Origin of the sequence: Bacillus sp. 103mf (genome assembly GCF_900116295.1) — a bacterium.
GTDB lineage: Bacteria > Bacillota > Bacilli > Bacillales > Bacillaceae_G > Bacillus_A > Bacillus_A bruguierae.
The window spans coordinates 57,672-115,342 of record NZ_FPAF01000004.1; the positions used below are offsets into that span (position 1 = coordinate 57,672).

52 protein-coding genes and 7 pseudogenes (2 of these 59 cut by a window edge) are annotated in these 57,671 nt (G+C 35.1%); 47 read left to right on the forward strand and 12 right to left on the reverse strand.

Features of this window, described 5'->3' with window-relative positions:
- From BM350_RS12240 to BM350_RS12265, 5 genes are all read left to right on the forward strand, one after another.
- A protein-coding gene (locus tag BM350_RS12240) for a serine hydrolase (RefSeq protein WP_090914898.1) crosses the window boundary here: on the forward strand, nucleotides 1-663 show its 3' portion. Its footprint begins 3 nt before the window's first position; only the last 663 of its 666 coding nucleotides appear in the window; its start codon lies beyond the left edge, outside the window; the stop codon is at nucleotides 661-663.
- Nucleotides 664-667: 4 nt separating this feature from the next.
- Nucleotides 668-1,222: a GNAT family N-acetyltransferase gene (locus tag BM350_RS12245; protein WP_090915028.1), complete on the forward strand. Its 555-nt coding sequence runs from the start codon at nucleotides 668-670 to the stop codon at nucleotides 1,220-1,222.
- 286 nt (nucleotides 1,223-1,508) lie between these two features.
- On the forward strand, nucleotides 1,509-2,273 hold the full coding sequence (locus BM350_RS12255; RefSeq protein WP_090914895.1) for a VOC family protein: 765 nt from the start codon (nucleotides 1,509-1,511) through the stop codon (nucleotides 2,271-2,273).
- A gap of 409 nt (nucleotides 2,274-2,682) precedes the next feature.
- A complete protein-coding gene (locus BM350_RS12260) occupies nucleotides 2,683-3,651 on the forward strand; it encodes an NAD-dependent epimerase/dehydratase family protein (protein WP_090914894.1) in 969 nt (322 codons plus the stop codon).
- Between the two features lie 124 nt (nucleotides 3,652-3,775).
- Nucleotides 3,776-4,276 (forward strand): GNAT family N-acetyltransferase, encoded by a 501-nt coding sequence (locus BM350_RS12265; RefSeq protein WP_090914892.1) that lies wholly within the window; start codon nucleotides 3,776-3,778, stop codon nucleotides 4,274-4,276.
- A 435-nt stretch (nucleotides 4,277-4,711) separates the two neighbouring features.
- Here the strand turns inward: BM350_RS12265 and BM350_RS26930 are convergent, their stop codons facing one another.
- Nucleotides 4,712-5,326, reverse strand: coding sequence for a hypothetical protein (locus tag BM350_RS26930; RefSeq protein ID WP_170857696.1), 615 nt, complete (start codon nucleotides 5,324-5,326; stop codon nucleotides 4,712-4,714).
- A 459-nt stretch (nucleotides 5,327-5,785) separates the two neighbouring features.
- Between BM350_RS26930 and BM350_RS12275 the strand changes: the two genes are divergently transcribed.
- The 10 genes and pseudogenes from BM350_RS12275 to BM350_RS27515 all read left to right on the forward strand — a co-directional run bounded on the left by BM350_RS12275 (nucleotide 5,786) and on the right by BM350_RS27515 (nucleotide 12,529).
- A complete protein-coding gene (locus BM350_RS12275; protein WP_139207638.1) occupies nucleotides 5,786-6,310 on the forward strand; it encodes a hypothetical protein in 525 nt (174 codons plus the stop codon).
- Nucleotides 6,311-6,500: 190 nt separating this feature from the next.
- Nucleotides 6,501-6,749 (forward strand): annotated as a pseudogene (locus tag BM350_RS12280) (IS4 family transposase); the annotation flags it as partial.
- A gap of 1 nt (nucleotide 6,750) precedes the next feature.
- Entirely contained in the window at nucleotides 6,751-6,936 is a 186-nt protein-coding gene (locus BM350_RS26225; protein ID WP_139207637.1) for a hypothetical protein, read from the forward strand.
- 44 nt (nucleotides 6,937-6,980) lie between these two features.
- A pseudogene (locus BM350_RS12285) lies at nucleotides 6,981-7,306 on the forward strand (phage holin family protein).
- 460 nt (nucleotides 7,307-7,766) lie between these two features.
- Entirely contained in the window at nucleotides 7,767-8,444 is a 678-nt protein-coding gene (locus tag BM350_RS28015; RefSeq protein WP_348272200.1) for an alpha-helical endospore appendage domain-containing protein, read from the forward strand.
- 701 nt (nucleotides 8,445-9,145) lie between these two features.
- On the forward strand, nucleotides 9,146-9,970 hold the full coding sequence (locus BM350_RS12295) for an AAC(3) family N-acetyltransferase (RefSeq protein ID WP_090914886.1): 825 nt from the start codon (nucleotides 9,146-9,148) through the stop codon (nucleotides 9,968-9,970).
- Between the two features lie 3 nt (nucleotides 9,971-9,973).
- Nucleotides 9,974-10,678: a phosphopantothenoylcysteine decarboxylase domain-containing protein gene (locus BM350_RS12300; RefSeq protein ID WP_170857697.1), complete on the forward strand. Its 705-nt coding sequence runs from the start codon at nucleotides 9,974-9,976 to the stop codon at nucleotides 10,676-10,678.
- 41 nt (nucleotides 10,679-10,719) lie between these two features.
- Nucleotides 10,720-11,193: a tetratricopeptide repeat protein gene (locus tag BM350_RS12305; RefSeq protein WP_090914883.1), complete on the forward strand. Its 474-nt coding sequence runs from the start codon at nucleotides 10,720-10,722 to the stop codon at nucleotides 11,191-11,193.
- 14 nt (nucleotides 11,194-11,207) lie between these two features.
- Nucleotides 11,208-12,275: a hypothetical protein gene (locus tag BM350_RS12310; protein ID WP_090914881.1), complete on the forward strand. Its 1,068-nt coding sequence runs from the start codon at nucleotides 11,208-11,210 to the stop codon at nucleotides 12,273-12,275.
- Between the two features lie 161 nt (nucleotides 12,276-12,436).
- Nucleotides 12,437-12,529: a putative holin-like toxin gene (locus tag BM350_RS27515; RefSeq protein ID WP_090914879.1), complete on the forward strand. Its 93-nt coding sequence runs from the start codon at nucleotides 12,437-12,439 to the stop codon at nucleotides 12,527-12,529.
- 237 nt (nucleotides 12,530-12,766) lie between these two features.
- Here BM350_RS27515 and BM350_RS12320 read toward each other — a convergent pair whose 3' ends face one another.
- Entirely contained in the window at nucleotides 12,767-13,579 is an 813-nt protein-coding gene (locus BM350_RS12320) for a hypothetical protein (RefSeq protein ID WP_090914877.1), read from the reverse strand.
- Nucleotides 13,580-13,869: 290 nt separating this feature from the next.
- On the opposite strand from BM350_RS12320, the gene BM350_RS12325 reads away from it, so the two are divergent.
- The 4 genes from BM350_RS12325 to sulP all read left to right on the forward strand — a co-directional run bounded on the left by BM350_RS12325 (nucleotide 13,870) and on the right by sulP (nucleotide 17,821).
- On the forward strand, nucleotides 13,870-14,952 hold the full coding sequence (locus BM350_RS12325) for an AI-2E family transporter (RefSeq protein ID WP_090914875.1): 1,083 nt from the start codon (nucleotides 13,870-13,872) through the stop codon (nucleotides 14,950-14,952).
- 232 nt (nucleotides 14,953-15,184) lie between these two features.
- Nucleotides 15,185-15,553, forward strand: a complete 369-nt coding sequence (locus tag BM350_RS12330; protein ID WP_090914874.1) for an ArsR/SmtB family transcription factor — start codon at nucleotides 15,185-15,187, stop codon at nucleotides 15,551-15,553.
- Entirely contained in the window at nucleotides 15,537-15,977 is a 441-nt protein-coding gene (locus BM350_RS12335) for a DNA mismatch repair protein (RefSeq protein ID WP_090914872.1), read from the forward strand. Before BM350_RS12330 ends, BM350_RS12335 begins: the two co-directional genes overlap by 17 nt.
- Nucleotides 15,978-16,057: 80 nt before the next feature.
- Entirely contained in the window at nucleotides 16,058-17,821 is a 1,764-nt protein-coding gene (gene sulP / locus BM350_RS12340) for a SulP family inorganic anion transporter (RefSeq protein WP_090915026.1), read from the forward strand.
- Between the two features lie 545 nt (nucleotides 17,822-18,366).
- On the opposite strand, the gene BM350_RS12345 is transcribed toward sulP, so the two are convergent.
- Nucleotides 18,367-18,507 (reverse strand): YrzI family small protein, encoded by a 141-nt coding sequence (locus BM350_RS12345; RefSeq protein ID WP_090914870.1) that lies wholly within the window; start codon nucleotides 18,505-18,507, stop codon nucleotides 18,367-18,369.
- A gap of 584 nt (nucleotides 18,508-19,091) precedes the next feature.
- Between BM350_RS12345 and BM350_RS12350 the strand changes: the two genes are divergently transcribed.
- From BM350_RS12350 to BM350_RS12375, 6 genes are all read left to right on the forward strand, one after another.
- On the forward strand, nucleotides 19,092-21,176 hold the full coding sequence (locus BM350_RS12350; protein ID WP_139207636.1) for a hypothetical protein: 2,085 nt from the start codon (nucleotides 19,092-19,094) through the stop codon (nucleotides 21,174-21,176).
- Nucleotides 21,177-21,478: 302 nt separating this feature from the next.
- Nucleotides 21,479-23,827 carry an RNA polymerase recycling motor HelD gene (gene helD / locus BM350_RS12355; RefSeq protein WP_090914866.1) on the forward strand — a complete coding sequence of 783 codons (2,349 nt, stop codon included), beginning with the start codon at nucleotides 21,479-21,481 and terminating at the stop codon, nucleotides 23,825-23,827.
- Between the two features lie 152 nt (nucleotides 23,828-23,979).
- Nucleotides 23,980-24,105, forward strand: a complete 126-nt coding sequence (locus tag BM350_RS27855; protein ID WP_280141376.1) for a hypothetical protein — start codon at nucleotides 23,980-23,982, stop codon at nucleotides 24,103-24,105.
- A 162-nt stretch (nucleotides 24,106-24,267) separates the two neighbouring features.
- Nucleotides 24,268-25,842, forward strand: coding sequence for a spore germination protein (locus tag BM350_RS12365; protein ID WP_090914862.1), 1,575 nt, complete (start codon nucleotides 24,268-24,270; stop codon nucleotides 25,840-25,842).
- Between the two features lie 27 nt (nucleotides 25,843-25,869).
- Nucleotides 25,870-26,973, forward strand: a complete 1,104-nt coding sequence (locus BM350_RS12370) for a spore germination protein (RefSeq protein WP_090914860.1) — start codon at nucleotides 25,870-25,872, stop codon at nucleotides 26,971-26,973.
- On the forward strand, nucleotides 26,957-28,159 hold the full coding sequence (locus BM350_RS12375; protein WP_090914858.1) for a Ger(x)C family spore germination protein: 1,203 nt from the start codon (nucleotides 26,957-26,959) through the stop codon (nucleotides 28,157-28,159). The genes BM350_RS12370 and BM350_RS12375 overlap by 17 nt, the downstream gene beginning before the upstream one ends.
- Before the next feature lie 86 nt (nucleotides 28,160-28,245).
- Here BM350_RS12375 and BM350_RS12380 read toward each other — a convergent pair whose 3' ends face one another.
- A complete protein-coding gene (locus BM350_RS12380; protein WP_090914856.1) occupies nucleotides 28,246-28,656 on the reverse strand; it encodes a 3-hydroxyacyl-ACP dehydratase FabZ family protein in 411 nt (136 codons plus the stop codon).
- 51 nt (nucleotides 28,657-28,707) lie between these two features.
- Nucleotides 28,708-29,901, reverse strand: coding sequence for an LL-diaminopimelate aminotransferase (locus BM350_RS12385; protein ID WP_090914854.1), 1,194 nt, complete (start codon nucleotides 29,899-29,901; stop codon nucleotides 28,708-28,710).
- Between the two features lie 276 nt (nucleotides 29,902-30,177).
- Here BM350_RS12385 and BM350_RS12390 point away from each other — a divergent pair, with 276 nt between their 5' ends.
- Nucleotides 30,178-30,747 carry a phosphate propanoyltransferase gene (locus BM350_RS12390; RefSeq protein ID WP_090914852.1) on the forward strand — a complete coding sequence of 190 codons (570 nt, stop codon included), beginning with the start codon at nucleotides 30,178-30,180 and terminating at the stop codon, nucleotides 30,745-30,747.
- A gap of 32 nt (nucleotides 30,748-30,779) precedes the next feature.
- Here BM350_RS12390 and BM350_RS12395 read toward each other — a convergent pair whose 3' ends face one another.
- From BM350_RS12395 to BM350_RS12405, 3 genes are all read right to left on the reverse strand, one after another.
- Nucleotides 30,780-31,982 carry an MFS transporter gene (locus tag BM350_RS12395; protein WP_090914850.1) on the reverse strand — a complete coding sequence of 401 codons (1,203 nt, stop codon included), beginning with the start codon at nucleotides 31,980-31,982 and terminating at the stop codon, nucleotides 30,780-30,782.
- Nucleotides 31,983-32,392: 410 nt separating this feature from the next.
- The gene (locus tag BM350_RS12400; protein WP_139207644.1) at nucleotides 32,393-32,764 is read right to left on the reverse strand and encodes a DUF2085 domain-containing protein; all 372 of its coding nucleotides are present in this window, start codon (nucleotides 32,762-32,764) and stop codon (nucleotides 32,393-32,395) included.
- Entirely contained in the window at nucleotides 32,757-32,999 is a 243-nt protein-coding gene (locus tag BM350_RS12405) for a hypothetical protein (RefSeq protein WP_090914846.1), read from the reverse strand. Before BM350_RS12405 ends, BM350_RS12400 begins: the two co-directional genes overlap by 8 nt.
- A gap of 84 nt (nucleotides 33,000-33,083) precedes the next feature.
- Between BM350_RS12405 and BM350_RS12410 the strand changes: the two are divergent.
- From BM350_RS12410 to BM350_RS12455, 11 genes and pseudogenes are all read left to right on the forward strand, one after another.
- A pseudogene (locus tag BM350_RS12410) lies at nucleotides 33,084-33,602 on the forward strand (TetR/AcrR family transcriptional regulator); the annotation flags it as partial.
- Between the two features lie 14 nt (nucleotides 33,603-33,616).
- Complete coding sequence (locus BM350_RS27520; RefSeq protein ID WP_244547992.1) at nucleotides 33,617-34,177, forward strand: DUF418 domain-containing protein; 561 nt, start codon at nucleotides 33,617-33,619, stop codon at nucleotides 34,175-34,177.
- A 189-nt stretch (nucleotides 34,178-34,366) separates the two neighbouring features.
- A complete protein-coding gene (locus BM350_RS27525) occupies nucleotides 34,367-34,699 on the forward strand; it encodes a DUF418 domain-containing protein (RefSeq protein ID WP_244547993.1) in 333 nt (110 codons plus the stop codon).
- Between the two features lie 90 nt (nucleotides 34,700-34,789).
- Entirely contained in the window at nucleotides 34,790-34,969 is a 180-nt protein-coding gene (locus BM350_RS12420; RefSeq protein ID WP_090914844.1) for a DUF3970 family protein, read from the forward strand.
- 377 nt (nucleotides 34,970-35,346) lie between these two features.
- Nucleotides 35,347-36,123 carry a 2,3-dihydro-2,3-dihydroxybenzoate dehydrogenase gene (locus BM350_RS12425; RefSeq protein ID WP_090914842.1) on the forward strand — a complete coding sequence of 259 codons (777 nt, stop codon included), beginning with the start codon at nucleotides 35,347-35,349 and terminating at the stop codon, nucleotides 36,121-36,123.
- 24 nt (nucleotides 36,124-36,147) lie between these two features.
- A complete protein-coding gene (gene dhbC / locus BM350_RS12430) occupies nucleotides 36,148-37,368 on the forward strand; it encodes an isochorismate synthase DhbC (RefSeq protein ID WP_090915024.1) in 1,221 nt (406 codons plus the stop codon).
- 3 nt (nucleotides 37,369-37,371) lie between these two features.
- The gene (locus BM350_RS12435) at nucleotides 37,372-38,991 is read left to right on the forward strand and encodes a (2,3-dihydroxybenzoyl)adenylate synthase (RefSeq protein WP_090915022.1); all 1,620 of its coding nucleotides are present in this window, start codon (nucleotides 37,372-37,374) and stop codon (nucleotides 38,989-38,991) included.
- A 45-nt stretch (nucleotides 38,992-39,036) separates the two neighbouring features.
- Entirely contained in the window at nucleotides 39,037-39,969 is a 933-nt protein-coding gene (locus BM350_RS12440; RefSeq protein WP_090914840.1) for an isochorismatase family protein, read from the forward strand.
- Nucleotides 39,970-39,975: 6 nt separating this feature from the next.
- A complete protein-coding gene (locus BM350_RS12445; protein ID WP_090914838.1) occupies nucleotides 39,976-47,133 on the forward strand; it encodes an amino acid adenylation domain-containing protein in 7,158 nt (2,385 codons plus the stop codon).
- Nucleotides 47,130-47,351 carry an MbtH family protein gene (locus tag BM350_RS12450; protein WP_090914836.1) on the forward strand — a complete coding sequence of 74 codons (222 nt, stop codon included), beginning with the start codon at nucleotides 47,130-47,132 and terminating at the stop codon, nucleotides 47,349-47,351. Before BM350_RS12445 ends, BM350_RS12450 begins: the two co-directional genes overlap by 4 nt.
- A gap of 110 nt (nucleotides 47,352-47,461) precedes the next feature.
- Nucleotides 47,462-48,232 (forward strand): 4'-phosphopantetheinyl transferase family protein, encoded by a 771-nt coding sequence (locus tag BM350_RS12455; RefSeq protein ID WP_090914835.1) that lies wholly within the window; start codon nucleotides 47,462-47,464, stop codon nucleotides 48,230-48,232.
- Nucleotides 48,233-48,554: 322 nt separating this feature from the next.
- On the opposite strand, the pseudogene BM350_RS12460 reads toward BM350_RS12455, so the two are convergent.
- Nucleotides 48,555-48,860, reverse strand: a pseudogene (locus BM350_RS12460) (ClbS/DfsB family four-helix bundle protein); the annotation flags it as partial.
- A gap of 168 nt (nucleotides 48,861-49,028) precedes the next feature.
- On the opposite strand from BM350_RS12460, the gene BM350_RS12465 reads away from it, so the two are divergent.
- From BM350_RS12465 to BM350_RS28025, 5 genes and pseudogenes are all read left to right on the forward strand, one after another.
- Nucleotides 49,029-49,511 carry a DUF2975 domain-containing protein gene (locus BM350_RS12465; RefSeq protein ID WP_090914833.1) on the forward strand — a complete coding sequence of 161 codons (483 nt, stop codon included), beginning with the start codon at nucleotides 49,029-49,031 and terminating at the stop codon, nucleotides 49,509-49,511.
- 10 nt (nucleotides 49,512-49,521) lie between these two features.
- Nucleotides 49,522-49,740 carry a helix-turn-helix domain-containing protein gene (locus BM350_RS12470; protein ID WP_090914832.1) on the forward strand — a complete coding sequence of 73 codons (219 nt, stop codon included), beginning with the start codon at nucleotides 49,522-49,524 and terminating at the stop codon, nucleotides 49,738-49,740.
- Between the two features lie 61 nt (nucleotides 49,741-49,801).
- Nucleotides 49,802-50,062: pseudogene (locus BM350_RS28020) on the forward strand (DUF3967 domain-containing protein); the annotation flags it as partial.
- 179 nt (nucleotides 50,063-50,241) lie between these two features.
- The gene (locus tag BM350_RS12480; protein ID WP_090914831.1) at nucleotides 50,242-50,787 is read left to right on the forward strand and encodes a GNAT family N-acetyltransferase; all 546 of its coding nucleotides are present in this window, start codon (nucleotides 50,242-50,244) and stop codon (nucleotides 50,785-50,787) included.
- Nucleotides 50,788-50,951: 164 nt separating this feature from the next.
- Nucleotides 50,952-51,136, forward strand: a pseudogene (locus BM350_RS28025) (chorismate synthase); the annotation flags it as partial.
- A gap of 62 nt (nucleotides 51,137-51,198) precedes the next feature.
- Here BM350_RS28025 and BM350_RS12490 read toward each other — a convergent pair.
- Nucleotides 51,199-51,969: a sulfite exporter TauE/SafE family protein gene (locus tag BM350_RS12490; protein WP_090914830.1), complete on the reverse strand. Its 771-nt coding sequence runs from the start codon at nucleotides 51,967-51,969 to the stop codon at nucleotides 51,199-51,201.
- Nucleotides 51,970-52,380: 411 nt separating this feature from the next.
- Between BM350_RS12490 and BM350_RS12495 the strand changes: the two genes are divergently transcribed.
- The 5 genes from BM350_RS12495 (at nucleotide 52,381) to BM350_RS12515 (ending at nucleotide 56,017) form a co-directional block, all read left to right on the forward strand.
- Nucleotides 52,381-53,163 (forward strand): TrmB family transcriptional regulator, encoded by a 783-nt coding sequence (locus BM350_RS12495; RefSeq protein WP_090914822.1) that lies wholly within the window; start codon nucleotides 52,381-52,383, stop codon nucleotides 53,161-53,163.
- Nucleotides 53,164-53,501: 338 nt separating this feature from the next.
- On the forward strand, nucleotides 53,502-54,068 hold the full coding sequence (locus BM350_RS12500) for a sigma-70 family RNA polymerase sigma factor (protein ID WP_090914820.1): 567 nt from the start codon (nucleotides 53,502-53,504) through the stop codon (nucleotides 54,066-54,068).
- A complete protein-coding gene (locus BM350_RS12505) occupies nucleotides 54,065-55,165 on the forward strand; it encodes a DUF4179 domain-containing protein (RefSeq protein ID WP_090914818.1) in 1,101 nt (366 codons plus the stop codon). Before BM350_RS12500 ends, BM350_RS12505 begins: the two co-directional genes overlap by 4 nt.
- 107 nt (nucleotides 55,166-55,272) lie before the next feature.
- Nucleotides 55,273-55,521 (forward strand): GlsB/YeaQ/YmgE family stress response membrane protein, encoded by a 249-nt coding sequence (locus BM350_RS12510; protein ID WP_090914817.1) that lies wholly within the window; start codon nucleotides 55,273-55,275, stop codon nucleotides 55,519-55,521.
- A gap of 100 nt (nucleotides 55,522-55,621) precedes the next feature.
- Complete coding sequence (locus BM350_RS12515; protein WP_090914816.1) at nucleotides 55,622-56,017, forward strand: cytosolic protein; 396 nt, start codon at nucleotides 55,622-55,624, stop codon at nucleotides 56,015-56,017.
- Between the two features lie 808 nt (nucleotides 56,018-56,825).
- On the opposite strand, the pseudogene BM350_RS12520 reads toward BM350_RS12515, so the two are convergent.
- Nucleotides 56,826-57,137, reverse strand: a pseudogene (locus BM350_RS12520) (hypothetical protein); the annotation flags it as partial.
- Between the two features lie 494 nt (nucleotides 57,138-57,631).
- A protein-coding gene (locus BM350_RS12525) for an MDR family MFS transporter (protein WP_090914814.1) crosses the window boundary here: on the reverse strand, nucleotides 57,632-57,671 show its 3' portion. 1,172 nt of this gene lie beyond the right edge of the window; only the last 40 of its 1,212 coding nucleotides appear in the window; its start codon lies off the right edge, out of view — the gene reads right to left on this strand; it ends in the stop codon at nucleotides 57,632-57,634.

Below are 57,671 nucleotides of genomic sequence, written 5' to 3' on the forward strand. Positions count from 1 at the left end.
GGACTTAAAAATCTTTTGATAAAGGATGTACAACAACTCATTCCTTCTTCTGTAGAAATAGGTTTGTATTTGTATGACACTAAAACAAATGAAACTTTATGTATAAATGAAAATCAAAAGTTCCCTTTAGCGAGTTTGACAAAATGGATTGTAGGTAGTATTGCTTTTCAGAAAAGTGAGCATATAGCACCAATGACAATCAAAGAGGCTATTCGTAAACATTCGAGAGAAGCATATGATTGTATTTTAGAAAAAATTGATATAAGAGAGATGAATATTGAATTACAGCATATGAAACTCGATATACTCGTTAATAAGGATAATACGAATATAACTAAAAATTGTGGAACACCAGCTAGTGTATTTCAATTCATGAAATTCTTATATAAGCATGAAAAAGAGAATATGTTTATCTTCGAATCTTTAAAAGAACAAGAAGACCCAGATGGTTTCCAATTCTCAAATCAATATGAATGGTTACATATGACTGGTGGGCTTGAAACAGTTTGTAATGATGTTGGTTATTTATATTTAGAAGATCGAGTGTTATTTTGTATTGGATTTGTTCGAGCATACGATGAAAATACAGCGTGGTATCAACTAGAACAAGTACTGAAAAATATAGGAGAATTAATTGTACAAACATATAAAAATAAGGAATGATTACATGGTTAGTTTACCGAATATTCAATTAAGGGAATTGTCATTAGAGGATATAGAAGACCGTTATCAATGGTCATTAGATAAAGAAGTAACACGTCACCTAGTAGTTCCAGATCAATATCCGCCATTCACACGTGAAGACACAAGAAGATGGATTGAAATGTGCATCAATCGAACAAATGGTTATGAACAAAGAGCAATTTGTTCCAAAGAAGGTGTGCATATCGGCTGGATCGATTTGAAAAATTTCGATAGAACAAATAAAAATGCAGAGCTAGGAATTGCGATTGGAGATAAACGATATTGGGGAAAAGGTTACGGAATGGCCGCTTTATACGAAATGCTGCAAATTGGCTTTAAACAGTTCGGTTTAGAAAAAATTTGGCTGCGAGTAGATGCAGATAATACAAAAGCGATGAAAAGTTATGAAAGAGCTGGGTTTGTATGTGAAGGATTAATGAGAAAAGATCGACTAAGACACGGAGAATTTGTCGATCGTTATCGTTTTAGTATGTTAAAAGAAGAGTTAATGGAACTGTTGGCTATCATGAAGCAGTGACGAATCAACTTTTGTTAGTTGCACAAGGAGAAGGGTATGGGTGTGGAGAGAATAAAGAAAAGATTTATATTCAGGTGGGAGAGGCTGCTTTTGGAAAAATGCTGAAAATCACGGAATAAGTACAAGTGCGGGTCTAATGGCAATTGTAATAGAAGGAGAAGAGATGTTGGTGAATATGCCTATACTACAAAAGTAGTAAATTCCTTATCCCTCTTTCAGTGGATTCCTTTACGAAGTATCTTTTATACACTAGTAATAAAAGTATAAACATTGTGAGGGATGCTAGATGATTACACATTTTGCAGATATAGAATTACAAACATTATCTATTGAAGGCGCAAAGCAAGTATATGCTGATATACTGCAATTTCCTATTGCAAAGCAAACAGAAACGTTTATTCAGTTTCAAGTTACTCCTTTTACAACCATTAGTTTCAAAGAAATATTAGAACCAATTGTGCCAACTCATTTTGCTTTTCAAGTGCCGTACTCTCTGTTTGATGAAATTGCATTGTGGCTCACACAATCGGGTGTACAAATTTTAAAGGATAAACAAGGTGAAAAAGTTACTTATCATTCTTCAATCAGTAAAGCCGTATATTTCAAAGATAGTGATGGAAATATTCTCGAGATTATTTCACATGAATATGTAAAAGAAGAGGTTTTACAAAGGAAGGGTCCTTTACAAGTTATGTATGTAAGAGAAGTTGGATTTCCAGTTCCGTCTGTTCCTATGTTTCGAGAATGGTTGAAAAATACATTGCAAATGAAGACAATGCATGACCAAGATATATTCAATTTTGTAATTGGAGGAACTGCACATGCAGTTGTTGTGAAAGAAGGAAGGCCATGGATTCCAATTGATATGAGAGCATTAATGCCGAAAATGAGCATTACTTTTGGAACTCCGGATATAGAATTTATCCAAAACGTAAATAAAAAAGAAGACACATTACAATTTATACAACATTCTTATTCTATTACGCTGAAACATACATCAGAGTTTTTACACGCTATTCCGAAACAACTGCATTTACCTTTATCTTTGTAAATAAATATGAAGTTATTATGGGGAAATATGGGCTATAGTTGTAAACTTATAGTGTAAATATATATCTATTTTAATTTTTCGACATCTTTGTCTAGCTCTGCCTCCTAAGCCCTCATGTCTAAGAACCTTCCACACGAGAAGGTAAAAAACACCTTCTGTGTGAAAGAACCTTAGCCAACGGGCCTAAACAGTCGGCTCCGCTTTTCTTTATAAGTCGCTGTTATGCAGAATACAGCATGACCTACGCTCGCTTTCTCCTTTTGTTTGAAACCTTGCATGTGGCAGCAAAAGGACCTGACCGCTTCTATGCTTTTTAGATGCTCTCGACCATCTAAAAAGCAAGAGGGTTTTTATGTCAACTTTTTAATGTGGATTTATATAGATTCTTTAAAAAATGGGGGATACATAGATGGTTCAAATATTAGTAATGGGTGGTACACAGTTTGTTAGTGAAGCATTAGCAAAGTTTTTAATTTCTAAAGGATATGAGGTAGATATTTTCACTAGAGGAACACGAGAAATTACTTATGAAGGAGTACGTACACATCTTATTGGAGATCGTAATGTTTCATTAGATATACAGAAGAATATTTCAGATAAACAGTACGACTTTATTTTTGATATTACGGCTTATCATAAGAATCATGTAAAAACATTGCTTGATTATATAGATACAAGTAAATTAAAGCGATATGTATTATGTAGTTCAGGAGCAGTGTATGCTCCTTCTAATCAAACTTTATTTGAAAATTTTGAGCGAACAGAAAATTATAATTGGGGACAATATGGACTCGATAAAAAAGAAGCGGAAGATTATTTATTTTCCTTACATAAACAAGAAGGATTTCCAATTACGATTTTTAGACCTTCGTATATTTATGGTGAAGGCAATAATTTGTATAGAGAAGCGTACATATTCGATCGCTTGACAAAAACCCTTACTATTCCTATTCCCAAAAATGTGGGTCCAGTGCAATTTGTACATATTGATGATGTAGTTCAAGTGATGGAAAGTGTAATAGGTTCAGAGCAATCTAATGGACAAGCTTATAATTTGTCGTATCCAGAAGATATTACATGGAAGACACTCGTCGATACAGCAAGTCATATAGTAGGAATAGATGCACATACTGTGGAAATAGATGAAACAGCATTAGACCCTGCCATTTCAACACGAAATTATTTTCCGTTCCGTAATGTTACTTACACGATGAATATAGAAAAATTAAATGCATATCATTTATATGTGCCACAAGTAAATTTGCACACTGGTCTACAGAAGGCATATCATTTTTATCAAACTGAAAATATTCAGTTAAGTGATGCTAATATGAATAAAGTTGATGAGGTACTTCGTATTTTTTCATTTCAGAGGTAAAAATTTAAAATAATATTGTTATGTAAACTAAATGTTTGTTCATAATATAAAGGAAAAGATCTAATTTTGTAGAACCTGTCTAAAGGCAGATTTTTATTTTATATGTAAGAAAGGATGTAGCCGGATGATTAGAATGTTAGCTGAAGTAGATGCAGAAAATTATTGGAATTTACGCTTAGAAGCATTGCAAAAAAATCCAGAAGCATATGTTACTACATATGAGGAAGCAATCAAAAAAGAAGAGCCGATTCAAGAAGTAATAAAAAATTTACAAGGGGAACATAGCTATACATTTGGTGCTTTTGATGAGAATAATAAGTTAGTAGGAATTGTAACATTATTAACAGAATCAAGAGCAGTACTGCGTCATAAAGGGCACATTGTTGGGATGTATGTAAGTGCTCAAAGTAGAGGAAGAGGGTATGCACGTAATCTAATACATGAAGTCGTCAAAAAAGCAAAGAAGTTAAGTATAGAGCAAATTGGCTTATCAGTTGTTTCGGATAATATGGCAGCAAAAAAATTATATCATTCAATTGGATTTGAATCGTATGGTGTAGAAAAAAGGGCATTGAAAATGGATGAAGTCTATCGAGATGAAGAATATATGGTTTTATTTTTATAAGAAATTTAATGTCACTGGGAATTATACATGAAAGCGATTATATTTCCCACTAAAAATAGGAGAGGTTTAACAATTTGTTGAATAATTAAATTCGTTAATACAAAGGAAAATATAGTGTTTCAAGTACTCTTATCCAAATTCATGTCAGAAAGCAACATTCCAATCCTAATAATTGTGTTATCCAAGTTGGAGCCCTGCCGATTTTCATCCGTCGAATAAATCAAGTAGTTCACTTTGAAGTGAACTGTTCAAAAACGTTATTTTTTCTAATCTAGCTTGTTTAGAAAGAATAACGTGGGGGTATTAAAATACCTTAAGTTGATGGGCATGGGGTACCCGCCAGCATTTTGGAAAAAACCCACGCTAAGAGAGTACAAAGGTAAAATCTAATTGATGAAAAAGACGACTACGCACAAGTAGCCGCCTTTCGCACACCTAAGTCATTGTTGAAGGAAGCACTTGACCTTCTGGGTACAGAGTAGCGGTTAATGTACGACTTCTTATATCGGTAACAGTTCCCGTTGGTACAGCTAGCGCTATCCTTATCTCATAGGTATGAGTTCCTGATGGTGGTACATCAACCCACGTAATGTTAGGAGTTATTTCTATACTACGGTGTGCAATGTCAGATTGTGACGTAAAAGCTATGTAAGTTCCGTCACGATATAAAAGGTAAGACAGTAAAAATTCAAAATTAGTAGGATTAGGACCAGGTGAACCCAAGTAAACAGTTGCCATTGATTCTAGTTTTACAATTTGGCGAGATGTAGGAAAAGGCGGGAGAGTAAGAATGGCTACATTGGCTGGTGGTATAGGAATCCTTGTTAGGCTTTCTACAAAAGCAAATTGCATAATAGTACATACACCCCCTAATATTAAGCAATCAATATATCTTATTAGTGATTTTAATAAGATAGACCTTTCATCAATCTTTACTAACGGATAGCAAATGTTAAATAAACTAAATACATTAACTTCTGATAATGTTATGTTAACTATTGATGTATGGGGTATACAAAAAGAAACTTCATGTCCTCCTTTAACAGTCATATCGCGCACTTAAGTTTGAATATTTAGAAAGTAATGCATTTGAACCTTTTCTTCTTTCCAAGGTTCAAATGCATAAAAAGGCTATCAATAATAGACAAGCGTAGATTCATTTGCCAACACCTATCAATATATTGTTAATGTAACCACATTTAATGTTCAGAGCGATTTGCTTTGTCACAAGCCCCTTTACCCCAATTTTACGATTCGATTTCGTTGAGCATTGCGCAAGGAGGCGCTGGCGGTACTGCAGGTACTTTTAGTGAGTGACTATAGTGGCGGTGGTAGGGCGAAACAGAATTCACTACAATTAGTTGTAGTGGTGGACATTGAATTTATCTCGATGAAAGTGAGGTATCATATATTGTGAAATTTGAGGATAATACAGATCCAAACTCAATTTTGTCCGATGCTTTAAAAAATCTCGAAAACGCTGAAGCAATCAATCAGGCTGCAGATAACGTGCAACAAGTTCTGGGGACTGAACCGGGATCTACAGGAGGTCCAGTTACCGTTAATGATCTTCTTGCAGTTGATGAATTAGCAGATGAGACTGTACAACATGCGATTGCTGATGAGCTTGCCCCCCCTTGTGGATGCGTTTTGTCGATCTATTTAGCTTCAAGTGCATCATCACTTCTAAGTGGTAATTTCATCGGACTAGGTACTGATGGAGGTAATTTATTCCAAAATAGTGTAGTAATAGCACAGACAGCAACCATTACGGGTCTCGTTTTAAGTGTCCGCGATGAAACTATGGCTAATAGGTTCCCGGTAGCAGGTACAATATTTATAAGTAGAGATTGTACGAATACTCCTGTGAATACAAGTATTACTGCAACGGTAACAGCAGGAAATTGTTACGCATTCGCACCTGCTAATTTAGTTGTCAATCAATATGATTTATTATCTGTTCAAGTTGTTACTAGTGACGACGGTGCCCTAACGGATGGAGCGGCAGCCACTATCCTGTATACTATCCCTTAACTCAATCTATAAATCAAAGAGGCTGACTCAAAAGTTCGTTGAATGACGAATCTTTTGAGTCAAGTTTTTATTTTATGAAATTCGACAAAAAACGAAAGTAACATAAATGATGTTGTGTTGTATTGAAATACTCTTAGCGTTATTAACATTACTCATTTCCTTCCCATAAGCCCAACCAATTTTCCCCTTTTTTAATCCAAAAAAAGCTGTTTGCTTTTTAAAACACATTTTCTCTGCATTATTAAAAAGTAAAATTAGTGAGGCATCAGTGATTCCAAGCTCTTCAATCGTTTATTTTCAACGAATTCGTATTTTAGATGCAACGATTTTCCAGGTGCCAAAACATTTAGCTAATGTGTACCCTAGGTTAGGTGGTTGTGCCCAAACAGCGGGTATAAAAATTCAACTAGAATATGATTTACATAGTGGCCAGTTTTTAATTGAACGAATCATCTGGAAAAACATTAGATATTCCAGCAGGAACATACACAATTGGTGACCTAGAAATTCCAAGTAATATTAATATCCGTGCTGATTCGAACGTTTTTTTCGTTTTAAAGACAAATAGCACAACGTTTTATATAACAAAAGAGAAGCAATCGTTTCTCTTTTTTATTTTGAAATAGGAGGTAAACAATTGGATCGTATCGATGTATTAACAAAATAATTTATTGCAACATTCGGAGGCTTTTGCGGTTACTTTTTAGGAGGTTGGGACGTGTCACTGGAAATTTTAGTTACAATGGCAGCAATTGATTATGTAACAGGGATGATAGCTGCAGGGTATAACGGTGAATTAAAAAGCAAAATCGGGTTTCGAGGCATTGCCAAAAAGGTAGTGCTTTTTTATTGGTTTCATGCGCTGCACAAATAGATCTAGCAATTGGGAGTAACAGTGCTATTCGTGAAGCAACAATCTTCTTTTTTATGGGGAATGAGCTTTTATCATTTTTAGAAAAATTAAAAAAAGTTTTAGAATATAGAAAAAAGTATTAGGCTGTTAAAAAATAGTTGAAGACTGAAAAGGTGTTTTCTGTACATGAAAAAACTTTTCGTTAACATAAAACAAAGCATCGCAAAACCTTTAAAAGTCCCTTCAAAGTACTGAAGGGACTTTCCATTCACATAATTAGTGTTATCAGAAGTGTTTTTTATAAATAATTAGAGGAGAGGATTATTGAATTGATTATATGCATTCTTACTAATATTATAGGTGTTCCATAGATTAAAATAAAAAGGGCTCTTTCATCTGAAAATCAACTTGTGCATATAGACAAGTGCTCATTGATTCAAATTTTTGTTGAGTAAGATATAAAGCACAATAAACAATAAAAGTATTTACTCATGATGTTCTTTTAAAACAACGATCAAGATTTATGAATGTGCAAATAACAAAAATAGGAGATCTATGAACAGAATAAAATGATTCGACGATTTCCTAGAAAGGATGAATATCTTGTCTTTTCCAAATATCCCCAATATTATTCCCGCCATTTCTATTTCTACTGCACAGACGATTCCATTGCTTTTAAGCTCCATTGCCCTAGAAGAATTAGCTTTGGCTCACATTATCAATGCAGAGGCAGAAAAGCTTCAATTTGTTTTAGGAACATTACCGCCGGGAAGAACTACACTTTCTCCTTCCGTAGTTACGATATCTAATCTTCTTACTGTCAACTCAAGTGTACAAAGAACCCTTCGCGATGTCATCAAAAAGGAAATGCTGTTGGAATTCAAGTTTGAAAATGTTCTGGCTCTATTAGCAACTATTACTCCCCCTCCTTCACCCACAGTAACTATTACCTTAGAGGCTGATCCAACTACGATATGTGCTTCTTCTATAGCGGGGCCAGTGCCTAATACCTCGACCCTTACTGGTCAAGTGTTGGTGAATGGAAGTCCCGCTCCAGCAGGTACACCAGTCAATTTTACAGTAGATAATCCTGCTCTTGCTACTATATCCCCTAATCCTGCTTTTACAGATGCATCGGGTAACTATACCGCTACTTTTACAGCCATTGACGGACCTGGAACTGTAAGTGTTACCGCTACATTTCCTACTGTGGGAGTAGGTACACCACCCCCACCACCTTTTAGTGTTAGTATTGATATTGATATTGTTGACTGCCCGTAACTATTATTTTATTTACTGCTGAATATGTAGTGAATGATTCCATAAAAGAATCGAATACTACTAGATGAGTATTGATTGATGATAGAAACAAAAAAATGAGCTAATATTAGCTCATTTTTTATACATACATGTGAGGTTTACATAACATGTCATTATACGCAGTAAACACAGAGACTAATTCTATATTCAACAAGGATTAGACCTTTTTCTCTTTTAAAAACTTTATGCAAGAATATATACATTCTTATTTTTATTACGCTTGTTTTCCCAGAATTGTTCTTATTTACCGTATGAAAATCCCATATCTTCTATTTAGTCTAATACTTTATTTTAATGGAACAACCAGTTACAAAATGAAGCCGGCTCCGGTATGGAGCTGGCTTATCATTTACATATTTTACTTTTTTTCTTCTTTGTAGTTCAACGCAATCTGGTGAATTAATATTATTGTCAGCACCATTTCCATCAGCCTTGTTGTCATAGGGATGATTTTACATAGTTTTGCGGTGGTTATGGAGAAAAAAGAGGAGAAAATAACAGCATGAGAAGATGATCTTTTAAGGTCGTCTTTTTCCAGTTTTTTAAGGGGAAATTCTGTATAGTGAAGGATAATCCCTTTTTTTGATTAAAAATTAAGAAAAATATGATAATATATAAATGGCATATTAAAGAAATTTTAGTAGAGAAATAGGGGATTTATTATGAATATGAACGATTTAATTGCCAAAACAAAAATACCAAATACAATTCGTACAATTGTAAGCGATTTACGAAAATTAGGTGTTACAGAAGGAATGGACGTTATTGTACACTCGTCTCTTAGTTCGATTGGTTGGGTAAGTGGAGACGCTTTGGCTGTAGTAGAAGCTTTAATGGAAGTAGTTACAGAAGAAGGAACAATTATTATGCCGACTCAAACGAGTGATCTATCTGATCCGAAAAATTGGCAAATGCCACCTGTTCCAGAAAGTTGGTGGGAAATTATTCGTGATAATGTACCACCGTTTCATCCAGAAACAACACCAACGCGAAGTATGGGGAAAGTAGTGGAGTGTTTTCGGACATATCCGAATACAAAAAGAAGTAACCATCCTTTACATAGCTTTGCGGCGTGGGGAAAACACGCAAAGCAAATTATTGATGGACACATCCTTTCTCCTAGTTTTGGAGAACAGTCACCTTTGGGAAAAATGTATGATTTAGATGGATATATATTATTAATCGGAGTAGATCATGATTCGAATACATCACTTCATTTATCTGAAGTTCGTTCGCAATATCGAAAAAAAGTTCAAGTGGGAGCACCAATTATCGAAAATGGAGTTCGCAAATGGAAAGAGTATGAGGAGTTTGACTATGATTCTGATGATTTTGAGCTTTTAGGGAAGGCATTTGATGAAACTGGATTGGTTATAGTAGGGAAAATAGGGAACGCATCATGTAAATTTATGAAACAACGAGAAGCCGTTGATTTTGGAACAGAATGGTTTTTAACTCAAAAACAAACGAAGCAAATATGTAATTAAAGGATGGGGAACATGAAAGGGAAAAAGGTACTCATAACAAGTGGCGGCTGTTTAGAAAAATGGGATGAAGTACGCGGGCATACGAATTTATCGACAGGAAGAATGGGAAAGCTTCTTGCAGAAGAAGCGTTGAAGATCGGGGCTTCTGTTATATATTTACATGGTTACTTTGCAGAAAAACCTGAAGTGGCTCATAATCTTTCCTCTCATTCTTTTGAAGGAATTATCGATTTACAAGATAAAATGAAACAAATTATTACAAGTGAAAAAGTAGATATTGTCATTATGGCGGCTGCTGGCTCGGATTGGATTGTTGATAAAATTGTCGATCAAGAAGGAAATATAATAGATAAATCAGGAAAGTTATCAAGCGATATGCCGCCAGTTATGCATTTTAAGAAAGCTCCAAAAGTACTAGCACAAATTAAGCAATGGGATCCGGGTGTTGTGTTAGTCGGATTTAAGTTAGAGAGCGGTATAAGTCAACAAGAATTGATAATGAGAGCACAAATCCGTATGGAAGGTGCACAAGCAGATTTCATAGTTGCAAATACTTCTCATGCACTCTATACCTCTGAAACGAATCACTACATTATTTCTAAAGATAGTGAAGTTCAAGTATGTACCGATAAGGCAAATACAGCAAAAAGTCTTATTAGAAAACTTGCGATGATTCATTCTGAAGAAGAACAAGTTGTTTTTCATTAATAATGAGAGTGAAAAAAGAATACATATTATAGGGTGAGAAGATGGAAGATCTATTGAAGAAAGCAATTCAATTACGTAATGAGAAAAAACTTCCTCAATCAAGAGAGATATTGTTAGATTTAACAAACTTTACACAAAATCCAGAAATCTTTTATCAATGTGCATGGACACATGATGCTATGGGAATGGAAACAGAAGCCGTTCCATTCTATGAGAGAGCTATTGAACTAGGATTAGAAGGGGACAGTTTACGAGGTGCTTATATCGGTTTAGGCAGTACATATCGGTGTATTGGAGAATACGATAAAGCTATTGCTACATTAGAAGCGGGAATAAACTGTTATCCAGATGATGACGTCATGAAAGTGTTTTTATCAATAGCAAAGTACAATGTACAATCTTATGAAGATGCGATGAAACTGCTGCTGGATGTGGCAATAAAGACGGAAGGTATAAAACAATTTGAAAAAGCAATTACATTTTATAAAGAGCATTTAAATGAAATTTTTAAATAAAAGGGAATGATTACATGAATCATGTTATATCGAAGAAACGATGGATAATCTGGTTTGCTATTACGAGTTTGATTATCCTTTCGAATATTCTTGTTTATGCACTACCAATCATGTCGCCTTTACCAAGCAGAGTAGCACTTGGTTCTCTATTTGATTTTATACTCACGATTCCAATCGTCACTTACATACTTATTATAAGAAAGCGGTATTCATTAAAATACGTCTTTCCTGTTATACTTGCAGGCTATGTTGTTGCAAGGTTTATTATTCCAAATCCGTATTTTGAATCTTTTTCGTTTATCACATATATAGTAGTAGCTGGGGAAATTGTATTTCTTTGCTTAGAGCTTTATCTTTTTTACAAAATAGCAAGAAAACTACCTGCGATTATTCGCTCTTATAAGAAATATAGGCTCGCATATTCATCTTTTTCACATGCGAGCGAAAAGGCAGTGTACGATTCCGTTTCCGAAAATGTTGTTGCGAATGTATTGTTATCAGAGTGTAAGTTGTTATACTACGCGTTATTCTCTTGGCGTAAAAAAGTACATGCAGGTTCAGATATGTTTACGTATCACAAAAAAACAGGTTCCATTGCATTTTATATTATGCTCATACATGCAACTTTAATTGAATCAATCGGTTTTCATTATTTTCTTCATCAATGGAATCCGATTGTAGCATGGGTTCTGCTCATCTTAAATATTTACGCTACACTCTTTTTCTTAGCAGAAATACAAGCAATTCGTTTATGTCCATATGTTGTAACTGATAAAGAACTTATTTTACAAGTTGGTTTGACGAAACAGCTTATCGTACCATTTTATAATATTGAAAGCATACATCATTATAAAGGATTATTACCTTCTAAAATGGAACAAAAACAAATTTTTGATGCAGCAGTAAACGAGTTTATAAAAGAACCTGCGAAACTTGAAATCGTATTGACAGAGCCGATGAAAGCAACTATGCTTTATGGGTTTCAAAAAATAGTCACAAAAGTTCATATCAATGTGGATGATGAGAGAGCGTTTTATGATGCCATTATGAAGAAAGTTCAAGAGAGAAGCAGTCATGAGTGATAAAAAAGGATCATATTTCTCAACACAATAAAATAACCGGCAAGTATAAAGCTTGCCGGTTTTCATCGTCAAGAAATAGAAATTATGATAAAATGAAAGAGTAACTCATGGTCAGAGTGGTTGTTCTATTATCACTTCTCTAAGTGTTGGGAGGTGATAATTTGAGTGAACTTACGTTGCTTTTGCAAGGCGGTCTTTTTCTCGTTGCATTGCTAACGTTCGTCGTGTTATTAATCGACAAGCTCAAAAAATAACAACCCACTCTACGCCAATAGAAGGTGGGTTGTTTAATTCATGAGAAACAAATAGGATAATGAATAATCCACTCTGCTGAGTTATATGGGACTAGTGTGTTGCCGCACACTAGTCTTTTTTTACTTATATGCTAATCACTTATTTATGTGATTGTATTGTTCTTTTCATTGTTATTATAGCACAATCCTGTTTATGTAAAAAAGGAGAGCGTACGTTCTTCTTTTTGAAAGCAGATCTTAAGATTGAATTCCGTTTGCTGGCTTGAATAATCCATTCATATATTCTTTTAAGCTTTTTTTATAAAATACTTGGTTGATTGCATCATTTACACCAACAATTGGTGACGGAAGATTGTAACTTTTTTTAGATAGATGAACAACGACATCAAACACATCAAAGAGACGAATAAAGCAAAATAATCCGTCTTTTCCGCTTAATAAGATGAAATAATGGTTTTCACAATCGGTATTTAATGTATTCCATAATGAGCTTTTGCTTAAATCTCGTACAATATTTCTATCTTTTAATTCAATGAAATCTATGTTAGATAAGATGTTAGAAATAACAACTGCATCGGGATCATGAAAATAACCGTCTATTGTATGTACAGCAAATAAATAAGCCATTTTCAATAAGCTCATCTTATATTTGCGGTTATCAAGGAGTAATTCACGTTGAATAGAACCAGCAACTTTTGTTACTCGTTCTTCTTTCCATATTTCATTATGAAGTGATATATCGTGTCTTTTGCATAGTTTCATAATGAGAGAATTTGAGAATTGGAACTCATCACTATCCGTTTCTTTATTTGTATATTCTTCTTCATCATATATATCTAGAAGAAGAGGAGAGTCGATTTGATGTTTAAGCTGCTCTATTTTATACTGTATTAACTTATGGCTAATTAATAGACGATCTACACTTGCTATTACGTTTTCATAGCATGTTTCACACACTGTGTTGATATGGTAATATCCACATAACACTTCTGGAATTACATATTGTTCTATACATGGTTTATCATCTCTACATATATTGCATATTGACATAGTCATCACCTTTTAGTTGCAAATTTTTATCTTATTATTTGCGGGCAATAAAATCCCATTTCACGACTTTGAGAAATACAAAGGAGATAAGCAGGGGATAACTGCCCGTAAAAGTCCGATTGGTTAATAATCAGCAGGGAATGAAAACTCCACTGCCAAAAGTTTTACTATATATGTCTTTATTGTAGTGTATTTATTTATGTTTTGGAATAAAGAACGAGGAAATAACATATAAATTTTTACTTCAATTTGTTACAATTATAAAAGAAATTTAAAAGGAGGCACTTTTTTTGAAATCAAAAGTTCATTTTTGGACATTAGAAGTATTGATGGTTGTAGCGATTATTTTTATCTGTACAAAAATTTCGTTTTTATTTCAACCAATCGGTATTTTTATATCCACTTTATTTTTCCCTATTTTAATTGCAGCATTTTTGTATTTTATGTTTAATCCCGTGCTGCTTTTTTTAGAGAACAAAAAAGTACCGCGTAATTTATCCATTTTGTTACTGTATGTATTTATTATTACATTAATAGCTGTTGCGGTCGGCGTTGTAGTTCCAACTGTATCTCATCAGCTGATGGATTTAGTAACGAACATGCCAACGTATATTAAAGTGGGGAGAGAATACATAACAGATTTATCGAATCATAGGCTATTTCAATGGCTTACAACACAGGATTATGTTTCGTTAGAGACATTAGAAAAGAATGCTCTTACGTATTTGAAAGAAATACCAAATACACTTACAGCGAGTGCAACTGCATTATTTGGAATTATTACAAACGTTGCATTAGTTGTTTTCACAGTTCCATTTATTTTGTTTTATATGTTTAAAGATGGTCATAAATTCCCTGGAGCAGCAGTTCGTTTTTTACCAGAATCGTACCGTGAAGAAGGACTTCGTGTTTTTAAAGAAACGAATGAAACCTTGGCGGCGTACATTCAAGGACAAGCACTTGTTTGTTTATTTGTCGGAGCTTTCACGTTTGTTGGTTATTTAATCATTGGATTGCCTTATGCTTTTATTTTAGGGATTGTGGCAGCATTTACGAATATAATTCCAAATTTAGGTCCGTTTATTGGAGCGGCACCAGCGGTTATTGTTGGGCTATTTGTATCGCCGGTGCAGGCGGTATGGGTTATTGTTGTGGTAACGATTGTTCAGCAATTTGAGAGTAATATTTTATCACCACGAATTATGAGTGAAAAACTAAATATTCATCCTTTAACAATTATCATCTTAATTCTTGGTGTCGGAAATTTTGCTGGAATTATTGGAATGATTTTAGCGGTACCAACTTATGCCGTAATGAAGACAATTATTTCAAACATAGTAAGGCTTTTTAAATTGAAAAGAAATAAGAAATAGAAAGAAGACCAGTTCAGATTGTAACTGGTCTTTTTTCGTTCTAAGTATAAATATAATACGAATAATTAAAATATACGTATGGGTTATTTGATTTTCATCCGTTACCTATACTTAAAAATTTGTATTGAAAATTATTAAGTATAGCAGTATTCTATACATATTCAAACATTTGAAGATGTATAGAATACTGCTAAAGTCTTTAAAAGTAAAAGTAAGTTATGGAGGCGTTTGAATGGGAAACGAAATGCAACAGTTTAAGGCTGACTTTTTTAAAGCCTTATCACATCCTTTACGGATACGAATTCTTGAATTGTTGTCAGAGGGTGAAAAAAGTGTAAATGAACTTCAAAGTATTCTTAATAAGGAAGGTTCGGCAGTTTCGCAACAACTAAGTGTACTACGTGCAAAAAATATTGTTGTTGGTACCAAGGACGGGAAACGAGTTTTGTATTCTCTTCGAGATCCTATGATTATGAATTTACTGGAAGTTGCACGATCGATCTTTAATAACCATTTAATTGATACGATTTCAATGTTGGAAGAACTAGATGAAGAAGATGATAAAACTATAGTTAAGGAGGAAGTTGAGTATCGAAGTTAAGAAAGAAGTTATTATTCAACATGGCGTTGAAATATTTCACTCTGTAGGAGCTCATCATGTTTGTGATATTTGTATCAAGAGTGGAAATTCTTGTTGTTTTTCATGCCAGCATCTGCAAGATGAAGTTGGGTGTCAAAAGAGAAATACGGCTTGTACAGCTTGGTTATGTGGGATTCAAAGCTTTTTATTTGATCAAATAGGATTATTGAATGAATGGAATCGTTTTTGGAGTGAAATTCCAGGTCAAATGTTTCGTAGAGATAGTACGCCAGATAAGGTATGGATTAAATCATTTATAGATACAGAGAAATTAGATAGCAGAGAGGGAGAACTTCTAGCAGAAAGGCTGAAAACCTATGTACAAGAGGGTGGAGATATAGGTGAATTAGAATGTCATTTGAGCAAAACGTATAGTAAATATTAAGCTAATGATTTCCCTGTATAAGAGCATGAAAAATGTATTTACAATTTGAATTTATTAAAAATGGAAAAGAAGGGTTTATAATGAAAGGGTTATTTACAGGAAGATTTGAAGGATACTCGTTGGGGCACTTTCAAAAGGATCTTCTTTCAGGAACGATTGTCGGAGTTGTTGCGATTCCACTTGCTATGTCTTTTGCTATAGCTTCTGGAGTTAAACCAGAGTATGGGATTTATACCACATGTATTGCAGGAATTCTTACCGCGCTATTTGGTGGTTCAAGATATCAAATAGGAGGGCCGACAGGTGCTTTTGTTCCGATTCTTTTAAGTATTGTAATTACCTATGGGTATGAAAATTTATTACTGGCAGGTTTATTAGCCGGAATTCTTTTATGTTTAATGGGAATTTTTAAATTGGGATCTTTAATTAAGTTTATCCCCCGTCCTGTAACAGTTGGTTTTACATCAGGTATTGCTGTTACTATTTTTACGGGACAAATTGCTAGCTTTTTAGGTTTAACAGGTATAAAAAAGCATGAGGCATTTATAGCAAATCTGAACGAAATCTTTATTCATATTAATACCATCAATTTTTATAGTATTATAACAGCTTTCATTTGCCTTATTGTTATACTCGTAACACCAAAAATCTTTCCAAAAGTGCCTGGTTCATTAGTAGCTATTGTAATTTCAACTTTAATTGCAACGGTATTTTTCTCAGGCCATGTACCGACTATCGGTACAGCATATGGTACGATACCTAATACACTTCCGCAGTTTCATGTACCAGAAATTACGTTCGATCGCATCAAACAGCTGATGGGTCCGGCATTTGTAATTGCGATGCTAGGTGGTATTGAATCTCTTTTATCCGCTGTAGTGGCAGATGGTATGACAAATAGTAAGCACAACAGCAACAAAGAACTTATTGGTCAAGGAATTGCTAATATTGTGACACCATTATTTGGAGGTATTCCAGCAACTGGAGCAATTGCTCGAACAGCAACTAATATTAAGAACGGAGCTACTTCACCGATATCAGGTGTTATTCATGGAATCTTTGTTTTATTAATACTTATATTATGCGCTCCGTATGCTTCGCATATTCCACTTGCTAGTATGGCTCCCATTTTAATGGTGGTAGCTTGGAACATGAGTGAACAAAAACATTTTGCCCACATTCTTAAAATGAAGAGTGGAGATTCGCTTGTATTACTTGTAACATTTTTGTTTACTGTATTTACGAGTTTAACAACAGCTGTAGAAATCGGCCTTATTTTAGCTATTATTTTATTTACAAAACGTATGAGCAACATGCTCGTCATATCTAAAGTGCTTCCAGATCATACAAGAAAGAATGAAAAATTATTACCACATGTGGTGAATAAAACTCATGATTGTCCGCAAATTAGTATTTATACAATAGAAGGACCTTTATTCTTTGGTGCTGCTCAAACATTTGAACAAAACATTTTAGCAACTATTCATTATAAACCTAAAGTTTTAATTTTAAGAATGGGAAAAGTTCCTTTTATTGATACTACAGGAGAGTCCTATTTTAGAAGTATTGTTCATTCTTTTAAACAACAAGGTGGTATACTTCTAGTCTCAGGAATTCAATCTGAACTCGAAACAACTTTAGTTAGAAATGGGCTGTATGTTGAAATTGGGGAACAGAATTTCTTTGAACATACAGGGGATGCAATTACCTATGCTTTAGAACATTTGGATACAAAAAAATGTATAGACTGTAAACACTTTGCATTTCGCGAATGCACTCAACTTTCTCATCAATCTCAGAAGGTGAATACAGTAAAGGGTAAAGTAAATGCATTAGATTTTTAAAAAAGTAATAAATAAAAATTGAGAACAAGGTTGCATATATTTTTATATAACAACCTTGTTTTTGTTTGCATGTCAAATTTTATCCGGGAAAAGCCCGATTTGTGAGAGTTTTCCATCAGCGGGGAATGAAGTGCCTTCACTGATTTTATACTATCTTTTTAGCATCTTTATAATATATAAATCCATTTTCATTTTTCGACATCTTTGTCTAGCTCTGCCTCCTAGGCCCTCATGTCTAAGAACCTTAGTAAACGGGCCTAAACAGTCGGCTCCGCTTTTCTTTATAAGTCGCTGCTATACAGAATACAACATGACCACTACTTGCTTTCTCCTTTTGTTTTAAACCTTGCATGTGGCAAAAAAAGGCCCTGACCGCTTCTATACATGGCCAGATGCTCTCGCCCGTCTAAAAAGAAAGAGGGTTTTTTAATTTGTATTTATATAGTTTTGTTATGCGGAGTCTACCTCTACAATCCAAATCATAATTTTACGCTTTGATAAACTCATTCTAAACATCTCCTTTCATCGCTATTTGGTGTTCATAATTATAGATGGTTATAAAACGATATTTGACGATCTTTTACTTTGTCCATGATTTGTTGAACACGTTGTTCATGTTCAAGTTCTTCTTTGGATAGACGAGCTTTTTGAATCGTAATCGTTAAAAAGAATACATGAAATGTCATATATTTTTAACTCCTCTCAAATGTATAAAATTGTAAGAATGTAAAAATCGCACAAAAAAGCCACAGGAAGACAGAGTGCTCCTGCGGCAAGGCATGAAAAAGCTACAGGACGGCATTCGACCTCCTGTGGCAGAATAATTAAAATCATAGTAAATGCGATTTTTAATTCTCCATATGGGTGGTCGAACATTTATTTAATTGTGAAACAGGTGCTGCATATACAGTTACTTTCATCATATCATTCGACCTCCTTTGGAAATTTTTTCTTACGTAAGTAAGTATATACAATTGGGTAATATTTGTAAACCCCGAAATTTAAAAATAGGATAAATTTTTTGAATTTTAATGAAAATACACAGTTTTTAAGAGAGATTTCATAATGAATGGCGAATTATTTGTATGGAGAGGGATAAAAGGGAAGTTATCAAAATTTCATCGAGGTTAGAATAGAGTGTTTAAGAGGCTTGATGTTTCTATGGAAAAGGAGAAACATTGAGCTTTCTCTTTTTTATAGATTTTGTAACTAAAATTAGGGGTGGGAAAATATGTATAATGAGAATAAACTTGTAGAAGGAGGGGTGGGAATGAAGGACTGGAAAGATGATATTTTTAGAATACTTGGAGTATGGTCTTTACTTGGTGCTTATATCGTTTTAACAATGTCGATGCGTTATTCATGGTTAACGTTGTATCAAAGTTTAACGGTATTAGGAGTACCCATCATTGCAATCGTATGGTATTTTGCGATAAGAAATGTACTGTTTGCAAATGTGTTGTTTATAAGAGGGATGCGTGTAACCATATATCTCGCTTATGCGTGGTCATGTTGGATGCTTCGAAATATTTACGGTATTGAAACTGAGAAAATTTGGCTTTCTATTAGTTGGCTACTTCCAGTATTATATCTTTATTTTACTAACAAAAAACCAGAGTGGTATGTACTTGGCGGCGGAGTATTGCTTTTCTTTTTATCAAATATAGATGAAACGATGTGGTTTGTTGTTTCGCACAAATGGCAATCTATTATTATAACGATTGCCTCAGTTATTTGGTACCGCCTGGAACGAAAAATGCCGGGTCGCTATTTATTTTATACAGCTAGCCTATTAGGATTATGGATGGCATATCTTGCATGTTTATATGAGGGAGGAGAGCCTGGCTACTGGGTAAAAGTCGTGTGTGCAATCTTCATGACAGTCACATACATGATCATATTCAAAAAAATAAAAGAAGGACATTTATATAAAATAACAACTGGTGCAATCTTAACGTCTTGGTCATTGTATGCATTGATAGACATAACGAATCTCTTTGTAAATTTAACTATGAATATCTCTTATATATTGATGGGACTTGTCGGTTTGTTTGTTGTTATTTCGCAGGTATTTTTCACTTGGCAAGAAAAAAAGAAACAAACGAACACAAACCCTCGGCAAATAGGAGAATATGTGCTATATGTTTTAGTAAGTTCAATAGGAAGTGTTCTTTTCCTTGCGAGTCTTTACTTCATTTTATGGGAAACAGTAAGAGAAAGCAGCATAATGATGATTGTAGGCGCCACGCTAAGTGTGCTTGGGATTTGGGGATATAAAAAAATAACGGCAAAATTTTTGCGAATTTTTTTATTTGTTTTTGCTATCACAGCAGGAATTACAACGCTTGTAACAAGTCACCATTACATATGGGGAGTGTTGTATGGTATTTGCGTATTTGGGTATTGGTTATTTGCAAAATATAAGGCAGAACAATATGGTTTATGGTGGTTATTAGAAGGAGTCATCATAAGTGAATGTATGAGAAATGTGGAATATATAGCGGGTATGGGGTATCTCGTACTCATCCATATTGGCTTTCTCATTTTTGCGATTGTACGGAAAAATAAATTTTTATTACGAAATAGTGTTGGATTTGGAATGATATATGCATTTTTCTATTTGTTAGGAAAATACGAAGGTGCAGATCCTTGGTTTATTGTAAGTGCACATGGCGGATATATATTATTTCTTGTACTAGGCATGTTATATGTAAGGGATACTGTAATAAAGCGAATTGGTATCGTTATCTATTTGTTTACGAATCTTATTATGTATGAGACAAATTACATTGGAAATTATGGATTAAGCTGGATGCTGTTTCTGGTAGGTGTTGTATTGTTACAAACAAAAAAGCAGCAAAAACAAGAGGGCGTTATAAAATATAACAGAACATACAAGAAAATACACGTATGGTTAGTAAGTATACTTTCTGCTTTTATTTTACTAGGTACTGTTACACAACAAGAATGGAACTATTATAATAGCAATATTGTATTACTAGAATTGGAAAATCCAGTGAAAGAATTAGAAGATATGAAAAAAGTCTGGTTTTCTCTCAAAATAGAAGCGGAAGCAAACGAAATGATGTTGAATCGTGAAACAAAAAAAGAAACAAAAACACCTGTGTTTATAAAATTGAAGAAAGAACAAGGAAAGAATTATCACATAGATCAAATAAAGCTCGGTGACTACCCGGAAGAAAAAGGAATCTGGATAAAAGGATATATAAATTATGGATATGTTACGATTGGAAGTACACGTGAAGTTCCTGTTGCCCTTGTGAAAGGGGAAAGGATGTATGCAAAAGTCCAAATTGCGAAGAATGGAAATAGTAGAGTGATCGAAATTCAATGAAGTGAAAGGATAAGAAGTAATTGAATACGCCAAATAAAAAATCGATTCCTTATTAAGGAATCGATTTTTTTATTTAATATGTAAAAAGTCTGGAATTTTAATGAACACCCTCATACAGAGTGGAATTGTTTGATAACGGTATCTATTTTCATTGAACTAAGAAAGATGTATATGTTAAAATGAAAAAATGACCACTAGAAAATATTTTCTTTTATTCTATAATTACCCAATTTTATTTTATCAAAAACACCTGTGTTTGTCAAACTTTTGGTCAAATTTTTTTGTCGATAAGGAGTGACGATATGGAGCAGTATGAACGAGAGCAGAAGAGAGAACAGCATCGAATAGAGGAAGTTGTAAAAAAAATTCAAGAGCGTGTGGAGAGTCTCCAACAATATGTAAGTAGCGGGCAAAAAGAGGTAGTTCATATTCGAAAAAACTTTTGGGACGATGTAACAGTTAACTTTGATAATGCTGAAGAGGCTATTGAAACAGCAGCAAGTATAAAGCAACAAGCAGAGTTATTAGCGGAAAGAGAACGTAGTCACTATCATGCAGATAAGCAGCTTACCATATTAAAACGACTAGAGCAATCTCCGTATTTTGGGAGAATTGATTTTTTAGAAGAAAGTGAAAGAAGTCCTGATCAAATTTATCTTGGCATTCATTCCTTTTTTGACGAAAGTACAGAACAATTTCTTGTTTATGATTGGAGAGCACCAATATCTAGTCTGTATTATGATTATTCGTTGGGATCGGTCGTGTATAAGGCGCAAAATGAAATGATTACAGGAGAAATAACTTTAAAGAGACAATTTATCATTCGTAACGGTCAAATGGAAAGTATGTTTGATACGGGAGTAACAATTGGTGATGCATTATTACAAGAGGTGTTAGGGAAGAATGCGAACACACAAATGAAAAGTATCGTTGCTACGATTCAGAAAGAACAAAATCAAATTATTCGTAATGAAACGAGTCGTTTACTCATTGTGCAAGGAGCAGCAGGAAGCGGAAAAACATCGGCTGCATTGCAGCGTGTGGCCTATTTACTATACCGATATCGAGATACATTACATGCAGATCAAATCATTCTTTTTTCTCCTAATCCAATGTTTAATAGTTATATATCGACTGTTCTTCCTGAATTAGGAGAAGAGAATATGAAACAAACAACATTTCAAGACTATGTAGAGGAGCATATAGAAAAAACTTTTCATGTAGAAGATCCGTTTACGCAAATGGAATATGTACTTGCGGGGAAAGAAGACTCAAAATACTTAGTACGCATGCAAGGTATCCAATATAAAGCAAGCTCGTCTTTTTTGAAAATTGTAGATAACTATGTGACGTATTTGAGACAAGGTGGAATGCTTTTTAAAGATGTGAAGTTTCGCGGAAATTTATTAATATCAAAAGAGGAAATAAAAGGGAAATTTTATTCTTTTCCTCTGTCGATGAGGATTCCTAATCGAATAAAATTAATTTCTGAGTGGCTACTAAAAGAATTAAAGAAAAGAGAGCTGCTAGAACGAAAAAAACTTTGGGTGGAAGAAGAGATACAGCTATTAGATAAAGAAGCGTATGCTAAAATTCATAAAAAACTTCAACAAGAGAAACAATATGATGCTAATACATTTGATGATTTTGAACGTGAACAACAAATGTTAGCTGCAATGATTGTGAAAAAGCATTTTAAGCCACTTCGTAAACGAGTGAAAGGTCTTCAATTCATGAATGTACCTGCGGTTTATGTACAGTTGTTTGCAAATCCGTTGTTTGCAGAGAGATTTACGAGCAAAAATGAATTACCGCTATATTGGAAAGAAATATGCCAAGAAACAGTAGAACGCATACAGCACTTTCAGATGGCTTATGAGGATGCGACGCCTTATTTATATATAAAAGATCAGCTCGAAGATTTACAACGAAATACATCTGCAAGGCATATATTTATTGATGAAGCACAAGATTATTCTGTTTTTCAATTTACCTTTTTGAAGCGATTATTTCCACATAGTAACATGACAGTACTTGGTGACTTTAATCAAACGATACATGCACATGCGACTGAAAATGGTTTTTCGCAATTGTATGCTTTGTATGGAGAGGAAAAGAGTAAGAGGATTGAACTTACACGTAGTTATCGTTCAACGAAACAAATTATTGAATTCACACGGCAACTTATTTCAGAAGGTAACTGTATTGAACCATTTGAGCGCGAGGGGAGAAAACCCGTTATAACAGCAATAGAAACGGATGAAGAATTACATCAAAGAATTATAAATCGAATTAAATATTTGAAAAAAAATAATCATAAAACGATAGCGATTATTTGTAAAACTGTCGAGGAAAGCAAAGCGACATATGACATACTACAGCAACATGTACAACTTCACCTTATCGAAAAAGAAACAGCTTCGTTTGGCTCGGGAGTACTTATTGTACCTTCATATTTAGCAAAAGGTGTAGAGTTTGACGCTGTTATTATTTATAATGCTTCAAACCAACAATATAGAAAAGAAAGCGAACGTAAGCTTTTTTATACGGCTTGCACACGTGCTATGCACGAGTTATATATTTATTATAAAAACGAATTAAGTCCGTTTTTATCAACAGTCGAGGTAAATGCTTATATGCAAGATAGATAAACGAAACAGGGGTCGCACTATGAAGCGTGACCTCTGTTTCGTTTTCATGTTTATATGGCAGCAGAGTAGTTACATTGTATTTCGTTGGATTAAATTTCCGCATATCACACATAATAATGCGTAAGAAATTCTGATGATTTAGGATGGTTAAAATGTGGAAAACAATTGTTGCCTATCTTCCAGAATGGAAAGTTTTTGGGCAAGCTTTTATTGTATTGTTCATCCCGTATATGATTTCAAAAATTTTTAGTTGGATCCATAAATTAGAGGGAAAGTAAAGGAATGAATTATCATCTGTATTGATTCTTAGTCAACCACAGAAGAATAACTTTATCGCTATCCTCTCAGTCTGATAAACATTTGCTGCTGAAGTTAGTATGTATTAGGATACCGCTTAAATTGGATTCATACTAAGTTTTTTAAGAGAAAGAGTGATAAGAATGAGAGAGCGGAAATCAAACATTAACCAAATAAAAAAACAAACCAATACATATGAAGAAAAACAGGAAGTTAGGTCTATTCAAGAATCAACAGAAAAGTTTACAGGCGATTTTACTTTGGACTTGGAACTTGTAAAGCAAGAAATTAGTGAACACTCAGATGTACACTATCGAGAGTTTAACATTGGGCGTACTGGTATTCAAGCGGCAATCATTTTTGTGGAAGGACTTTCAGATAAAGAGCTCATCGACACACATATTATGAAATCATTAATGAATGATTTTAATGAAGAATACCAGAATGATGCATCTTACAAGCAAGGGACGGTTGCGAAAGAGTTTATTAAAGGACAAGTTCTTTCTATTAGTGAAGTAAAAGAAGTTTACGATATAAAAGGTTTGATGTCTAAAGTATTGATAGGATCAACGGCACTTTTGATTGAGGGCTCATCAGATGTATTGATTCTCAGTACAACGAAAGGGAGAACCAGGAATATAGAAGAGCCTATATCAGAGGTATCAGTTAGAGGTCCGCGGATCGGTTTCACAGAAATTTTAAGCGATAATACCGCCCTTTTACGACGTCATGGTGAAAATGCAGGCTTATCATTAGTAAAATTCCAAGTAGGGAAGCGGGCAAAAAAAGACCTAGTCGTCGCTTATATGAAAGAGATTGCTGATTCGGAATTAGTAGAAGAAGTTAAGAAAAGAATTCAGAAAATTGACATTGATAATGTACCGGAATCAGGATATGTAGAGCAGCTTATTGAAGATAATTACTTCAGTCTTTTTGCACAAGTACAGAGTACAGAGCGTCCTGATCGCGTCATTGCTGCATTGATGGAAGGTAGGGTTGCAATTTTATTAGACGGAACACCTTTTGCATTAATCGCTCCCGTTACATTTAGCATGATGATGCAATCGCCCGAGGATTATTATGAACGTTGGATTTCTGGCACGCTTATCCGTCTGTTACGTTTTGGGGCAGCTATGATTGCTCTTTTTACACCTGCTTTGTATATTTCGTTTATCTCGTTTCATCCTGGATTGATTCCGACTAAGTTAGCCATTTCTATTATAGGAGGACGGATAGGTGTTCCTTTTCCTGCGATTATAGAAGCGCTGCTGATGGAAGTAGCTATCGAAATTTTACGAGAAGCCGGACTACGTTTGCCAAAACCAATTGGCTCAGCAATGGGGATCGTCGGTGGACTAATCATTGGGCAGGCTGCGGTAGAAGCTGGGATTGTTAGTCCCATTATGGTTATCGTAGTAGCCGCAACGGCGATTTCTTCATTTGCTCTCTCTCATTATAGTACAGCGATTCCACTTCGCATCCTTCGCTTTGTAGGAATGTTTTGCGCGGCCTTGTTTGGATTGTACGGACTTATTCTGTTTTTTCTCTTCTTATGTAGTCATTTGGTGAAGCTGAAGAGCTTTGGCGTGTCCTATGTTAGTCCAGCTGTTCCTTATCGATCAAGTGATTGGAAAGACTTTATAGTTCGCGTTCCATTTCAGATGATGAAACGTCGTCCAAAGATGCTAAATACGAAAGATCCAATACGAAAAGGATAGCTTACTTTGAAAAGGAAGTGACCAGCGATGATTACCAATCCAAAAGATCGAATTGAGACTTCACAAGCAGCTGTCATTCTTATCAATTATGTACTTGCAGCAGGTATTCTCACCTTGCCTAGAACAGCTGCAGAGAAAGTGAAAACACCAGATGTTTGGATAACTGTTATTTTAGGCGGGTTGATAGCGATGATTATGGGGGTAATCATTGTAAAATTAAGCCAGCAATTTCCTGGAAAAACATTTTATCAATACAGCCAAGACATTGTAGGAAAATGGATAGGCGGGTTACTTAGTCTATTTATTATCGTTTATTTTTTTACCCTTTCCTCATTTGAAGTGAGAATACTGGAGGAAGTAACAAGTTTCTTTTTACTGGAAGGAACTCCTGGCTGGGCTATTATCATGGCATTTATGTGGGTGAGTCTCTATTTGATGATAGGTGGCATCAATCCAATGGCTCGTATGTTTGGAATTATATTCCCAATCACAATTTTTATTTTTTTGCTGACTGCCTTTATGAGTATTGGAATATTTGAGATAGATAATCTCCGTCCGGTATTAGGATTGGGTATTATGCCAGTATTAAAAGGGATCAAAACAACAACTCTCGCTTATTCAGGCGCCGAAATCATGTTGCTCCTTTTAGTGTTTATGAAGCAGCCGAACAAAGGTGTAAAAGTTGTACTAGTTGGAATTGCTATTCCTTTGATTTTTTATGTAATTACCGTTGTGATGGTAATTGGAGCGTTTTCTATCGATGGAGTAATAACGAGAACATGGCCAACGTTTGATCTCATGAGAAGTTTTGAAATCCCCGGTTTAATATTTGAACGGTTTGAATCTTTATTACTTGTAATATGGATTATGCAAATCTTTTCAACTTATACAATCTGTTACTATGCTGCTGCTTTTGGGTTGGCCCAACTTTTTAAAAAGAATATTCATTCATTTATGTATGGATTACTACCAGTTGTTTACATCATTGCTTTAATCCCAAAAAATACTAACGACTTATTCAAACTGGGGGATATGATTGGTAATACTGCTTTGCTTTTATTTGGCGTACTGCCAATTCTTCTTCTCATGATTGTGAGATGGAGGAAACGAAAAAATGAAACAAAATCTTAAAAATATACGATTTCTCCTTATTTTACCATCAGTGTTTTTACTTTTTTCTCTTACAGGATGCTGGAGCAGTCATGTAATTGAAGAGCTTGGTTTTGAAGTCGGTTTGGCATTTGATAAAGGCAAGGAGTCGACTGTTGAGAAAGCACTAGAAGAAGAAGGCGGAGGATATTCAAAAAAAAACCTTATAACCACTACCTATCAATTTGTTAAACCGCAATCATCAAGTGGGGGGAAGGGCGGGGCGTCGCAAGAAAAAGCCTATACGAATGTTTCTGAAACGGGAGATTCTCTTCATCAAATGATTCGTGAAGTTTCATTAAGAAGAGATCGCCCGGTAATTTTCCACCATACGAAAGTGATGGTTATTAGTGCAAATCTCGCGCGTACGTATAGTTTGAAAAAATTACTGGATGTGTATCTTCGTGATAATGAAATTCGACCAAGCTGCCTCATGTTAATTAGCAAAGGGCGAGCGAGCAAGACGTTAGAAATGAAGGAAACCGGAGAAATTCCAGCACTTCGTCTGTATGGAATTGCAGATAATCAATATAGAACATCAAGGATTTTACCTCCTGTTCCTCTTGCTAAATTACCAGGAAAGATGCAATCAGAATCCAGTTTCCTTTTACAAAATGTGGTATCGGCAAAAGGAGAAGTGAAATTTTCAGGAGCTGCTATCATAAAAGGAAAGACAAAAAAACTGCACGGTTTTTTGTCTGAAAAGGAATTGGAAGGTTTAACCTGGATAACTGGAAAAGGGAAAGGTGGTTTAGTGAAAGGTATTGATAAAGATACAGAACAACCGATTATGTATGAGGTGGCGTCTATGAAAAGTACAATCACGCCACACGTTAAAGGAAACAAAATTTCTTTTGATGTAAATATCGAATCAGAGGGGCGGATATCTGAAAATTGGGTTACTTCGGAAACGCCTTTTAAAAATAAATTTCTAAGAAGAGCAGAAAAAGCTGCTAAAAAAGAAGTGAATCGGTTAGTAGATCATACATTGAAAAAAATTCAAAAAGAATATCAAGTTGACGTTGCCGGTTTTGGAAACAGATTAAGAATTAAGTATCCAAAAGTATGGGAAAAGGTGAAAAAAGATTGGGATAAAACATTTAGTAAAGTGCCAATTAAATATAGCGTAAAAATAAACATTAAAGATTATGGAGCAAAAGGGTCTTAAAAGTGATCGCTTTTAGAAAGAGAAAAGAACAGTGAGTTTAAAGTATCACTGTTCTAATTTTTGTAAATCTGACTTTGGCCTCATTGTTACTCAGATTTCATATACACTAATAATTTATCTACACTGACAATGGTTTTCTCATTTACAGAGGCATGACCTTTTCCGAGAACGAATCCACGTTTATTGCGAATAACTTCATAATATAGGTCTAATCGATCACCAGGCTGAACGGATCCTGAAAATTCTACTCCTTCCAGTGATGAGAGAAATCCTAACCCCTCAGTATTTTCCGCGCTGACAAATGCTCCAAGCTGCGCAATTGCTTCAACAATTAACATGTACGGCATCGTCGTTTGTGATTCTGTTATATACCATTCATTGTAACTTACATTTTTATAACCTTTTACCCATTTGCCGGATTCCATTTCAACGATACCATCGATCATTAAAAATGGGTACCTATGCGGCAGAATGCTTTGAATGTTAATTTTACTCATGCATTACCTCCTTGATTATATACTATTGTGCAGTTACTATATAAATCCATTTTAATTTTTGATTAAAGCACTCTCATTAGAAAAAATGCCACTATTTTTAATGTTGTTAACTACTTGTTTTAATTTTTCTTCATTTTGAACAAGGGCAATGCGAACAAAGCCTTCTCCATGTGGACCAAACGTATGACCTGGTGTAACAACGACATTAGCACGATCAATTAATGCATATGCAAATTCTAAAGAAGTATAGCCTTTTGGAATCTCTGCCCATATAAACATGCTCCCAGCTGGTTTTTCGACATACCAACCTATTTCTGTCAGGCCATCAATAAATGTATCTCTTCGTTTTTGATAGATTGACCGGTTTGCTGCGCAATATGAAGCACCCTCTTTTAGAGCAACAGTTGCTGCTTTTTGAATGGGAAGAAAGACGCCATAGTCTGTATTTGATTTAAATTGCTTGAGAGCTCCGACAATTTCTTTATTTCCGATTATATAGCCAATACGACTGCCAGCTAAGCTATAGCTTTTAGATAAAGAGTTGATTTCCACACCGACGTCTTTTGCTCCAGGAACCGAGAGAAAGCTAATAGGTTTTTGATTATCATAATAAAATTCAGAATAAGCGAAGTCATGAACGACAATAATATTATATTCCTTTGCAAAAGCAATCACATCAGTAAAAAATGATTCCGTTGCCATTGCTGGTACTGGATTACCAGGAAAGTTTAAAATCATCATTTTTGCTTTTAGAGCAACTTCTGTTGGAATTGTATGTAAATCAGGGAGAAAATTATTTTCTTTTTGTAATGGCATAAAATACGGCGTTGCCCCTGCCATTGCAAGTCCTGTTGCGTATGCTGTGTAACCAGGATCTGGAACAAGAATAATATCATCTGAATCAGCAAAAACCATTGGTAAATGAACAAGCCCGTCTTGTGATCCCATTAATAATAAGATTTCATTATCAGCATTTAAAGTAACACGGTGATTCATCTCATAATATTCTGTTACAGCTTCATGAAATTCTTGTGTACCTGTTAATGTATATCCGTAATTATTTCTTTCATTTACCGCGCTTACTAGTGTTTCTATTACAATATCAGCTGGTGGCATATCTGGATTTCCAATACTTAAATCAATAATTTCATGACCTTCTGCCATTTTCTTTTTTTTATATGCTGCTAGTTCACTAAAAATTGATGATTGAAATGCTTTCATTCGAGTTGATAGCGTGTAACTCATGAATAACGCCCCCTAAAATACTATTGTTGTTATTAAAATTTATCTTGGTATTTGTATTATTTTGTTTTTCTGAAAACACACATAAATTCATTTTACCATTTTTGGCGGGAATATAAAAATAGCGATGATAATAAAATTTCCTTTACCGTATTTTTATAATAAAAACAATACATATATATAAAACTCAAACTGTTAGATTATCTGCTATTTTTATAACTAATTTTTAAAAAGCAGGAAATAATAGAGAGTGTATATCGACAAAAGGAGAAATAAATAATGAAACAAATTCCTATTGGTGTATCAAATCGTCATATTCATGTGACAAAGGAAGATTTAGAAAAGCTTTTTGGAAATGGTTATGAGTTAACGGTAGCAAAAGGGCTTTCTCAGCCAGGAGAATTCGCAGCAGAAGAAACACTTACAATCAAAACAGATAAAGCAGAAATTGTGAAAGTACGAATTCTTGGACCTGTTCGCAAATTTACACAAGTAGAGATTTCGAAAACAGATGCTCGTAATCTTGGTATAAATGCTCCGCTTCGCTCATCAGGAAACATTGATGGAACACCTGGTATTACCTTAATTGGTCCAAATGGTGAAATTCAAATTAATAAAGGGGTAATTGTTGCTGAGCGGCACATTCATATGACACCACAAGATGCAGCTCAGTTTCAAGTGAGTGATGGACAATATGTGAGTGTTAAAGTTAAAGGTGATAGAGGATTGACTTTTAATCAAGTATTAGTCCGAGTGAAGGATACATACGCTTTAGACATGCACATTGATACTGATGAAGCAAACGGTGGAAACATAAAAACAGGAGATTTCGGTGAACTGATTTTATAATAAGGAAAGCCATCTCAAAAATGAGATGGCTCCTACATATTTGGTGTTTGATGAGTATTTTTGCTTACTTGTTTTTGATGTAAAACTGAAATGAAAATAATAAATAAAGAAATAACACCAAAGATAAGTACCATATATTGCAATCCGATTGTATCCAAGAAAAAACCAGTTCCAAGTAAGACAATTTGGAACATTACACGATCAAACATATTACGGAATGAGAATATACGACCATGGTAACTTTTGTCAATTTTCGTTTGGAAGATTGTTGACATAACAGGAAAGAAGCAGCCAACACTAAAACCAAACATACCAAAAGAGACAAGTGTCATCCATTTTATATCGCTGAAAAAGAGAGATAAGTGGGAGAAAGCAATACAAAATGAAAAGATATACAGTAACTTATATGATGAAACACGTTCGGATAAACGTTTAATGACAAACGCACCAAGCATAAAAGCTAAACCTTCAATTGTATAAATAAACCCTTTAATTGTTGTATCATGCTGCATTTCACTAATATTTATGACCATTAAATTAAAACCACCAATAAATAATAGTGGAATAATACTTAAAATTAAAGCGCGAAACGCAATTGGGATTTCTTTTAAAATGCGAAATACTTCCATAAAACTTGTATTTTGACGTTTCTTTTCATTTGTAATATTTGTTTTTGTATCTTCAAAGTTCAATAAAAAAGTAGAAAAGAATAAAAATGCGTATGCAGCCATCGAAAAAGCATACATATATTTTAAACTCATTACAAGGAGAAGAACACCGCCGAGCGAAGTACCAACAATACGAGCGATTGTTCCGATATTCATATGAATTCCGTTCATTTGTAATAGTTCATGCTCCTGAACAATAAGTGGGATAACAGATTGCAAGGCAGGGAAATAAAAAGCAGCAGAAATTTGAATGGCGATCATAAATAAAATCATAAATGATATACTTTCGTAGTGAATAGCGAAAAACATAAAAATAACACTTACTACACGGCCAAATCCTGCATATAAAAGTACGTTTTTCTTGGAATATTGGTCAATAAATCTTCCAGCCATGGGACCAACGAGAACTCCAGCTAATAAACCAATAAACATAATAACGGATTTCATAAAATCAGAGGGAACATGCTTTTGCATGAATTCTAAATTACCTAAAATTCCAAGCCATAAACCGACCCCAGCAATAAATTCACCTGTTAGAACAACCCATACATTTTTATTATGCCACATAGAATAACCTCTCAATCTTTTGTTAAAATGAAAATCGTATAAAAGTCCTCCTTTTTATTTTATCTTCGAACTTTTTGAGTCAGAGTATATATTACGGGTTCAAAAGAGAAATTTCAATTTTTTTGACTTGAAAATTTATAGGGAATAGTAATAAATATTTACGCGTTATATTACTAAATTTTTTTATCCCGCATTAACGGGCAGTAATACTCCCACCTCAAAATTCAGCGAAAGCAAAGAAGATAGGTGGGAGATAAACTGCCCGTAAAAGCCCGATTGGTGAGGGCTGATAATCAGTGGGGGATGAAGAAGACCCCCACTGATTAAAGTTTCACTTTATGCGAAAGATAACAATAAAAAGCGCGATGAGTTTGGCTCATCGCGTTTTCCACTGTCTATGTATGAAAAGGTCAGTATTTGGTAGTAACAATAAAGACGATTTGTACATATGTAACAAATAACCTAGCTCCAGACACAACTAACACTGATAAGCCGAATCCACTAAGCAGTCCCGTCAAAATACGTAATAAATTATTACTCTCGCGCCACTTTTTCAATTGTGTATATCCATCAACAAACATTGGAATTTGCGCTAATATACCGATTGAAATTGGTACAGTATAGGTTATAAATAATAAAAATGGGATAAAAAGATAGCCGATTAAAATACCTGTACATCGCGCGCAGATAGGTAAAGGCGTTCCGTTCACATGAAAACAACGGGACGGCTTTCGATGGCATGGAACTATGTAAAGTACTTTTTCTATATACTTGTTAACCATTACAATCTCCATCACAAGAATCTAAGCTGCACTCACAGCACTCACCGAATAAATCGCCTACATTAAAACAACTATCTTTCTTTTTATGTTTTTTTCTTTTGTATGTAAATAGTGTAAAAAGGGTTGTTCCAACACCAAAAAGTGCAAGTATGCCTGCTAATAAATTATTTCGAGAAACAAGTAAAGCTGCGCTTATATAAAAAAATAAACTTGTAGTAATAAAAAGATGAAACAAACGAATCCCCTCTCTAAAAAACAGAATCATATAAATTATATCATAAATATTTGAATATAACGGCCAAACCCTGCATATAAACTATTTGCCGAAAATGGATTTGAAAAAACCAGTTTATCTATGATTGCAAAAGAAGTAGGTGTGACTAAACCTGCCATTTATTATTACTTTTCTTCAAAAGAAGAATTAATTAAAGAATTGTTTAAAGTAATTGTAAAAGAAATTAATTTCTCTAAATTTTTTTCAATTTGTAAATATAGTAAAGAAAATTTCGAAACACAGCTTATTCATGACGGAATTCATATGATACAAGTTCAAAAAAAAGACGTTTATTACTCCAAGATATTAAATGAATACGTTGTGTTGAGCATGCGGGAAGAAAAGTATGGAGACTGGTTACAGGAAATATTACAAGATTATTTAGAAGGGTTTATTGAAATTTTACACTTTGGAGTTGAGCTAGGAGTACTAAAAAATGAAAAAATTGAAGCGAAGGCACAATTACTTACTTTAGTTGTAGAGGGGTTAGATAAATATGTAGGAAGTTCATTCAATCTCCATGTTGAAGAAATTTGGAGGCTAACGGTAAAGAGTATTTTATAAAGGGGAGTAGTACTATGGTTGAAAAATCAAAAAGAATAACAGGTTTCGATTTCGCTAGGGCACTTGCGATATTTGGAATGGTCATTGTGAATTATAAACTAGCAATGGGAGCAGATGGTAATGGGGCAGCGTGGATTATTAATTTCACAGGCCTTTTTGAAGGAAGAGCATCTGCAATATTTGTTATTTTAGCTGGAATTGGTATCTCTCTTATGACCAAACGAGCACGTATAACGAAAGACCTTACTCTTATAAAAAAGAGCAAACATACAACTTGGAGAAGGGCAATCTTTTTATTCATACTGGGAATATTCTTATATATAATCGGCTGGAGTGCTGATATATTACACTATTATGCATTTTATATGTTTCTATCCTCTTTTTATATTGTTGCATCAAATCGTACTCTTCTATATTCTTTCATCGGAATTTTAACTACAGCGCAAATTTTTCAACTTATATTTGATTATACGAAAGGCTGGGATGCATCTTTCCATGAATATCCTGCATTTTGGACACTAGCAGGTTTTTTACGTAATCTCTTATTCAATGGATTTCATCCTATTTTTCCTTAGCTTTGCTTCTTATTACTTGGTATGTGGCTAGGAAGGTTAGATTTTACGCGAAATGATATAAGAAAAAAATTATTATGGTATTCCTCTTTTACATGTATTGTATTAGAAGGTCTTTCATTTTTTTTAATTAAAACAATAAGCCCCTATATAGGCAGAGACATTGCAATATATATTTTTTCCACAAAGCCTATGCCTCCAAATCTATTTTATATTTTATCTAGTTCAAGCACGGCTATTATCGTGATTATCTTATGTATATATGTCACAGAAATTTTCACTAAAAATGTAATTACAAAATCTCTTATTCTAACAGGACAAATGGCATTAACACATTATATTGGTCACGTCCTCTTTTTATTTGTTTTAGCAGCTGGAAATTTGTTAGGAAGTCAAACTCTATATATTTCGCTTATGTGGTCTATTGTCTTCTTTATAATTGTAATTATTATGTCCTATATTTGGCGATCCCGTCTTACAAGAGGCCCGATTGAATTACTAATGAGAAAATATAGTGATCAATGATTGGGAATATGACATATTTTCTATCTTGTGAGATTTATAGTAATCGATATACTTGATAGAGTGGAATATATTTAGCAGGGAGCAATAACAATGATTCGTGTACGTATTGAAGGAACAGAAACTGAAGTTATGCAATTTTTAAAAGATATGCCTGAGGTGCCTGGATATGAAAGAACATATTCACGTGAACCGCGAAAGGGAAATAATCCGAAGTATACAAATAGCAAGAGTGTTTTAGCATATCTCACATATAAGCAAAAAAACAAATAAAATAACAGATAATAAAATAACCGATCCTATTTAGGGTTGGTTATTTTATTTTGTATAAGATAGAGAAGAACTATACTTATAGCCTTAATGAGTAGCTAATGAGGTTTATATGGAAATACGACGAACACAGAATGTTAATTTTTATATTTTTCAACCAATAAAATACAAAATATATTGACTGTTTAACTGAGAAGTATTATCATTTTAATTGTTATATTGATAGTGATAATCATTATCAATAAATTGATGATAGATAAATGAAACCCTAAAATTTATTTCTTAATTGACAAACTATATAAAATCTACTTGTTTTACAAAAAAGTAATTTGTATTTTAGTTTGTCAATTACATACATTTTAAGGAAGGGAAATGGCTATATGAATCTTACAGGAAAAGTGGCACTCGTTACAGGTGCTGCCCAAGGTATTGGGGAAGCAGTAGTACGCATACTGGGTGAGTATGGTGTACAAGTTGTTGCTGTAGATAAAAATATAACTGTACTCGATAAACTTGTTTTTGATCTAACAGCTAAAGGTATTTTTATTAAAGCATTTGTCGCAGATGTTCGTGACAGCGCATGTGTTGAAGATGTTGTCAATCAAATTGAAAATGAAATGGGGCCAATTGAAATTTTAGTTAATGTTGCTGGCATACTTCGCATGAGTCCTATTGATTCGTTGAGCGACGAAGAGTGGAATGAGGTTTTTTCAGTTAATTCCAATGGTGTTTTTTATGTATCTCGTTCAGTGAGCAGACGTATGATGTCTCGCAAGTCTGGTTCGATTGTAACGGTGGGCTCAAATGCTGCATCTGTACCACGAATGCATATGTCCGCCTATGCAGCGTCTAAAGCAGCGGCTACAATGTTTACAAAATGTCTTGGTTTAGAGATGGCTAAATATAACGTTCGTTGTAACTTAGTTTCTCCAGGTTCAACAGATACTGAAATGCAGCGACAACTTTGGACTGATGAAAACGGAGTTAAAAAAATGATTGCAGGTTCGCAAGATACATACAGATTAGGAATTCCATTAAACAAAATAGCAACTCCTTCAGAAATTGCTGAAGTAGTTCTGTTTTTAGTTTCAGATAAAGCAAGCCATATTACAATGCATAATTTGTGTATTGATGGCGGTGCTACTTTAGGAGTCTAAATAAATATAGGAGGCTGTAAAATGATGAATCATACAACTGCTTTAAGGGAATTAGCGACAAAGCTGTTAGATGACTATAAAGCTGGGTCTTCTTTCTTTTTTGCTTCACCTTATCGAACCATACTAGCGGAAGGAGTGTTTGCTACAGTGGAGCATAATCAGGTAGAAAGTTTTTCAGAGCTTGTTCATGCTGTACTAAATAACGCAAAGCAAGCGAGCCATCATAATCCCATTGTTGTAGGTGCGTTACCTTTTGATAGACAACGACCTGTACAGCTTGTTGTACCACAGGAGAGCAGAATTGCTGATTGTTTACAATTCGATGCTCAAGATCAAGTCCAGTTGTCTTCTACACTTACATATGAAATGAAACCTGTTCCATCACCTTCAGAATATATGCGTGGTGTAGAACAAGGAGTAGAAAAAATAAAAGCAGGTGACTTAAAGAAAATTGTCCTATCTAGATCACTAGATTTGAATTCTCCAGAAAAGGTTAATATTCAAAAGATACTTCGTGATTTAGCAAAGCACAATAAACACGGGTATACGTTTGCGGTAGATTTACCGAAGAGTGAAGAGGAAAAGAATAGTGATACTGCACCACAACGCAGTCGCACACTTATAGGAGCTAGTCCAGAACTGCTTGTTTCACGTAATGGAATGCAGGTCGTTTCTAATCCACTTGCAGGATCTAGACCTCGAAGTGAAGACCCTGCAGAAGATAAGAGACGAGCAGAGGAACTACTTTCTTCAGCTAAAGATTTACATGAACACGCTGTTGTTGTTGAAGCGGTAGCTGTTGCATTACGTCCGTACTGTCGTATATTACATGTTCCGGAAAAACCGTCATTAATAAATAGTGAAACGATGTGGCATTTATCTACAGAAGTAAAAGGAGAATTATTTGATACATCCGTTTCTTCATTAGAACTTGCGCTTGCGTTGCATCCTACACCGGCTGTTTGCGGGACTCCAACTGAAAAAGCTCGGGAAGCTATTAAAGAAATTGAACCGTTTGACCGAAGATTTTTCACTGGGATGCTCGGCTGGAGTGATTTAAATGGTGATGGGGAATGGATTGTTACCATTCGATGTGCAGAAATTGAAGAAAATTCACTTCGTTTATTCGCAGGAGCGGGGATTGTTGCAGAGTCAAAACCTGTGGAAGAATTAGCCGAAACATCCGCTAAGTTTCGTACGATGCTACGTGCCATGGGATTAAATAATGAATTACTGGAGGGATAAATGATGTTAACAGGATGCTGCGAGTGGCCGAAGGAATTTGCAGAACGATATAGAGAGAAAGGTTGCTGGCGCGGAGAGACGTTTGGAGAAATGCTACGAGAACGTGCAGAAAAGCATGGTGATCGAATTGCACTTACAAGTGGAGACACGTATGTAAGTTATGCTGAACTTGATAATAAAGTAGATCGTTTAGCTGCAGGTCTTCGAAGTTTAGGAATAAAGCAAGAAGATCGAGTTGTTCTTCAATTACCTAATGTTGTGGAATTTTTTGAAGTATGTTTTGCGCTTTTTAGGATCGGTGCACTTCCAGTCTTTGCAGTGCCATCACATCGAAGTAGTGAGATAAGTTATTTCTGTGAATTTGCTAAAGCAACGGCTTATATTATCTCTGATAAACAGCTTGGATTTGATTATCGAAAGCTTGCTAGAGAAGTAAAAGAGAAAGTACCAACATTACAACATGTCATAGTTGTAGGAGAGGAAGAGGAATTTATAGGAATACATGACCTCTATATGAATCCTGTCAATCAGCCCCAAATACAATCTAATGATGTAGCGTTTCTACAATTATCTGGCGGAACAACGGGGTTATCTAAATTAATTCCACGAACGCATGATGACTATATTTATAGCTTACGAGCAAGTGCTGAAATTTGTAAGTTGGATAAAGACAGTGTGTATCTAGCAGTACTTCCTGTTGCGCATAACTATCCACTTAGCTCACCAGGAGTTCTTGGAACATTATATGCCGGAGGAAGGATAGTGCTTGCTTCTGGAGGAAGTCCTGATGAAGCCTTTTCTCTTATCGAAAAGGAACGCGTTACAATAACAGCACTTGTACCACCACTTGCGATGGTATGGCTTGATGCAGTAGCGTCTCGAAATAATGATTTGTCGAGCCTTCAAGTTTTGCAGGTGGGTGGTGCGAAATTTAGTGCTGAAGTTGCTAAGCGTATACGCCCGACATTTAATTGTACATTACAACAAGTTTTTGGTATGGCTGAGGGATTAGTGAATTATACGAGATTGGATGATTCAGAAGAAATCATTATTCATACGCAAGGAAGACCGATGTCCGAGTTTGATGAAATTCGTGTCGTTGATGAGAAGGATCATGATGTGGGGCCGGGACAAGTAGGGGGGTTGTTAACTCGTGGACCTTATACAATCCGTGGTTATTATAAAGCTGAAGAACATAACGCTAAATCATTTACTTCTGATGGATTTTATCGCACTGGCGATCTTGTCAAAGTGAATGAGCAAGGTTATCTAATAGTGGAAGGGCGCGATAAGGATCAAATTAATCGCGGCGGCGAGAAAGTTGCAGCTGAAGAAGTTGAAAATCATCTTCTAGCTCATTCAGCTGTACATGATGTGGCAATTGTATCCATGCCAGATGGTTATTTAGGTGAACGTACTTGTGCCTTCGTAATAGCACGCGGACAAGCACCAACTGTAAGTGATTTGAAAAGGTTCTTAAGAGACCGTGGGATTGCAGCATATAAAATTCCAGATCGCATCGAGTTTATTAAATCATTCCCACAAACGGGTGTAGGGAAAGTGAGCAAGAAAGAATTGCGTAAAGTTATTGCTGAAAAACTTAATTCTACAGTGCAGTCATAGATTGTCTATAAATAATTTTAATAATACTCGGAAGGAAGTGATTAGATGGCTATTCCGGTTATCTCAGTATACACAATGCCAGTAGAGGCAGATTTACCAAATAATAAAGTAATGTGGAAGCCAGATCCTAAACGTGCAGTTCTTCTCATTCATGATATGCAAGAGTATTTTTTGGATGCATATCATGCAGTAGAATCACCGAGAGTAGAACTTATTTCAAATATTCAATCAATCAGAAAAGCATGTAAAGGACTTAGTATTCCTGTTATTTATACAGCGCAGCCAGGTGGACAAACAATAGAACAAAGAGGATTATTGCAAGATTTTTGGGGAGCTGGCATTCCTGATGGGCCTCATAAGAAAAAGATTGTAGATGAACTTGCTCCGGATGAGGATGATATTTTCCTTACAAAATGGAGATATAGTGCTTTCAAGAAAACAAATCTTCTAGAAATTTTACACAAACAAGAACGTGATCAGCTTATTATTTGTGGGGTTTATGCGCATATTGGATGTCTTTTAACAGCGTGTGAGGCATTTATGGATGGGATTCAGCCATTTTTTATTGCTGATGCAGTTGCTGATTTTTCACAAGAACATCATAAGCAAGCTGTGCAGTACGCATCTGATCGTTGTGCAGTAACTTTAACAACAAATTTATTATTAAAAGATTTACAGAATTCGAACGATGCTTCTTCAATAGAGGGAGATTCAAGGTTTACATTACAACGAGTACGTGAGCAAGTAGCGGAATTGCTTCGTGAATCACCATCTGCTATTGGAGAGGATGAAGATTTATTAAATAGAGGAATGGATTCAGTTAGAATTATGAATTTAGTAGAGAAGTGGCGCCAGATGGGGGTAGAAGTTACATTCGCAGATTTAGCTGAACGTCCAACAATTTCTGAATGGTTTAATTTGTTGTCCTCCCAAACAGAAAAGGTGCTGTCAAATACGGATAACATGATAAAGGGGTAAATACGAATGTCTAATTATCAAGAGGTTCGCTATTCATTGTCAGGTGCGCAAATAGGTATGTGGTTTGCGCAGCAACTTGATCCAGAAAATCCAATTTATAATACTGGCGAGTATATAGAAATACATGGTGTAGTAGATGCAAAAATATTTGAGTTAGCAGTGCGTAAAGTTGTAACGGAAACCGAATCTTTACATGTCCATTTTGAAGAAGATGAAAACGGACCATGGCAAGTTATTGATAATTCTCCTGAATTTTATATGCATATTATCGATGTTAGTGCAGAGGAGAATCCGACAAAAGCCGCTGAAGCTTGGATGAAATTAGATTTATCTAAGCCGATTAACTTGAAAAAGGACAAGCTGTATACAGAGGCGCTCTTTAAAATTGCTTCTAATCGTTTCTTTTGGTATCAGCGCATCCACCACATTGTGATGGATGGCTACGGTTTTTCGTTACTTGCAGAGCGAGTAGCAAAAGTGTATACGGCATTAATGGGTAATCAATCGTATGATGAGCGTTCATTTGGACCCTTACAAACTATGTTAGAGGAGGACGCAACATATCGTGCATCAGAACGATTTGAGAAAGATCGTAATTTTTGGTTAGAACGCTTCCAAGATCAACCAGAAGTAGTAAGTTTGGCAGAACGTGCTTCTAGAACATCAAAATCATTTCTGCGTCAAACAGCTCATTTGTCTCGTCTAAGTACAGAATCTTTGCAAAAGGTTGCACATAAGTGCAGTGCAAGTTGGCTAGAGCTTGTTATAGCCGCAACTGCCATCTATATTTACAAACTAACAAGTGCAAAGGATGTAATTCTAGGTTTACCGATAATGGGACGATTAGGATCTGCATCTATTAATGTTCCTGGTATGGTTATGAATGTAGTCCCGTTCCGCTTATCTATAAGCTCCGATTTGAGTTTTGCTGAGGTTGTTCAAAATGTTTCTCATGAGATCCGTAATATACGTCTTCATCATAAGTATCGTCATGAAGAATTACGACGAGATCTGAAATTATTAGGAGAAAATCAAAGATTATTTGGTCCAATGATTAATATAATGCCATTTGAGTATGGTCTAAACTTTGCAGGAAATCGTGGAATGAAACATAACCTTTCAGCAGGACCAGTTGATGATCTTTTAATAAATGTGTCAAATGAGTTTGGTGGAAATGGTTTGAAGATTCATTTTGATGCAAATCCTGAGGTGTATAACGTGGAAGAGCTACTAACTCATAAAAAAAGATTTGTGAATCTTCTGGAAAACATCTCGAATCTTCAAGTAAATTCACCGATTGGAAAACTAGAACTCTTATTTCATGAAGAACGTAAGCAAGTGTTGGTCGAATGGAATCAAAATACGAAGGAAGATTCATTCGTAAGTGTACCTGCTCTCATTGAAAAACAAGTAAGTAAATCTCCTGATTCTACTGCTGTAGTATGTAATGGGATGGAGCTTACCTATAAAGAATTAAATGAACAGGCAAATCAACTTGCTCATTTCTTGCTAGAACAGGGCGTTCGATCTAAACAATTCGTAGCATTAGCATTTCCAAGATCTGTAGAGATGGTTATCGGGATGCTAGCAGTTCTTAAGACAGGTGCAGCGTATTTACCGATCGACCCAGAATATCCAGAGGATAGAATTACGTATATACTAAGCGATGCTCAGCCTGCTTGTACCCTAACACATTCTTCTGTTTTGGCTAATTTACCGAATGAGGGTCACACAACAATAGTTGTACTTGATAACAAGGATACAAAAGAGGAGTTAAGAGGATATCCGAAAAGAAATCTAGATTCATTTGATAGCGTATCACTTTTAAATCCTGCATATACAATTTATACTTCGGGGTCAACAGGTAAGCCAAAAGGTGTAGTTGTGCCAATGCAAAGCTTAAGCAACTTTTTATTGGCAATGCAAGATGAATTCTCACTACATGCAACTGATTGTTTGTTAGCAGTTACAACTTTTGCGTTTGATATTTCCGCTTTAGAAATCTATTTACCACTTATTAGTGGATCGAGTGTTCGAATTGCTCAGAAAGAAGCAGTCCAAGATTCGATTGTATTAACAGAGATTATTCAAAAAGAAAATATCACAATTATGCAGGCTACACCAACACTTTGGCATGCGCTTGTAACGGATTATCCAGAAAGGTTAAGAGGGCTTAAAGTTCTTGTTGGTGGTGAAGCGCTTGCTTCTAATCTAGCATGTAAGTTAAAAGAATTAAATTGTCATGTTACCAATCTTTATGGACCAACTGAAACAACAATTTGGTCAACTTTAATGAATATGGATGAAGAGGAGAACAGTACACCTTCTATTGGAAGACCGATTTGGAATACGCAAGTATTTGTACTAGATGCAGGTCTACAACCTGTTCCACCTGGAGTAATTGGTGAATTGTATATTGCTGGTACTGGACTGGCAAATGGATATTTAGGAAGACCTGAATTAACAGCTGAACGCTTTGTTGCTAACCCATATGGACCACCTGGTACACGCATGTACCGTACAGGTGACCTTGTCAAATGGCACATAGATGGTTCGTTAGATTATGTTAGTCGTGCAGATCATCAAATTAAGATTCATGGATTCCGCATTGAGTTAGCTGAAGTGGAAACTGTATTACAGAAGCATCCTCATGTGGAACAAGTCGTTGTAATTGTTCGTGAAGATCAACCTGGTGAGAAACGCTTAGTTGCTTATATTGTACCTCATGCTGAAGGAAGCTTTGACTCTGCAGAGTTTCGGACATATGCAGCAGAAAGCTTGCCAAGTTATATGATACCATCTGCGATTATGATTTTATCTGAATTGCCGTTAACACCGAACGGAAAAATTAATCGTCAAGCACTGCCGGCACCTAATTTTAATTTATTTGTTAGTGAACGCGTAGCTAGAAATCCAAAAGAAGAAATTCTATGCAATTTGTTTGCAGAAGTACTAAACCTAGCGAGGGTTGGAATAGATGATAACTTCTTTGAAATAGGTGGTCATTCTCTATTAGCTGCTCGTTTAATGGGCCGTATTCGTGAAACATTAGGTGTGGAATTAAGAATTGGAAAACTATTTGAATCGCCGACTGTTGCTAAACTCGCTAAACAGCTAGATAGTGCTCAAAGTGCAAGACCAGCCGTTCAAAAAATGGAACGTTCCAAGGAAGTACCACTTTCTTTTGCGCAGCGTCGTTTATGGTTCTTAAACTGCTTAGAAGGTCCAAGCCCAACTTACAATATTCCGGTAGTGATTCGGATGTCTGGAGAATTAAATCATGAGGCTTTGCAAGGTGCATTCTATGATGTTATCAATCGGCACGAGACGCTGCGAACAATTTTTCCAGATGCGTTTGGTACATCACATCAGCAGATTTTGGAGACTACTGATGCTATACCGAATCTAATAATCACACATACAACTGAATCAGAATTACCTGAGTTACTTGCTGAAACGGTACGATATAGCTTTAAACTGGCAGAAGAGTCCGCTATTCGAATCCAACTTTTTGAAATAAAGCCAAATGAGCATGTACTACTTGTATTATTACATCATATTGTTGGCGATGGCTGGTCTTTAAATCCGTTATTAAGAGATCTTGCTGCTGCTTATCGGGCGCGTTGTCAAGGTGAATCAGTTCAGTGGAAGTCACTTCCGGTGCAGTATGCGGATTATGCTCTTTGGCAGCAAGAGTTGTTAGGAAGTGAGAGTACACAAGGTGGGCTCATTTCACAACAAATTGATTTTTGGAAAGAAGAGTTGAAAGATTTGCCAGAGCAACTTGAATTACCTACAGATTTTCAGCGCCCAGCGGAAACGAGTTACCGCGGAGAAACGATACATTTCCATGTGAATTCTGAGTTACATGAACGATTATTAGAGCTTGCTCGTAAAAATAGTGTTAGCTTATTTATGGTCTTACAATCTGGCCTTGTAGCATTACTTACACGGTTAGGCGCCGGAACTGATATTCCGATAGGAAGTCCAATTGCCGGACGTAATGATGATGCTCTCGGAGATATTGTTGGATTGTTCGTAAATACACTCGTTTTACGTACAGATACATCTGGAGATCCTAACTTTAGTGAACTTTTAAGTCGTGTGCGTAAGGTCAATCTTGCAGCATATGAACATCAAGATGTCCCATTTGAAAAACTTGTTGAAGTATTGAATCCCATCCGTTCGAGAAATAGTCATCCACTATTTCAAATTATGTTAGCTTTTCAAAATACACCAGAAGCTACATTAGATGTGCCAAATTTAGAAGCAAGCATTGAGATTGAAAGTGTTGGGTCATCAAAATTTGATCTTACTATTGAATTAAGTGAACGTAACACTGCTGAAGGCACACCAAATGGCTTACACGGTTTAGTTGAATACAGTACAGACTTATTTAAACGCGAAACAATAGAAAAACTCGCTGTACGTCTATTGCGATTATTAGAAAATGCTGTGGAAAATCCAGATCAACCGATTGGACATTTAGAGATCTTAACACAAGAAGAGCGTCAAACAGTACTACAAAAATGGAATAGTGATGTTCAGCTTATATCTGAAATGACTTTACCAGAATTATTCGAAAAGCAGGTTCAATGTACTCCAGAGGCTACTGCAGTAGTATTTGAAAATACTACAATAAGTTATGAAGAGCTAAATAAGAAAGCAAATCAGCTCGCACGCCTATTGATTGCGAAAGGTGTTGGACCAGGAAAAATGGTTGCTTTAGCAATGCCAAGATCGTTAGAAATGGTTGTCAGTTTATTAGCAGTTCTGAAAGCTGGAGGTGGATATTTACCGTTAGATCCTGACTATCCATCCGATCGCATCGCGTTTATGCTAAATGATGCAAAACCTACTTGTGTCATTACAAATACACAAGTAGTAATTGATTGTGGCAAGACACCCAAAATTGTAGTTGATGATTCGGAAATAATTGGAGAATTAAGTAAGCATAGCGAAGAGAATATAGGAGATATAGAACGAATACAACCGCTATCACCTTTACATATCGCCTATGTTATTTATACATCAGGTTCGACAGGTAGACCAAAAGGTGTAATGATTCCTCATCAAAATGTCTTTAGACTATTTGAAGCAACAAATCATTGGTTCCAATTTAATTCAGAAGATGTTTGGACAATGTTCCATTCTTATGCTTTTGATTTCTCGGTTTGGGAAATTTGGGGACCACTATTGTATGGGGGACGTCTTGTTGTTGTACCACACAGTGTGACCCGTTCACCTAAAGAATTTTTAAATCTACTTGTTTGTGAAAAGGTAACAGTTTTAAATCAGACACCATCAGCATTTTATCAACTTATGCAAGCAGATCGTGAAAATATTGAAGCGGGGCAAAAACTTTCTTTACGCTATATTATCTTTGGCGGTGAGGAACTGGAACTTAGTCGTTTAGAAGATTGGTATAGTCGTCATCCAGAAAATTCACCTAAACTTATCAATATGTATGGTATTACAGAAACAACTGTACATGTGAGTTATATTGAACTCAATCAAAATATCGTATCTTTACGAGCAAATAGTTTAATTGGATGTAGTATACCAGATCTTAAAGTGTATGTATTAGATAACTATTTACAGCCGGTACCACCAGGAGTAGTAGGAGAAATGTATGTTGCAGGAGCAGGGCTTGCCCGTGGTTATTTAGGACGTGCAGGATTAACTGCCGAACGATTTATAGCAGATCCATATGGAAAACCGGGTACCCGCATGTACCGTACAGGAGATTTGGCACGTTGGCATCAAGATGGAACATTAGATTATATAGGACGTGCAGACCATCAAATTAAAATTAGGGGTTTCCGAATTGAACTAGGTGAAATTGAAGCAGTTATTATGCAGCACCCTCATGTTGAACAAGTGGCTGTTATTGTACGTGAAGATCAACCTGGTGATAAGCGTTTAGTAGCCTATATTGTTTCTTCAGAACATCATGTTCTTGATACAACTGCAATGCGCCAGTATGTAGGATATAGTTTACCTGATTATATGATTCCATACGCTTTCGTTATGATAAGTGAATTACCTCTAACTCCAAATGGTAAGTTAGATCGCAAAGCATTACCGGCACCAGAGTTCACTATATCTACAATAAGTAGAGGACCACGAACACCACAAGAGGAAATTTTATGTGATTTATTTACAGACATTCTAAATTTACCGCGAATTGGTATTGATGATGGTTTCTTTGATCTTGGTGGTCATTCATTACTTGCAGTTCAGTTAATGAGCCGAATTAGGACAGCACTTGGAGTAGAGTTGAGTATTGGGACCTTGTTTACAGCACCAACAGTTGCTGGGCTTACCGAAAGACTTGAGATGGGAACAAGCCAAAGTGCGCTAGATGTAATTTTGCCATTAAGAACAAGTGGAGAACAATTACCTATGTTCTGCGTGCATCCAGCAGGTGGACTAAGCTGGTGTTATGCAGGGTTAATGAAGTCTTTAGGAACGAATTATCCAATTTATGGTGTGCAAGCGCGTGGTATTGCAAAAAATGAAGAACTACCAAAAACATTAGAAGAGATGGCTGCAGATTATATTGAACATGTTCGTGAGGTTCAGCCGTACGGTCCGTATCGATTATTAGGTTGGTCTCTCGGAGGGAATGTTGTTCACGCGATGGCGACCCAATTACAAAATCAGGGAGAAGAAGTGGAACTGCTTGTTATGCTTGATTCTTATCCAGGTCACTTCTTACCGAATACAGATGCACCTAGCGAGGAAGAAGCACTCATTGCATTGCTGGCATTAGGTGGATATGACCCAGATAACATGGATGGAAAACCTCTTGATATGGCGAACGCTATCGATATACTTCGCAGGGATGGAAGTGCGCTAGCTAGTCTTGAAGAGGAGACGATTTTGAATTTAAAAGAAACATATGTAAATTCTGTCGGTCTTTTAGGGAAGTACGTTCCTAAAACATTTTATGGTAACCTTTTATTCTTTAGATCAACAATCATACCAGAATGGTTTGATCCAATTTCTCCAGACACATGGCATAGTTATATAGATGGAGAGATTGAATTGTATGAAATTGATTGCCGTCATAAAGATTTATGTCAGCCAGGACCGCTTACAGAAATTGGACAAGTATTAGCTAGTAGATTACAAGGAATGAGAGGGGCAAATAAAGTATGACGAATCCATTTGAAAATGATAATTTCATGTATAAAGTGCTAGTAAATGGGGAAGGCCAGTATTCTATTTGGCCAGCCTTTCTTGATGTACCATCTGGTTGGGATGTTGTTCACGAACAAGATAGTAGACAAGCTTGTCTAGCATATATTGAATTACATTGGAATGATATGCAGCCAAATCATCTTTGCTCGCTTGCATGCACTCCAGCAGGGAAGTAACAATGAATTTGAAAATGAATCCGAAAACTTTCCACTAAAGTATTATACGAGAAAATAATACGGAAGTTTTCTTTGTAAAATATAGGGAATGTGAAAGCGAGTGATTTTTTATGCAAGATTGGGAGGTTGTTGATTCCGTACCACTACTTACTAGAGATAGCTGTCAAATATGGTGGGCGCGAATTACAGACATACAACCATGGCATTATGACTTACTAAATGAAACAGAACGAGAAAGAGCAAATGTATTTCATCATTCCCATGATCAAGCAAGGTTTATTATTGGATGTGTGATTAGTAGATTAGTATTAGGTGGGCAGCTTAAGATGTTTCCTTATCAAGTCCCAATAGACCGTACCTGTTCTAATTGCAAACTACCACATGGACGGCCACAACTACCTAATGGAATGCCGCATTTTTCTGTATCGCATTCAGGCGAAATAGTAGGAGTTGCATTTACTGCGTCAACACCTGTGGGGGTTGATGTGGAACAATTGAGACCAAAGATTGACGTGATGACAATGTCTGAAGGAGTACTAACGGATCAAGAATTTGCTCAGATTAAAAAATTAACAACAGAAGAGCAAGTAAAAGGTTTTTTAACATATTGGACAAGGAAAGAGTCACTTTTAAAAGCAACAGGAGAGGGGCTTAGTATTCAGCCTTCTAATCTTAGTGTGTCTAGTCCAGCCTCTTCTCCTCAGTTACTTTTATTTAAGAATAAACCAGAACTTGTGGAAATTACTTCTATGATAGATTTGTATCCAGAAGCCGATTATGTCGCAGCTCTTTCTATACTAAGTAAAGAGGTGAAAGAAATTAGACAGTTTCATGCAAAGCGACTTTTAGATAAAAAGCCGAACATGACTGTATCCTACTAGAATAAGTTGGTTCGGATAACTATTATTTCATTACTTATCCCGCTATTCGTGGGCAGTAATACTACCATCTCAAAATTCAGCGAAAGCATTGTCCAGCTCCAGTGGCTAGAATGTTCGGTGGCTTCGCTTCTTCCTACGAGGTAAAAAAACCTCTACGTCAGAAGCTCCATCCCCCTCACATTCTGAACGAGCCACTTCCGCTTTTCTTAAGAAGTTAGGTGGGAGATAAACTGCCCGTAAAAGCCCGATTGGTGAGGGCTAATAATCAGTGGGGGATGAAGAAAACCCCCACTGATTAAAGTTTCACTTTATAAAAGAGGTGTATTCGGACTAACTTTGTCAATTCTTCCTCCTGTTGTTTTAAGGTTAAAATACCGTATTGCTCATAAAAAGATTGATAAAGTCCACCTAAGTTATTCCATTTGTACTCTGGAGTGGGCGTTTGTACGTCAAGTCCACATTGTTCGTCTTTTTCCCATGATAACAACAAATTAATCCACCTCAATTGATAAGAAAGTATTTCAGAAGGAGATTTGTCCACTTCGGAGATATGTTTATCTCTCAACTCTTCAGGAATCACCTTAAATTCTTCAATAAATTTCTTATAGGCTTTATCGATTGATTCAATCTAAAGTAAGAGCAGTTCTTTGTAATGAGAAATGCTTTTTATTTTTATCAAAATTAAAAGGATATTTCAATAACAATAATAATATAATAAAAAACAATACGAATTTATTGTAAAACGATAAATCATATGATAAGATCATGTTGTTATTAAATAATCGAGGTGCTTTTTATGAAACAAGTTACGACACTCTTTTTAAAGCTAGCTGTTATTTTTATAGGAATCCCAGTTCTTGCATTGTGCATATTTTTGGTGCCTAAGATCGGGAATTTTGCTGGAGAATTGTATCCAGATATTGCTTATATGAAATCTCTCGTTTTAATCGATATGTACGCGGCAGCGATACCTTTTTACTTTGCTCTGTATCAAGCTTTTAAACTTTTAAGCTATATTGATAAGAACCGAGCGTTCTCGGAATTATCGGTAAAGGCTTTAAAGAATATAAAATACTGTGCCATCACGATCAGTACCTTGTACTTGCTAGGTATGCCACTCTACTATCTCATGGCGGAAAGAGTTGACCCTCCAAGTATCATGCCAATCGGATTGGTCATTATTTTCGCCTCTATGGTGATCGCCGTTTTTGCTGCTGTTCTCCAAAGACTTTTACAAGAAGCTATTAATATAAAATCAGAAAATGATTTAACGGTCTGAGGTGGAGGATATGGCAATTATTATTAATATTGATGTGATGTTAGCAAAACGAAAAATGAGCGTAACGGAGCTTTCGGAGAGGGTTGGGATTACGATGGCCAATCTTTCCATTCTGAAAAATGGGAAAGCAAAAGCGGTTCGTTTTTCAACATTAGAAGCGATATGTAAGATTTTGGATTGTCAACCAGGTGATATTTTGGAGTATAAAAGCGACGAAGACACTCAATAAAAACAGACAACAACTTTCTTCAACCAATGGGATTAGATAGTGAAATTAAGATGAAGGGATAGCGATTAAGCTATCCCTTCTCTGCGTTTATCATAAAGACGTAGCAACTATAGAACGATTAGAACAACTTAATTTAGAGTTAATTCAAAGATTGGACCAATAAAGTAAACTTTTACAGGAAAGGGATGCTCAAAGAATAATAAGAGAAGAACAAAGATATATTCAATTAATGCAAGTATTAAGAGAAATACAAGATAGTAAGCGCCTAATAGCAGCTTCAGAACAGAAGAAATCACTTTGGAGTCGTCTATTTGGTAAATAAATTAGAATTTAATAATAAAAAAAGATTCACTCCTTATCTATTTTTATATAAGGAGTGAGTCTTTTTTGGGGCTACCAATAATAATATGTTATGGTAACTTGAAATGAATACGATATTTATCAATTTTTCCTTTCATTAACCATGAGAAAATTGTATGAAAGGGATATCGGAGGGGTTTTATGAAACTAGTAGGACAACAAATATATCTTCGACTTTACAAGATTTCTGACGCCAGCGAGTTAGCTAAATTACATACTAGAAATCGCGAATTTTTTCAACGAGTTTGCCCATTACTCCCAGAAGTCTTTTATACAGAAGAACACCAAAAAATACGCATTGAACGGTCATTAAAAAAGAAAGATGAAGGGCAAATATATGCTTTTGGAATCTTTTTAAAAGCAACTGATAAACTTATCGGAGACATTTCATTAACTCAAATTGCTAGGGGAGACGTCCAAAGCTGTTATACGGGATTTACTTTAGATAAGGAGCATAATGCAAAGGGCTATACAACAGAAGCTCTTCAACTTGTTGTAGACTTTGCTTTTAGAGAATTAAAACTACATAGAATTGAAGCAGGAGCTATGCCTGACAATATAGCATCTATTCGTGTATTAGAAAAAGTAGGGTTTAAAAAAGAAGGTATAGCTAAAGAAAATGTAAAGATTAATGGTAAATGGACAGATCATCAAATATTAGCTATCATCAACAGTTTGGATGTGTAAGCTCATTTCAATTCCGCTAACGAAAATCATGTAAATGCGAAACAAGTTTTGAATGTATCATTAGCAGAGATACAAATCATTACAGAACATTCGCCCGTTCGTTGTTTAGATCGATAAGCAGAAAGAGCGATGATGGAAGCAATTGATGCAGCAAAAAGCAATGGAAGGAAGTGTTTCAAGCAAGTATTGAACGTTCAAATAGCTGCGCTGTACCAGCAGCAAGTGTAGTAGCGGAAGCTGTTGTAGCTTGGGAGCTGCTGATGCATTAGTAGAACAGTTTGGACAAGATCGTATGGAGCTGATAAAGAACAATATTGCTCAGCACAAGAAGTACGCGAAAGGATTTTAAATGCAACAATAAAAGTCGCTATTTCTATTTTAAAGAGATAGCGACTTTTATTGCTGCATGAATTAAATAAGATGTAGATAATCTAAAATGTTTTTTCCGATTAAAAAGAGAGTTACTGCGATAAATAATATTCTGACATACGATACACCTTTTTTAATCGCGAAGTTGGAGCCTACAAAAGCTCCTAAAATCATCGCAATCCCCATCGGAATTCCATATGAAAAATTCACGATATCTAAGTATAAAAACATAATGAGAGCGGCAATGTTACTACCAAAATTAAGAACTTTTGCATTGCCGGCTGATTGAATAAAATCAAAGCCAATCATTAAAAAGGAAAATAGCAAAAATGAACCAGTTCCAGCTCCAAAGAATCCATCATAAAATCCAATCATAAATACTGCTATTGCAAAGACCGCTCCTCTTTTCCGGCTCATTCCTTCATATTTGGAATCTTTTCCCCAATCCTTTTTTAGAATTGTATAGATAGCAACTGCAATTAATAACACTAACACTAACGGTTTTAATACTTGTGAGGAAATATGTTTTACCACATATGCACCAAAAAACGAGCCAAGAACAGTCAAAGGGAATAATTTAGATACAAGTCGAAAATTTACTTTTCCTGATTTAATAAACGATATAGTGCTTGTTAGAGCTCCCATTGAACTTGCCAATTTATTTGTAGCAATTGCTGTTGAAGGTGGCAATCCTGTAAACAGTAAGGCCGGGATAGAAATCAAACCACCGCCTCCAACTACTGAATCAATGAATGCAGCTAAAAAACCAGATAGTACTAAAAAAGCTAATGTGTATAAGTTTATATCTTCCATAATAACTACTCCCTATAATATAAATTTGTTTTTAGCGAAAGGGTTTGATGTTTAGTCACTATTAAAGTAGTGACTAAATATATGTTAGCAAAATCATAAGTATTTGTGAATAAAAAAATTGAAAATAATGACTAATGAGGAAAGTTGATGAATTAAATTATTTAAACTCATCTTGATTTTTTAACATATAAGTCGCTGGCAGGGAGAAAACAAGTGCTCTGCACTTGCTTTCTCCCTTTGTTTTAACCTTTGCCCGTGGCAGGAAAAGGTTTTTATGTCAGTGTTTCAACTTGTATGAATATAATTGATAACACCATAGAAATCATTTACTAAACGGTTGTTTAACGATACTATTAGTTTTAGTAGCTAAATGTTTACTGTTATTTTAAACGCTTATATAGGAAGGTTATTATGGAAAAAATCTTACAAAAAATTCAGTCGCTAGGTTTTAATCAATACGAAGCGAAAGCGTATGTAGCCCTCGTATATTTAGGAGCATCAAGCGCTTATCAAGTAAGTAAACAATCTGGTGTTCCTCGCGCTCGGATATATGAAGTGTTAGAAGGACTGGAAAAAATGGGTGTAGTGATGAAAGAAGAAGTAAATGAGGCTGCACAATATTCTCCTCTACCTGTTGAGGTATTTCTAGAATCAATTAAACAAAAATGGGAAGATACATATACATCTGTACAACAAGAATTAAAAGCAGTTGAGAATCAAAGGCCAAAAGCTGATCCGCGTGTTACTACTATAAAGGGAGAAGAAACAATACTTTCATTTTGTCGTATTCTCCTTCGCCGTGCTCAAAGCAGAATTATAATTTCTATGTGGGATATGATGTATGAAAAACTTGAAGAAGATTTACAAAAGATGCAAAAAACTTGTAGTCTAAAGGGCATTGTTTTTCAAGTTGAGAATCCATTACCAAATTTAGTCATTCATCGTAAAACCGATTACGTAGATAACATCGGAGAAAAGAAATGGTTTATTATATCTATTGACGGCAAGGAAATGATTTATGGCCATCCTGTAGAACAAAATGGAAATACCTTTTATACAGATGATCCTGTACATGTGTCTCTATTAGAAAATTACATATGGCATGATGTATTAGTGAATCGATTGATGCAAGAAAGTAAGGGGAATTTACAACCTTGGATTTCTGGGGAAAGAGAGATATTTTTTAATAAATAATCGCCACGTACTCCTTTGTACAATGTGAAAAACTTATAGAAATGTATACAGAGACCGCTTAACATTTATTGTAAGCGGTCTTTTTCTTTAATCATACATTTTACGAAAAAGAAAATGAACAACAACAAAATACCTTATCTTCTTTTCTTCCACATATTTTTTTATAGTTTCCTTTAAATTTATAATCAAAATGAAAAAAGAAGTATCTGAAATTGATAAGCTACAAAATTTACATCCAAAATAAAAGGAATTTTTTACAGTTATTGTGAGAGAAAAAAATTTTTCACACGTTATATAGAGTGTAAAAGCTTTTACAAAAATGTAAGGAGAGTTGTCACATGAAGTCTACTCATACAAATTTTATTCGACGATTGCAGCGACAAAAAGAAGACGCGCTCGAATTCATAGTTGATATGTATTTGCCATTAATAAAAGGAATTACTTATAAAATCCTTGCTCCACTTGAAAACAAAGGTGTCATAGAAGAATGTATAAATGATGTTTTTTTGTCCATATGGAACAATTCGAAAAAGTTTCATGGAGATCAAACCGATTTTAAGAAATGGATTTGTGCGATTGCGAAGTTTAAAGCAATTGATTATTACCGAAAGGCTGCTAAAAATATAGAACTTCCTCAAAATTATATGGATTTAAATGGAGAAAAGTCACCAGAAGATGAACTAATTTTAGTAGAAGATCGAAATGAACTCATAAAGTTAATGAATCAGTTAGAACCGATGGATAGAGAGATTTTTATTATGAAGTTTTTTCTAGGTTTAAAGACGGAAGATATAGCACAAAAATTTGGTTTAACTAGAGCAGCTGTAGATAATCGGATTTATCGGGGAAAAAAGAAGCTCCATAAAACTGCTACAAATCTTAATTTGGGAGGTAGTGTGGTATGAAGGATATTTATGAGTTATTAAATGATATAAATATAGACGAAACAGAGTTTGAGGAGATGGAAGTAACAGAATTTGAAAAGGCAAACATGAAACGTACTTTAAAACAATCCATACATAGGAAGAAACATACAAAAAGTTGGAAAGTAAAAATTGCTGCAGCTACAGTTATTGTTGGTTTATCAGCTACTACTTTCGGATTAGCGTTTCCTACTTATGCGGGGAGTTTACCTATAATAGGTGACATTTTTCGATTTTTAGATAATGGGAGAACAGGTCTTTATGATCGTTATAAAGAGTTTTCCACTGAAATGAATATGACAAAAGAAAGTAAAGGCATTAAAGTTACGATTAATGATGCGATTTTTGATGGAAAAACAACAACAGTAACGTATTCTATTGAAAGTGAGCAAGACTTAGGGGAGAAACCTGATGTATTAGATAATTTGGATTTAATGGATGCAAACGGAATGACAGGAAGTTCTCAAATTTCAAAAGTTGGCGAAAATAAGTATGTAGGCTTAATGACAGCTACTCATCATAATCCAAATAAAAAGGATTCTATAAATGTAAGATGGAATGTAGAAGGCATAACAATTCCGGATCAAAAGAAGGAAATTAAAGGCAACTGGAATTTCGCTTTTAATTTAAAAGCAATCGATAGTAATGAAAAATCAATTAGTGGTAGTACAGAAAAAGATGGTGTGAAAGTAAATATGGAAAAGTTAGCAATAACGCCGATGTCATTCATTGTTTACTACAACCAAGAGGTCTCTAAGGAAGTTAGAAAGAAATGGGATGATGTGGATGTAGAGTTAGAAATTAAAGATGACTTAGGAAATCAATATTCGGGGGAAGGAAACGGAGGGACAGGGAAAGATCCATATAATATTAGCTGGAGTAAAACGTTTCAAAAGCTTGATAAAAATGCAACAAAACTAATTATAACGCCCCATGTTAATTTGCGAATTCACACCCCTAGTAATCATGGTGGAGTAGAAATGACAGGAGGGAAAGAAAAGAAGATTTCAGTGCCAGAAAAATCTGGTGAAGAGAAGAATTTTGTTTTAGAAGACATTGTTATTAATTTTAAAAAATAACAATATTATATGAACATTTTAGCGTATTTTTCCATAAAAATGTAGCATAACTAAAGATAAGTAATTACACGTTTGATATGTTTACAATTTTAAGGAGGAAACAGCGCATGGCATTTTTATGGTCATTAATTATTGGCGGCATTTTAGGATGGTTTGCTAGCTTGATTATTGGAAAAGATGTTCCTGGTGGTGTAATTGGTAATATTATTGCGGGGATTATTGGATCTTGGATAGGTACATCACTTCTTGGCAAATTCGGCCCTGTGATTGGTGGTTTTTCTATTGTCCCAGCTTTAATTGGTTCCGTTATTCTTATTTTTATTGTTAGCTTTTTGCTTCGCATGATGAAAAAGTAAAGTATGAGGACTGTTTACTTGAGTAAACAGTCCTTTTTTTCATTTTGTGTTATATTGATAAATCTGTTATGCTAGTGACATAATATTTGGAGGTGTCAACATGAAAAATTTTACAGTTAATTTTCATCAAGAAGATAATGCAAAAGCAACGACTGTTTATAAATTAAGTGAAGATGACTTTAATAAAGCAACAGAAGGCGGTACACGTCATCTGTTTGATTTAGATACAAATGTAGGTTTTTTTGTCTTCTTTGATGCAGAAGATGCTGAAGGTAATGAGCAATATTTAATGCTTCAATATGAAGGGGATCAAGAAGAACCAAGCGCGTGCTACGGTTTTGATTTAAAACTATTTTATCAATTTGTAGCCCTGTATTTAAATGATCTTGAATTCCAAGGTGAAACTGATGAAGAAGAGGAAGAATATGGTCCAATTCATCATTTAGCTCATTTACTTTATCACATCGTAGAAGATGGTAAAGAGATTGAAGCTTAAAACCTTGGTAAAATGCGGTTTCTAACATTTTGGAAACCGCATTTTATGGTATTTGCAAACATTAGTTATCCAAATGAAGTCGCGTTCAGACAAGGTTCAAGATTCTGTCATCTTTTTAAAATATAAAATATGCATCTTGCTAGTAAAATTTCTGTTATATATAAAAAACGAGCTAATATTCATTCAGCTCGTTTTTTGTTTCTATCATCAATCAATGCCCGTCTAGAAAAAGTAGTATTAAATTCTTTTATGGAATCATTCACTACATATCCAGCAGTAGATAAAATAATAGTTAATCGCAGTCAATAATGGTAATGCTGATATTAAGGGTCCTTGTTCCTAAGGTAAGAAGTATAGCAGTAACAATTACTGATTCAGGTCCGTCAATGACTATAAAAGTTGAAGCATCAGTAGTGGTAGCAACAGGAATACCGACAATAGGGACGCTTCCATCAATTAACACTTGACTAGAAAGAGTTGTAAGTATTCATCAAAAAATGGTAATAGTGACGGGGTCACTGATTCCTCCCAAAGCAGAAGCGGTAATGTTTACTGTCCCAGGTAAAAAACTAGATGAGAAAGTTGCCGTAAAAAAGCCAGATGGATCTGTAAGAGCAGGGTTAGAAGATATAGTACCAAGAATAGGATCACTTACTGTAAAGGAAACCGGTGTACCTATTGGAGGGGGACTTCCATTCACCAACACTTGACCAGAAAGAGTTGAGGGAATAGGCGCTATTATATTAATAGTAGTTGGATTAGCGTTCAGGGTAATCGTTGTTGTGGATGGAGGAGGGAGAGGAGATACAGTTGCTAATAGATCCAGAACATTTTCAAATTTGAACTCAAGCAGCATTTCCTTTTTGATGACATCGCGAAGGGTTCTTTGTACACTTGAGTCGACAGTAAGAAGATTAGATATCGTAACTACTGGAGGAGAAAGTGTAGTTCTTCCCGGCGGTAATGTTCCTAAAACAAATTGAAGCTTCTCAGCCTCAGCATTGATAATATGGGCCAAAGCTAATTCTTCTAGAGCAATGGAGCTTAAAAGCAATGGAATCGTCTGTGCAGTAGAAATAGAAATGGTAGGTGTGATATTAGGGATATTTGGAAAAGACAAGATGCATTCATCCTTTCTAGGAAACCATCAAATCATCTGATTTCATACATGGGTCTCCCTTGTTTTTATTTTTACATTATAGTTAATTCAGACAGGCGAATGTTGGTAACGGATAAATCCCCAGAGGTAGGAGTCTATTTTGGTGTAAAAGAGGGGAGATATTATAAGGTCAATCATTTTTTATCATTATGAATATGTTACTAGTGGAAAGTAAGTAAGGGAATGATTTCACATCAGGGAGAATTTCGATCCTTCTGATGTTTTCTTTTTGCATATTGTATACATGTAAAGTTAACATAACATTATCGGAAGTGTTTTTTATAAATAATTAGAGGAGAGGATTATTGGATGGATCATATGCGTTCTTACTGATATGTCATTAATAAAAATGTGATATTACAAATAGATAAAAAGTTAATTCGTTCTCCATATAATATCACATCGTAGAAGACGGTAAAGAGATTGAAGCTTAATTAAATAAGAAAGGCTGCTCCTTATGCGGACAGCCTTTTTGCTTTGTCTTGTTTAAGAATA

What these genes read in the sequence shown, in the direction of transcription:
- BM350_RS12245 (WP_090915028.1), top strand. Translation starts at nt 668, where the DNA reads ATGGTTAGTTTACCGAATATTCAATTAAGGGAATTGTCATTAGAGGAT.
- BM350_RS12255 (WP_090914895.1), top strand. Translation starts at nt 1,509, where the DNA reads ATGATTACACATTTTGCAGATATAGAATTACAAACATTATCTATTGAA.
- BM350_RS12260 (WP_090914894.1), top strand. Translation starts at nt 2,683, where the DNA reads ATGGTTCAAATATTAGTAATGGGTGGTACACAGTTTGTTAGTGAAGCA.
- BM350_RS12265 (WP_090914892.1), top strand. Translation starts at nt 3,776, where the DNA reads ATGATTAGAATGTTAGCTGAAGTAGATGCAGAAAATTATTGGAATTTA.
- BM350_RS26930 (WP_170857696.1), bottom strand. Translation starts at nt 5,326, where the DNA reads ATGACTGTTAAAGGAGGACATGAAGTTTCTTTTTGTATACCCCATACA.
- BM350_RS12295 (WP_090914886.1), top strand. Translation starts at nt 9,146, where the DNA reads ATGAATATGAACGATTTAATTGCCAAAACAAAAATACCAAATACAATT.
- BM350_RS12300 (WP_170857697.1), top strand. Translation starts at nt 9,974, where the DNA reads ATGGGGAACATGAAAGGGAAAAAGGTACTCATAACAAGTGGCGGCTGT.
- BM350_RS12305 (WP_090914883.1), top strand. Translation starts at nt 10,720, where the DNA reads ATGGAAGATCTATTGAAGAAAGCAATTCAATTACGTAATGAGAAAAAA.
- BM350_RS12310 (WP_090914881.1), top strand. Translation starts at nt 11,208, where the DNA reads ATGAATCATGTTATATCGAAGAAACGATGGATAATCTGGTTTGCTATT.
- BM350_RS12320 (WP_090914877.1), bottom strand. Translation starts at nt 13,579, where the DNA reads ATGTCAATATGCAATATATGTAGAGATGATAAACCATGTATAGAACAA.
- BM350_RS12330 (WP_090914874.1), top strand. Translation starts at nt 15,185, where the DNA reads ATGGGAAACGAAATGCAACAGTTTAAGGCTGACTTTTTTAAAGCCTTA.
- sulP (WP_090915026.1), top strand. Translation starts at nt 16,058, where the DNA reads ATGAAAGGGTTATTTACAGGAAGATTTGAAGGATACTCGTTGGGGCAC.
- BM350_RS12345 (WP_090914870.1), bottom strand. Translation starts at nt 18,507, where the DNA reads ATGACATTTCATGTATTCTTTTTAACGATTACGATTCAAAAAGCTCGT.
- BM350_RS12350 (WP_139207636.1), top strand. Translation starts at nt 19,092, where the DNA reads ATGAAGGACTGGAAAGATGATATTTTTAGAATACTTGGAGTATGGTCT.
- helD (WP_090914866.1), top strand. Translation starts at nt 21,479, where the DNA reads ATGGAGCAGTATGAACGAGAGCAGAAGAGAGAACAGCATCGAATAGAG.
- BM350_RS27855 (WP_280141376.1), top strand. Translation starts at nt 23,980, where the DNA reads ATGTGGAAAACAATTGTTGCCTATCTTCCAGAATGGAAAGTTTTTGGG.
- BM350_RS12365 (WP_090914862.1), top strand. Translation starts at nt 24,268, where the DNA reads ATGAGAGAGCGGAAATCAAACATTAACCAAATAAAAAAACAAACCAAT.
- BM350_RS12370 (WP_090914860.1), top strand. Translation starts at nt 25,870, where the DNA reads ATGATTACCAATCCAAAAGATCGAATTGAGACTTCACAAGCAGCTGTC.
- BM350_RS12375 (WP_090914858.1), top strand. Translation starts at nt 26,957, where the DNA reads ATGAAACAAAATCTTAAAAATATACGATTTCTCCTTATTTTACCATCA.
- BM350_RS12380 (WP_090914856.1), bottom strand. Translation starts at nt 28,656, where the DNA reads ATGAGTAAAATTAACATTCAAAGCATTCTGCCGCATAGGTACCCATTT.
- BM350_RS12385 (WP_090914854.1), bottom strand. Translation starts at nt 29,901, where the DNA reads ATGAGTTACACGCTATCAACTCGAATGAAAGCATTTCAATCATCAATT.
- BM350_RS12390 (WP_090914852.1), top strand. Translation starts at nt 30,178, where the DNA reads ATGAAACAAATTCCTATTGGTGTATCAAATCGTCATATTCATGTGACA.
- BM350_RS12395 (WP_090914850.1), bottom strand. Translation starts at nt 31,982, where the DNA reads ATGTGGCATAATAAAAATGTATGGGTTGTTCTAACAGGTGAATTTATT.
- BM350_RS12400 (WP_139207644.1), bottom strand. Translation starts at nt 32,764, where the DNA reads ATGGTTAACAAGTATATAGAAAAAGTACTTTACATAGTTCCATGCCAT.
- BM350_RS27520 (WP_244547992.1), top strand. Translation starts at nt 33,617, where the DNA reads ATGGTTGAAAAATCAAAAAGAATAACAGGTTTCGATTTCGCTAGGGCA.
- BM350_RS27525 (WP_244547993.1), top strand. Translation starts at nt 34,367, where the DNA reads ATGCCTCCAAATCTATTTTATATTTTATCTAGTTCAAGCACGGCTATT.
- BM350_RS12420 (WP_090914844.1), top strand. Translation starts at nt 34,790, where the DNA reads ATGATTCGTGTACGTATTGAAGGAACAGAAACTGAAGTTATGCAATTT.
- BM350_RS12425 (WP_090914842.1), top strand. Translation starts at nt 35,347, where the DNA reads ATGAATCTTACAGGAAAAGTGGCACTCGTTACAGGTGCTGCCCAAGGT.
- dhbC (WP_090915024.1), top strand. Translation starts at nt 36,148, where the DNA reads ATGAATCATACAACTGCTTTAAGGGAATTAGCGACAAAGCTGTTAGAT.
- BM350_RS12435 (WP_090915022.1), top strand. Translation starts at nt 37,372, where the DNA reads ATGTTAACAGGATGCTGCGAGTGGCCGAAGGAATTTGCAGAACGATAT.
- BM350_RS12440 (WP_090914840.1), top strand. Translation starts at nt 39,037, where the DNA reads ATGGCTATTCCGGTTATCTCAGTATACACAATGCCAGTAGAGGCAGAT.
- BM350_RS12445 (WP_090914838.1), top strand. Translation starts at nt 39,976, where the DNA reads ATGTCTAATTATCAAGAGGTTCGCTATTCATTGTCAGGTGCGCAAATA.
- BM350_RS12450 (WP_090914836.1), top strand. Translation starts at nt 47,130, where the DNA reads ATGACGAATCCATTTGAAAATGATAATTTCATGTATAAAGTGCTAGTA.
- BM350_RS12455 (WP_090914835.1), top strand. Translation starts at nt 47,462, where the DNA reads ATGCAAGATTGGGAGGTTGTTGATTCCGTACCACTACTTACTAGAGAT.
- BM350_RS12465 (WP_090914833.1), top strand. Translation starts at nt 49,029, where the DNA reads ATGAAACAAGTTACGACACTCTTTTTAAAGCTAGCTGTTATTTTTATA.
- BM350_RS12470 (WP_090914832.1), top strand. Translation starts at nt 49,522, where the DNA reads ATGGCAATTATTATTAATATTGATGTGATGTTAGCAAAACGAAAAATG.
- BM350_RS12480 (WP_090914831.1), top strand. Translation starts at nt 50,242, where the DNA reads ATGAAACTAGTAGGACAACAAATATATCTTCGACTTTACAAGATTTCT.
- BM350_RS12490 (WP_090914830.1), bottom strand. Translation starts at nt 51,969, where the DNA reads ATGGAAGATATAAACTTATACACATTAGCTTTTTTAGTACTATCTGGT.
- BM350_RS12495 (WP_090914822.1), top strand. Translation starts at nt 52,381, where the DNA reads ATGGAAAAAATCTTACAAAAAATTCAGTCGCTAGGTTTTAATCAATAC.
- BM350_RS12500 (WP_090914820.1), top strand. Translation starts at nt 53,502, where the DNA reads ATGAAGTCTACTCATACAAATTTTATTCGACGATTGCAGCGACAAAAA.
- BM350_RS12505 (WP_090914818.1), top strand. Translation starts at nt 54,065, where the DNA reads ATGAAGGATATTTATGAGTTATTAAATGATATAAATATAGACGAAACA.
- BM350_RS12510 (WP_090914817.1), top strand. Translation starts at nt 55,273, where the DNA reads ATGGCATTTTTATGGTCATTAATTATTGGCGGCATTTTAGGATGGTTT.
- BM350_RS12515 (WP_090914816.1), top strand. Translation starts at nt 55,622, where the DNA reads ATGAAAAATTTTACAGTTAATTTTCATCAAGAAGATAATGCAAAAGCA.